The following is a 55,499-nucleotide window of genomic DNA, read 5'->3' as shown; positions in this document are numbered from 1 at the left end:
CGGGCGGAGGATCTGGACCGCGCGAAGGCCGCCTATGGCGCGTGTGGTGTGTCCGCGGAGCTGGCGTCGTTCTTTCCCGATGTGGCCGCGCGGTTGGCGGCGGCGCATTTGGTGATCTCGCGCGCCGGGGCTTCGAGCGTGGCGGAGCTCGCGGTGGTGGGGCGGCCGGCGATTCTCGTTCCGCTACCGGGCGCGATCGATGATCATCAGAGTGCGAATGCCCGCGCGTTGGTGGCGGCACGCGGGGCGTCGATGATGGCGCAAAGCGATGTCTCGCCGACGACTTTGGCCGAGCGGCTGACGCTGTTGCTGGACGAGCCCGACATGCTGGCACATGCGGCACGCGCGGCAGCGACGATCGGGCAGGCGGACGCGGCGGCGCGGTTGGCCGATCTGGTGGAGGCACGCATGCGTCAGGAGGTGCACGCATGAGACTCGCTTCCGGAACAATGGTGAAAGAACGAGTGTCCCGCGTCATGCCGGGCTCCCGGGCTCGGCCGAAGGCCGACCCGAGGACAGGCTCCCGCCCGGCATCGACGCCTTCACGTGTTGCGCGAAAGCAAGGCGTGGGTGCCGGGGCCAAGCCCCGGCATGACGGCGAGGGCTGGGGGGGCTGGCTATGAGAGCACTGCCCCTTTCCATCGGCACGATTCATTTCGTTGGTATCGGCGGCATCGGCATGTCGGGCATCGCCGAGGTGTTGCACAATCTCGGCTATCGCGTACAGGGCAGCGACATTTCGGACTCGGCGAATGTGAAGCGGCTGCGCGATGCTGGCATCAAGGTGATGATCGGCCATGACGCGGCCAATCTGGGTGATGCGCAGGTAGTGGTGGTCTCTACCGCGGTGAAGCGCGACAATCCCGAAGTGGCGGCGGCGCGCGCGCATCTGATCCCGGTGGTGCGGCGGGCCGAGATGCTGGCCGAGCTGATGCGGCTGAAATGGTCGATCGCGATCGGCGGCACGCATGGCAAGACGACGACCACCAGCCTGATCGCAACGGTGCTCGAAGCCGCGAAGCTCGATCCTACCGTGATCAATGGTGGCATCATCAATGCCTACGGCACCAACACGCGATTGGGCTCCGGTGACTGGATGGTGGTGGAGGCGGACGAGAGCGACGGCAGCTTTCTGCGCCTGCCGGCGGTGATTGCCGTGGTGACCAATATGGACCCGGAACATCTGGACCATTGGGGCACCAAGGAAGCCATGCTCGCCGGTTACGATCAGTTCGTCTCCAACATCCCGTTCTATGGCTTTGCCGTGCTGTGCATGGATCACCCGGCGGTGCAGCAGATGATCCCGCGGCTGTCGGATCATCGCGTTGTGACCTACGGATTCTCGCCGCAGGCCGATGTGCGGGCCGAGCGGGTGACCACCGATCGGAACGGCGCGACGTTCGACGTGGTGGTGGCCGATCGCGCGCGCAAGCGGGAACGCAAGCTGGGACCGTTCCGGCTGCCGATGCTGGGCCAGCACAATGTGCAGAACGCGCTGGCGGCGGTGGCGGTGGGTGTCGAGATGGATATCGACGACGCCACGCTGCGCGGCGCGTTCCTGGGGTTCCGTGGGGTGAAGCGGCGCTTCACCAAGACCGGCGAGGCGGGCGGCATCACGGTGATTGACGATTACGGGCATCATCCGGTGGAGATCGCCGCGGTATTGAAAGCGGCGCGGCAGGCGGGCGCACGAGATGTGATCGCGGTGGTGCAGCCACATCGGTATACACGCCTGCACTCGCTGTTCGACGAGTTCTGCACCTGCATGAACGATGCCGGCACGGTGATCGTCGCGGATGTGTATGCCGCCGGCGAGGCGCCGATCGAGGGTGTGGACCGCGACGCGCTGGTCGAAGGTTTGCGCGCGCGGGGCCATCGTTCCGTCGTGCCGCTGAATGATCCGGCGCATCTCGCGGAAATGGTGCATGCCATCGCGCGCCAGGGCGATTACGTGATCTGCCTGGGCGCCGGCAACATCACCCATTGGGCGGCGGCACTCCCGGGCGGGCTGCAGGCGCTGCAAACGCAGGCGCGGCGATGATGACGCTGCCTGACATTCGCGGCCGGATTGCCAAAGGTGCGACCCTGGCGCCGATGACCTGGTTTCGCGTCGGCGGGCCGGCGGAGTTTTTGGTGCGCCCGGCGGATGTCGACGATCTCGGCGCGCTGCTGCGGCAGTTGCCGCTGGAAATGCCCGTCACGGTGATCGGTGCAGCGTCGAACCTGATCGTGCGGGACGGCGGCATCCACGGCGTGGTGATCAAGCTGGTGCGCGGTTTCAGCGACATCGTGGTCGAGCCCGACGGCATCATCGCCGGGGGGGCAGCTTTGGATGTGACCGTCGCCGAGCATGCGGCCACGGCGGCGCTGTCCGGCCTGGAATTTCTCTCCGGCATTCCGGGCACGATCGGCGGCGCGGTGGCGATGAATGCCGGGGCTTACGGCGGCGAGATCGCCAATGTTCTGGACTGGGCCGAGATCGTCACCCGTGCCGGGGACCTGGTGCGCGTGACCCCGATCGAGCTCGCGCTCTCATACCGCCACGCCAGCCTGCCGCCGGATGCGGTGGTGGTGCGGGCGCGGCTGCGCGCGCGGCCGGGCGATGCCGGGGTGATCGCCGCGCGCATGCAGGAGATCAAGGTCAGCCGCGAGGCGACGCAGCCGGTGCGCGCGCGCACCGGGGGCTCGACCTTCGCCAACCCGCCGAACATGAAGGCGTGGGAGCTGATCGCCGCCGCCGGCTGCCGTGGCCTACGCCGCGGCGACGCGCAGGTTTCGGAACTTCATTGCAATTTCCTGCTGAACAACGGTGAAGCGACGGCTGCGGATCTGGAGGGCCTGGGCGAAGACGTACGCGTGCGCGTCGCGCAAAGTTCGGGTGTGTCGCTGCGTTGGGAAATCAAGAGAATTGGAGTGCCAGGATGACCCGCGTTGCGGTTCTGCATGGCGGCATGTCCGCCGAACGGGAAGTGAGTTTGACCTCGGGCGCGCAGGTGATTGCGGCGCTGCAGGGCCTTGGATTCGACGTGTTGCCGGTAGAGGTCAGCGATGATCTCGGCGCGCTGATCGCGGCGCTGACGCCGGCGCCTGACGTGGTGTTCAACGCGCTGCACGGACGCTTCGGCGAGGATGGCACGATCCAGGGCGTGCTGGATTATCTCGGCATCCCCTACACCCATTCCGGCGTGCGCGCCTCGGCGCTGGCCATGGACAAGGCCGCGGCGAAGGCGGTGTTCGCGGCGGCGGGGCTGCCCGTGGCGCCACACCGGATCATCGATGTGGCCGAACTCGCCGATCACGATCCGCTGCCGCCGCCTTATGTGGTGAAGCCGGTGAACGAGGGCTCCTCGGTCGGCGTGTACATCGTCAAGCTGGGCGACAACAGCCGCGCGAAAATCGTCGAGGAATGGCATTACGGCCCGGCAATGGCCGAGCTTTACGTGCCGGGGCGCGAGCTGACCGTGGGGGTGCTGGAAGACCACGCTCTGGCGGTGACGGAAATCCTGCCGACGGAAAAATTCTACGACTACCACGCCAAATATGCGGCCGGAGGGTCGCGCCACGTGGTGCCGGCGGAACTGCCCGAGGCGATCACGCAGCGCGCCCGCGAGATCGCGCTCGCGGCGCACCAGGCGCTGGGCTGTCGCGGCGCGTCGCGGGCGGATTTGCGCTATGACGATGCCAGCGGCCGGCTGGTGCTGCTGGAGGTGAACACGCAGCCGGGCATGACGCCGACGTCGCTGCTGCCCGAGCAGGCAGCCTATACCGGCATGAGTTTTCCGGCGCTCTGCGCCTGGATGGTGGAGAGGGCAGCATGCCGCGCGTGAGCGCCGACAGCGATGACGGGATCAGGCAGCCGCCCAGCCGGCCGCCGCGCCCGCGTGCGAAAAAAGCCGCACCGGCGCAGGATCGTCTGTCATCGCGGGCGCTGTTCATCCGGCGCATACGGCGCAGCCTGCGGCCCGGCCTCGGGCTGGTCGGCGGGCTGGTGGTGGTGATCCTCATCGCCGAACTGGTGCGCTCGGTGCCGGAACGGTCGGCAACCGCCGCAGCGCCGGTCCGTCACAGCTCGGGCTTCGCTTCGATCGGTAAGATGCTGGGGCTGCGTATTTCCAATGTGCAGATCGTCGGCGCCAAGGAGACCGACATGACGCTGCTGCGCCGGGCCATCGGCGTGAGCGACGGAGAGCCCACATTCGGCTTCTCGCTCACCGCGGTGCGCCAGCGCGTCGAGCAGCTGGGTCCGGTGCAGACGGCGACGGTGGAGCGCGAGCTGCCCGGTACGTTGATCGTCAGCATCACCGAGCGCAACGCCTTCGCCATCTGGCAGACCGGCGGCAGCAACGGCCAGCCGCCCAAATTCGAACTGATCGACAAACAGGGCAATGTCATCGCCGACCAGAATGCGATCGCGGCGAAACGGCGCGAGCCCTGGCTGCTGCTGCTGGTCGGCGCCGACGCGCCGCAAAACGCGCAGGCGTTGATGACCGAACTGCAAGGCGCCCCCACCGTGCTTTCGCATGTGGTGGCGGCGGAGCGGGTGGACGGCCTGCGCTGGAACCTGGTGCTGAAGGACCGGACCGTGGTGATGCTGCCCGATGCCGGCGAGGCGGCCGCGATCACCCAGCTCGCGGCGCTGCAGACGAGCCTGCAGCTGCTCGACCGTCCGGTGGAAGTCATCGATCTTCGCATGCCTGGACGACTCGTTGTGAGGCCGTATCCTGTGCCTCAACCCGAGTCGGGAAAGTCCCGGCACACATGAAGGAAGCGCTTGCCAATGAATGACATGTCGCGCCGCACCCAATCTTCCGACCGTGCGGTCAGGCCGCTGCCGGATGAAACGATGTGGGTTCGCGGCGTGCGCTCGGGCCCGTTCGGCGTGCTCGACATTGGCTCGACCAAAATCGCCTGCCTGATCGGCCGCGCCGAATCGGATGGTAGGCTGCGCGCGCTGGGCTTCGGCTGGCAGAAGAGCCGCGGCATCAAGTCCGGCGGTATCATCGATCTCGACGTGGCCGAGAAGGCGATCCGCGCGGCGGTGGGAACCGCCGAGGAACAGGCCGATATCCGGCTGAAATCGGTCTATGTTAATCTGTCCTGCGGTCAGCCGGAGAGCCGCCTGTTCAACGTGCAGTGGCCGGTGGATGGGCGCGCGGTGACGGCGGACGACATCAAGCGCGTGGTGCGCGAGGCGCGGGTCCGCGCGATGTCCGAGGGGCGCGCCACGATCCATGTGCTGCCGCTGAGTTTTTCCACCGACGAGACGATCGGCGTCAGCGATCCGCGCGGGCTGTTCTGCGACACGCTGACCGCGCAGCTGCACGTGGTCGACTCCGGCAACACCGCTTTGCGCACGCTGTCTGCCTGCCTGTCGCGCTGTGAGCTGGACATCGCGGCGCTGGTCTCCGCGCCGATGGCGGCGGGGCTGGCCTCGCTGGTCGATGACGAGCGCGAACTCGGCGCCACGGTGGTGGACATGGGGGGCGGCACGACGACGTTGGCGGTGTTCGCCGAAGGGCGGCTGCTGCACACCGCGCAGCTGCCGATCGGCGGCATCCATGTGACCAATGACATCGCGCGCGGATTTTCCACCTCGGTCGCGCATGCCGAGCGCCTGAAGGCGTTGTATGGCAATTGTCAGGGCAGCCCGGATGATGAGCGCGAATTGCTGCCGGTGCCGCAGGTCGGCGAGGACGAACACCAGATCATGAAAGTTCCCCGCTCGATGCTGATCAGCATCATTCGGCCGCGGCTGGAGGAGATTTTCGAGCTGGTGAAAGATCGCATGGAAACCGCCGGCCTGGGCAGCACCGGCGGCACGCGCGTGGTGCTCACGGGCGGGGCCTCGCAGCTGGGCGGCGTGCGCGAGATGGCGGCGCAGATTCTCGAACGAAATGTCAGGCTGGGGCGCCCCGGCGGCATGATCGGCCTACCCGATTCAGCGACTTCGGCGAACTTCGCCACGCTGGTCGGCCTGCTGGCCTTCGCCACCGGCGACGGCCAGACGATGCAGGACATCAACTTCGAATCAGAACGCCACGGCGGCTGGCTTCGTGGTGTCGTCGACTTTTTGAAAAATCGCATTTGACATGAAAACGGCGCGTTCTTTACCGACATTGTCCGAGGAGATTCTGTAATGACCCTGAACCTGACGATCCAAAAGACGTCGCATACCGACTTCACGCCACGCATCACGGTCTTCGGTGTGGGGGGCGGCGGCTGCAATGCCGTCAACAACATGATCTCACTGAATCTGCCGGGCGTGGATTTCGTCGCGGCCAATACCGACGCGCAGCAGCTGCAGCGCTCGCTGTCGGAAAAGCGCATTCAGCTCGGGCCGCATCTCACACAGGGCAACGGCGCCGGCGGCCGCCCGGAAGTCGGCCGCGCCTCCGCCGACGAAGCCGCCGACGATCTGGCGCGGCATCTTGAGAACACGCATATGGTCTTCATCACCGCCGGCATGGGCGGCGGCACCGGCACCGGTGCGGCGCCGGTCATCGCCCGCATGGCGCGCGAACGGAACATCCTCACCGTTGGCGTCGTCACCAAGCCGTTCGCCTTCGAGGGCAAGCGCCGCATGCGCGCCGCCGAAGAGGGCATCAACGAGCTGCAGTCCTATGTCGACACGCTGATCGTGATTCCCAACCAGAATCTCTTCAAGGTCGCGAACGAGCGGACCGGTTGGAAAGAGGCCTTCGAGATGGCCGACAACGTCCTGTACATGGGCGTGCGCGGCGTCACCGACCTGATGGTGATGCCCGGCATCGTCAACCTGGACTATGCCGATATCCGCTCGGTGATGTCGGAAATGGGCAAGGCGATGATGGGCACCGGCGAGGCCGAGGGCGAGGACCGCGCGATTCGCGCCGCGGAAGCCGCGATCAGCAATCCGCTGCTCGAGGACACCAACATGAAGGGCGCGCGCGGCCTGCTGATCAACATCACCGGCGGTTCCGACGTGACGCTGTTCGAGGTCGACCAGGCGGCGCACCGCATCGGCGAGGAAGTCGACAAGGACGCGAACATCATGTTCGGCATGTCGCTGGATGAGAGCCTGGCCGGGCGCATCCGCGTCTCCGTGGTCGCGACCGGCATCGACAATGCCTCGCCGCAGGTGGGCCAGATGCCGAAGCTGCAGGTCGTAAATGGTGGCCCCACCGATCCGGTGGCGTTCCCGCCGCAGGTTCAGCAACCGGCGCCGCAGCCGATGCCGGCGCAACCGGTGCCGGTGCTGGGCCAACCGTTGCAGGCGCCCGCCGCGCGCGGTTCGGGTTATGTGCCGGAACCGCCGACAGCCCCCCTGGTGTCCCGCGCCTACGCGCCGCGCGCCCCTGAGGAGCTGGGATTCAGCGAGCCGGTCGCAGCACAGATGCCGCCGCAGCCGCGCATGGCACCGCCGGTGCGCACCGCCGCCCCCGTGGCCGAGCCGCAGCGCAGCCACGAGCCGAGCCGTGCGACCAGCATCTTCAAATCCGTGTTCGGATTTGGCAGCGCGCCCAAGCAGGCGCCGCAGCCCCAGCCGGTCCGCCACGAGCCGGCGATCCATGTCGACCAGCACGACCCGCAGCCCGTGGATCAATACCGCGAACCGGCACGCGCCACCGTGCGCCCGGCGCAGATCGACGAAATCGGCCTGGAAATTCCCGCCTTTTTGCGCCGGAATAATTCCTGAAGGGAAGGCTACTTTTTGTGAACAAAAAGTAGCAAAAAAACTTTTTTAACGCTGGGCCATGGGCTGTGTCGCCGACAACGCCCGTGGTCCAGCATAGCCAAAAGTTTTTGCGCCGCTTTTTTCAAAAAGCGGCCACTTGAAGCTTGCTCAATAAGCCCGCCATGTCCATGGCGGGCTTATTGATTTCAATGTCGGTTGAAATCAATAAGATGTGTCACTTTAAAAGCTGCATTATCAGAAGCTTAGGGCGACATAATCAGAAATAATGATTGACTGGCCCGACGCGGGACGCGGCGCTAGATTGCAACGCATCATTAACGATGGGACCATTATGTCGTCTTTGCGTGACCGCCATAGCCAGACCGGCTTCGAGCTTGCAGCCATGCCGCGGCGGACGCTGAAGAGCGCGATTTCCTGTGTCGGGCACGGCTTGCATGGCGGCCAGGATGTGGCGCTGAAACTTCTGCCGGCTCCCTGCGGCAGCGGCGTGGTGTTCCGTCGCACGGATCTCGGTGTGTCCATTCAGGCCAAATTCGACCAGGTGAACGATACGCGGCTCTGCACCGTGCTCGGCGAAGGCGCGGCGCGGGTCGGCACCATCGAGCACCTGATGGCCGCGATCGCGGCTTGCGGAATTGACGACCTGGTGGTCGAGGTGGACGCCGCGGAGTTGCCGATTCTCGACGGCTCCGCTGCGCCCTTTCTGTTCCTGATCGAGAGCGCCGGCACCATCGAGCAGGGCAGCCGCCGCGACATGCTGGAAATCCTGCGCGTGGTGCGGGTCGAGCATAACGGCGCGTTTGCGGAATTGCGTCCACACAATCCGGGCGGCGTCGGCTTCGACCTGTCGCTGGCGATCGAGTTTTCCGCCGCCGCGATCGGCGCCCAGGCTTACAGCCTGCATCTCACGGCGGAGAGTTTCGCGCGGGAAATCGCCGCGGCCCGCACCTTCACGCTGGCCGGCGAAGTCGAGGCGCTGCGCAAGGTCGGGCTCGCCAAAGGCGGCAGCCTCGCCAACGCGATCGTCGTCGATGGCGACAAAATTCTGAATCCCGAAGGCCTGCGCTGGGCGGATGAATTCGTGCGGCACAAGCTGCTGGACGTGGTGGGCGATCTGGCGCTCGCCGGCGCGCCGATCTCCGGCCGCTTTGTCGGCAGCCGCACCGGCCACGCGCTCAACAACCAGCTGCTGCGCGCGGTGTTCGCCGACGCGGCGAATTACCGTTTCTCCTCCGCCAGCCTGGCCGGGGTACTGCAGCTCACCGCCGCCTGAGTGAGAAGAAAGTAGCCGCTTTTTAAAAAAGCGGCGCAAAAATTTTTGATTATGCTGGGTCATGGGCTGTGTCAGCGACAACGCCCATAGTCCAGCATAATCAAAGTTTTTTTGCTTCTTTTTGTTCACAAAAAGAAGTCTTCCTTTTGCTTATTAGAGATAACCAAAACTCCGCATAACCTCGCCATGCGCGGCGATGATGCTTTGCGCCTGGGCGGTGGTCAGCACGTCGCGCCATTGCCCGCTTTTGCCGGCGCGGAAGAAGGGCGTTTGCGCCGCCGTGCCGTGCGCGCGATAGCCGGAATCCCTCTCCTGCGTGGCGAGGATCGAAAAATCGCTGAAGGCGATGGCGCGGCGCAGCCTTTCCGCATCTACGTTGGGGCTGAGGAAACGCGCGACACGGCCAAACGCGGCCTCCTGATTCGCCAGCAGGTCTTCATAGCGGACCAAAAGACGGTTTTTGGCGCCGACCCAGGAGCGCGCATGCTCCGACCATGAGCTGAGAAATTCGAACACCTGCAGATCCGTGCCGCGCAGGGCGGCGCGTGGATCGGCCATGAGGGCGATGATCTCGTCGAGGCTCATGCCGGTATAGGCGCTGTAGGACACCGCTACGTCGCGCGGATCGCGCACGACATAGATCGTTCCAGCCGTTACCGCCGGCGTGCACAGCGGCACGTCATGCATGGCGAGATTGGCGTTATGGGTTTTGACGAAGACCGGTCCGTGATGCAGCTCCGTCAGCCGTTGATGCACAGCCGGCCGCGCTTTTTGCACATCCGCCGGGGTAAACGCCGTGCCCGGCGCGCCGAATAACGCTGCGGCGCATTCCACCACTGAAACATCCGTTAGCGCGTTGATGCTCTGCGGCGCCTCCGGCTGGAGCAGGAAATTATGCAGGAACGCCCGCAGCCAAGTGTTGCCGGATTTCGGGTAGGAAGCGAGCCAGACGAGTTTACCCACGCTGCATCCTATTCAGAAAAAAAGCGGCGCAAAAATTTTTGTGACTCTGGGCCATGGGCGTTGTCCCCGACAACGCCCATGGCCCAGAGTCACAAAGTTTTCTTGCTTCTTTTTGTTCACAAAAAGAAGTCTTTCTCTACGCTGCTTCACGCTCCGCATCCGGCGAGCCGAACAGGAAGTTGATGTCGTCGGCGTTGAGGGCGAGGCTGCCGGTGTCGGCGAAGGCGATGCTGGCGAGTTCCGCCTTGCGCTGTTGCAGTTCGAGGATGCGTTCTTCCACCGTATCCACGGCGATCAGCTTGTACACGAACACCGAGCGCTTCTGCCCGATACGGTGCGCGCGGTCGGAGGCCTGCGCCTCCACCGCCGGGTTCCACCACGGATCGTAATGGATGACGGTGTCGGCCGAGGTGAGGTTGAGGCCGCGCCCGCCCGCTTTCAGGGAGATCAGGAACAGCGGCACTTCGCCGGCCTCGAAGGAACGTACCGGTTCGGCGCGGTCGCGGGTGTCGCCGCGCAGCTCGACGAAGGGAATGCCGGCCTCCTGCAGCCGTGGCTTCATCAGGTCGAGCATCGAGGTGAACTGCGAGAACACCAGGATGCGCCGCCCCTCGGGGATCAGTTCGGAGACCATCTCCATCAAATCGTCGAGCTTGGCCGAGGATTCGGTGGCGCGGTTCTGCCCCACTTTCACCAAACGCGGGTCGCAGCAGGCCTGGCGCAGTTTCAGCAGCGCGTCGAGCACGATCACGCGGCTCTGCGCCAGCGTGCGTTCGGCCATCTGCTCGCGCACGGTCTCGTACAGCGTGCCGCGAATCGTCTCGTACAGCTCGCGTTGGTCCGGGGCGAGGGTGATGCGGCGCAGGATGGTGTGCTTGGGCGGCAGTTCGGTCGCCACTTCGGATTTGGTACGGCGCAGGATGAAGGGGGAAATCCGCTGCACCAGCTGCGCGCGGCAGACCGGATCGCCATTCTTTTCGATCGGCGTGCGGAAGCGCTTGGCGAAGCCGCGCCGGTCACCGAGCAGGCCCGGCATCAGGAAGGCGAATTGCGACCATAATTCATCGAGATTGTTCTCGATCGGCGTGCCCGAGAGGCAGAGCTTGTGCGTGGTGTGCAGCTGGCAGACCGCGCGCGTCGCCCGCGCCTCGGGGCTCTTGATCGCCTGGGCCTCGTCGAGTGCCACGATGTGCCAGGAGATGCGCTTCATCTCCTCGATGTCGCGGGTCAGCACCGTATAGGTGGTGACCACCACGTTCACGTCGTCGAGCCGTTCGCGGCGTTCGTGGCGGTCCATGCCGTGCAGCACCGCGACCTTCAGATGCGGCGCGAATTTTATCAGCTCCGCCGACCAGTTGGCGACCAGGCTGGTCGGCACCACGATCAGCGCCGGGGCGGTGAGGCGGCCTTCGGCATGTTCGACGCAGATATGCGCGATGGTTTGCGCGGTCTTGCCCAGGCCCATATCGTCGGCGAGGAAGCCGCCCAGCCCGTGGCTGGCCAGATGTTGTAGCCAGTCCACGCCATATTGCTGATAGGCGCGCAGCTCGGCCTTGAATTCCTCCGGCACCAGCACCGGAATGATTTCCGGCTCGCCGCGGAATTTTTCGACATAGGCCTCGATCGTCGCGGCGTTCTGCCAGGAGGTGGTGAGCACATCCTCCAGCTCCAGCACCGTGGCGGCGGCGCCGACCGGGAGCACCAGCGCCTTCTCGGCGGTGCGGCCGGCGGATTCGATCAGGTCGCCCATCACCGCCAGCAAGCGCTTGATGCGCTCAGCCGGCAGCTTGATCACCCGGCCGTCCTCCATGCTGGTGATGATCTCGCCCTCGACGATCTGCGCCGCGTCGATGCCACCGCGCGCCAGCAGATGTTCGAGGATCGGCAGCAGCGGCTGGCGCACGCCGTCGACCTCGATGCCGAATTCGAGGCTGAAGCTGCCGGTCTCGGCATCCTCCACCTGCACGTCGATATTGCCGACATTGTCGGCCAGCTGCGGGCCGAAATTGGCGTCGATGCTGCTCTGCCAGCCCAGCGCCGTGAGCTCGGGCACGCGCACCGCGACGAAATGGTGCCATTTCGCCGCCGCTTCCTGGCCGCGGAACACCAGCACGCGCTGGCCGCGCGCGGATTTGCCGTCGGCCACGCGCATCTGCACGAAGGCGTCGGGGCGCAGCGCGTCGAGCGCCGCCACCTCGGCGACGGTGTCCCGGCGGATGAAGGCGATCTGCCCGGCGGATTTGACGCGGATGAACTGTGCCTCATCGGCGCCGTCGACGCGCACGCCGCCATAGTCGAAATCCAGCGTGAGCACGTCGATCATGCGCTGCCGGCCGAATTCGTCCGGCGCGTGCAGGCGGCGCAGGCGCAGCACCGGGGTGGCGGGGCGTTCCAGCACGGTGGCGCCGGGTTCCGGCGACTCGGGCATGATCGGCGCGATCACCGCCGCGCGCGGGCGCCGGCCGGTGGGGCGCAGCCGGGTCGGTGGTGGCGGCGTGGTGCGCTCATGCGCCGGAATGATGGTGTCGATCAGCGATTTCGGCGCGGCCTTGCGCAGGTCGGGGAACTTCGCCAGCGCCGCCAGCGCGGTGGCGGCCAGATGCCGGCAGCCGCGCTCGCCACAGCTGCATTCGCGTTCGGCGAAGGAGATCCGGCTGCCCTTTTTCTCCGGGGTGATGCTGGTGGAGCGCCTGGTCCCGTCCATGTCTTCGACAGCGCCGGTGATGGTGTCGCCTTCCAGCTCGACTTCCTTCACGAAGCCGAGGGCGATCACGCTCTGCGCGCGGCGGAGGATGGTCGCATCGAAAATCCGGTCAAAATCTTCAGCGGAATACGGCACCGGCATCGGCTAACCCTTCACTCAAATTGCAACTCCGGGTTTGGCCCGATCCTTTTGGCCTCATCGCTACGCGGGCCAAAGGGTCTAATAGCTTATTCTGCGGAAAAGGGCAGGGGGGAAGTGACGATTTTTGCCGCGCTGTGGCAGGGCTGCTTTGCGTTGAAGGAAAGCGGTCGCTTTTTGGGGCTTGTTGAGATTTAGGGATTCCCCTGGTCACGGCGTTTGTGATTCACGCTTTTCATGGACCGCTTTGCACTGACGGACGCTCAATGGGCGAAAATGGAGCCGCACTGTTTGGGGAAGCCGAGCGACCCTGGGCGGAGTGGCAAGGATAACCGCTTATTTTTGGAGGCTGTTCTGTGGATTGCCCGGACAGGCAGCCCGTGGCGTGACCTGCCGCCGTTTTTTGGCAAGTGGAACACGGTGTTCAAGCGCTACAGCGATTGGGTGAAAGCCGGTGTTTTTCGGAGGCTTTTCGAAGCCGTGTCGGATGATCCCGACATGGAGTACGCCATGGTCGATGCCACCGTCGTGAAGGTCCATCGGCACGGCCAGGGCGCAAAAGGGGGACCCAAAGCCAGGCCATAGGCCGAACCGTCAGTGGTTGGGCGACCAAAATCCTGGCGCTCACCGACGCGTTGGGTAATCTCGTGCACTTCCTCCTGATGCCAGGTCAGCATTACGATACCGTCGGTGTCCCACCGCTCATTCAGGACATCGAATTCGCTGGTCTCATCGCTGACAAGGCCTTCGATATCCATTCAATTGCCGATGAAATGCAAAAACGCGGGGCAAGCATTGTCATCCCGCAGCGCAAAAACCGCGTCGAAAAGCGTCCGATCGACCGCGATATCTACAACTGGCGCCATCTCATCGAAAATTTCTTCGCCAAACTCAAGGAGTTCAAGCGCATCGCCATGCGAAGCGACAAAACAGACCAAAGCTTCAAAGCAATGGTCTATCTCGCCTCAGCCGTCATCAATTCACGATGAATCTCAACAAGCCCTGGAAAAAGCGACGCAAAAACTTCTTTTTATGCTGGGCTATGGGCGTTGTCAGCAACAACGCCCATAGCCCAGCATAGCAAAGTTTTTTTGCTACTTTTTGTTCACAAAAAGTAGTCTTTGCTTCCTCTCGCTCAGCCCCGGTCCCGCTGTGCGGTGCGCAGCAGAAACTCGCGCCCGACCTTCACCAGCGGCTGGCCGTCATAGGCGACGATGTCGGCGGTGGCATAGGTTTCGCTCCAGCGTTCGGGGATGAAGCTGCCGGTGCCGACGATGTCGATCGGCGCGTGCGAATCGGCCATCACGCTGCATTTCTCCACGCCGAAGCCGGAGGAGACGATGAGCCGCACCCGCTCGAACCCCTCCTGGTCCAGCACTTCGCGCATGCGCCAGACGGCGGCGGAGGAGACGCCGGTGCCGATCAGGTAGTTCAGCTCGGCCTGGCTGCGGTAGCGGCGCAGCGCGCCGGGGGCGTGGCGCTCCAGCACTGCGTAGCTCTGCTGCGGATCCAGCCCTTCCATGAAGCGCCCGCCATGCGTGTCCAGCCGCACCGCGATCCGCCCTTCCCGGGCGAGGTCGGCGAAATGCCGGCAGACAGCGAGGCCATCCGTCACCTCGCGGCCGAAATAATCGACCAGCACGGTGAGGTTTTCGCCGGGGAAGGTTTCCACGAACATTTCCGCCGCGCGCAGTGTGGAGCCGGCATAGCCGATCAGCGCGTGCGGCATCGTGCCATAGCCGTGCGTCGCGCCGAAATAATGCGCCGTCCAGTCATTGGCGTTGCCGACAAAGCCTTTGGCGCCCTCGGCCTGGGCCGCGCGGGAGCCGACCGCGGCGGCATAGGCCATGATCTCCTGCATTTCAGCACCGGCGCAGTGCCGCGCCTCCATGGCCAGGAAGGAGGCGTTCGGCAGCGCCATGCACATCTGGAAGGCGTTATGCGCGGCGACGCAGGCGGCACCGATTTTTTGCAGGAAGATCGTCTCGAGATTCGCCAGCGCGGCGAAGCTGCCGGTGATATAAACCACCGGCTCGCCCGCGCCGACCCAGCTGCCTTCGGGATGCACCAGGTCGATCTCGAACGTCTCACCGCGTGCCTTGGCGACCGCTTCCAGCCATTCCACCATCAGCGCCGGCGCGGAAACCACCGGCCGGCGCAGAAACACCGCATAGGTGACGCGCCGGTCGCCGAAGCGGCTGACGATGGCGCGCGTGCGGTTGAAATAGGCGTCCGTGCGCGCGGCGATGTCGGCGTCGTGCAGCGGCGTCGGGGTCATGCGGCGTGCCGCTTCGCCCGCCGCATTTTCAGCTCCTCGGCCAGGAAGAACGCCAGTTCCAGCGCCTGCTCGGCATTCAGCCGCGGATCGCAGAACGTCTCGTAACGGCTGCCGAGATCCTCTTCGGAGAGGCCGCGTGCGCCGCCGACGCATTCGGTCACGTCCCGCCCAGTCATCTCCACATGCGCGCCGCCGGCAACCGTGCCCTCGGCGTCATGGATGGCGAAGAAGTCGCGCAGTTCGGAGACGATGGCATCGAAGCGCCGCGTCTTGATCTTCTGCGCCGTGCTGATGGTGTTGCCGTGCATCGGGTCGCACAGCCAGACCGGGCTGCGCCCAGCCTGCTTCACCGCGCGCAGCAAAGCGGGCAGCCGCGCGCCGACCTTGTCGGCACCCATGCGGGCGATCAGCGTCAGCCGGCCCGGCTCGTCATGCGGGTCCAGCCGGTCCATCAGCCGCAGCAGGTCGTCCACTTCCATGCTGGGGCCGACCTTCATGCCGATCGGGTTCTTGATCCCGCGCATGAATTCCACATGCGCGCCGTCGAGCTGGCGCGTGCGGTCGCCGATCCAGACGAAATGCGCCGAGCAGGCATAGTGATCGCCGGTCGTCGAATCGACGCGGGTAAGCGCCTGTTCGTAGGGCAGCAGCAGGGATTCATGAGAGGTGTAGAAATCGGTCTCGCGGATCTGCGGCGCCGAAATGCTGGTCAGGCCGCAGGCGCCCATGAAGTTCAGCGTCTCGTCGATGCGCCCGGCCAGGTCGCGGTAGCGCTGCACCAGCGGCGAGCGCTGCACGAATTCGAGGTTCCAGCGGTGCACTTCATGCAGGTCCGCGTAGCCGCCTGAGGCGAAGGCGCGCAGCAGGTTGAGCGTGCCGGCGGACTGGAAATAGCCGAATTCCATGCGTGCCGGGTCGGGCAGCCGCGCCTGGGCCGAAAATTCCGGGCCGTTGACGATGTCGCCGCGATAGGAGGGCAGGCTGACGCCGTCGAGCGTCTCGGTGTCGGAGGAGCGGGGCTTGGCGAACTGCCCGGCCATGCGGCCGAGCTTCACCACCGGCACCGCGCCGCCGAAGGTGAGCACGACAGCCATCTGCAGCAGCACGCGGAAGGTGTCGCGGATGACGTTGGCGGTGAAGTCGCCGAAGCTCTCGGCGCAGTCGCCGCCTTGCAGCACGAACGCCTGGCCGGAGGCGGCCAGGCCGAGCTGCGCCTTGAGGCGCCGAGCCTCGCCGGCAAACACCAGCGGCGGGAAGCGCGTCAGCCGCGCCTCCATGGCCGCCAGCTTCGCTTCATCCGGATAGCTCGGCACCTGCCGGATGGGGCAGTTGCGCCAGCTGTCGGGGGTCCAGTCTTCGTTTCCTGTCCGGACCGGGGTCGTGGTATCCATCGTGTCTCCAGAACCTCAAGTTTCAGGCTTTATCGCGCGAAACCGCGCGGAACGCTACTCGGCGGAGGAAACTTCGCCGACAACCCTGGTCTGAGTGCGTAACGTGACGAATTCCTCGGCCGCGGTCGGGTGAATGCCGATGGTGCGGTCGAAATCCGCCTTGGTCGCGCCCGCTTTCATCGCCACGGCCAGGCCTTGCAGGATTTCCGGCGCGTCCTCGCCCAGCATATGCGCCCCGAGGATCTTGTCGGTTTCCTGGTCGACGATCAGCTTCATCAGGGTCTTGCGCGCCCGGCCGGAGATGTTGTGGCGCATCGGCGTGAACCGGGTGAGGAAAATCTTCGCCGGGCCCCGTTGCGCCGCCTCGGCCTCAGTCAGGCCCACGGTGCCGATCGGCGGGATCGAGAACACCGCGGTCGCGACATTCTCCAGGCTCACCGCGCGCGGGTTGTTGCCGAACAGCGTGTCGGCCACGGCATGGCCCTCGGCGGTGGCGACCGGGGTGAGGTTCAGCCGGTCGGTGACATCGCCGATGGCGTAAATATGCGGGACCGAGGTGGCGAGGCTCTGATCCACCAGGATTTCGCCCAGCCGGCCGGTTTCGACGCCGATCTTCTCCAGCCCCAACCCTCTGACGTTGGGCGCGCGGCCGGTGGCGAAGAATACCAGGTCGACCTCGAGCACCGAAAGGTCGGAGAGAGCGAGGTGATACGCCCCGTTCTCTTTCACCACGCTGGTCGGCACCGTATCGGGATGGAGCAGAATGCCATTCGCGCTCATCGCCTCGGCGAGGCCGCCCCGCAGATCCTCGTCGAAGCCGCGCAACGGCAGCGGCTGGCGGTAGACGAGATGCGTCTCGGCGCCGAGCCCGGCGAAGATGCCGGCGAATTCCACGCCGATATAGCCGCTGCCGATGGTGGCGATGCGCTTTGGCATCTCTTTCAGATAGAACGCGTCGTCGGAGATGATGCCGAGCTCCGCGCCCGGGATGTCCAGCCGGGTGGGGTGACCGCCGGTGGCGATGACGATCTTCTCCGCCGTGACGCGCTTACCGCCGACATCGAGCGTGTGCTCGTCGATGAAGGTCGCCCGCGCGTCGAAAATCTTCGCGCCAGCCTGGTCGAGCAGACGCCGGTAGATGCCGTTGAGGCGCAGGATCTCCTTATCCTTGGCGGCGATCAGCGTGGCCCAGTCATGGCCGCGTTTGGCGATGTCCCAGCCGAAGCCGCGCGCGTCATCCGCGCCGGCGCCGTATTCGGCGGCCATGACCATGAATTTTTTCGGCACGCAGCCGATGTTCACGCAGGTCCCGCCCCAGAAACGCTCTTCCGCCACGCCGACGCGGGCGCCATGGCCGGCGGCGATCCGGGCGCAGCGCACGCCCGCCGAGCCGCCGCCAATCACAAACAGATCAAAATCCACGAGATACCTCACAACAGCTTCTGCTCTCATGAAGGCGTGGGCCGGTTACGCGTCAAGGGTGCGGGGCGCAGGTCAAGAAAGCAGCCGCTTTTAAAAAAAGCGGCGCAAAAATTTTTGTTATGCTGGGCCATGGGCTGTGTCACCGACAACGCCCATAGCCCAGAGTAACAAAGTTTTTTTGCTACTTTTTGTTCACAAAAAGTAGTCTTCCCTTTTACTTGTCTATTCGACAACGGCGAGAGAAGGCCTGTGCAGCGCCAAAATGTCCGCGCCGCGCCGCGCCGCGGTTGCCGAGAAAAATTGTGCCAGCGAGACGTTTTTGCCGAGTGCGGGAATTCGGCCCGTGATGACGCCGTCGATCGTCTCCAGCACTGCGGCGGCCGGGCTGGGAAAGGGGAACACCACGCCGTAGCGCGCCGCGCGCACCCGTTCGGCCGGCGCGCCGAGATCGGGGACCATCGGCAGAAAGCCGGCCCGCACGGCCTCTGACAGCGTGTAGGAATAGGTCTCCGGCCAGGCGGAGAGAAACAGAGCGAGCCATCCTTTCGTCGCGGCGAGCAGGGACTTGAGATCCTCCTGCGCGTAGCGGCCGGTGACGGTGACATTGCCGATCGCGGACAGCGCCGTGTCGATATTGGTGTGGCCGATCACGCGGAAATGCAAATGCGGATGCGTCAGCCGGGCGAGCCGGGCGATCTCCTGCAACTGGTGCGAGCCTTTATGCGGGCCGATGGCGCCGAGCAGGACGATTTCGGAAACATTTTTCGCGCGCGGTCGGGTGATCGGGCGCGTGCGGCTTTCGGGGTGGGGCAGGACCTCGATCTTTTGTGCCGGAAATGCACGGGCGAGATGGCGTCTTGCGTCCTCGGAGGGCGTGACGACATGGCGGAACGCGGTGAACAGCGCGCCGAACAGCGTGCGGTGTTCGGCGGGCGTGAGGGTGTTCAGCACGGAATTTTCATGCGCGCCGTCCATGGCCACGCAACGCGCGCAGGTGTCGCTCGAAGTCAGGCCGCAAAAGCGCCCGACCGCGTCGATCATCGTCACGCGCGGGCAGGCGGCGTAGAAATCATGCGCGTAGAACACGCCGTGCCGCGTTCGTGTCCAGGCGCCGAGGCGGGCGATGAGGCCGGCATCGAAGCCCAGCAACTGGTGCACCAGCACATGGCTGGGATCGGCGGCCTCCAGCAGGCGGAACAACGCCTCGGTTTCGTCCGCCATGAAGCGGGCGCGCAGCAACGGCGCGTCGCAGGAGAGTTCCATCATCCCCTCGCCGATCCCGCTTAAGTGCAGCTTGGTGGCGCCGCCATAACCGATCCGCTGCTCGATATCGTCCATGGCTTTCGCCGTGCCGCCGTCGAGATGATTGCCCACCAGCAGGACGAAATGTTGCCGCCGGGCGGCACGTTCGAGACGCAGCCGGTCCAGCCCCCAGCGCAGCCGGCGCAGCCCGTCCTGCCGTTCGAATTCCATGATGACCGGCGTATATTCCGGATAGAGCGCGTTAAGCCGGGGCAGATTTTGCGCCAGCAAAGCGGATTTTTCGGTGGTGAAGGAGATGCTCTCCTTATGTTCCACCAGCACGCCGCCGGCGGCGACGTTGCGGTAGCCGAACCCGGCGGCGCGGGTGCAAAAATCGTTTTCCTCGCCGTAGCCGCGGCCGAAGGCCTCGTCGAACCGGCCGACGCGCGCCAGCAGCTCGGCCTTGATGAACAGGCAGAAGCCATGGCCGGTCGGCGTGTCGGCGTAGGTGCCGGCGCCGCTCACCAGCGCCGCCTGCGCCAGCTCGGCCCAGCCGATATCGGGCAGCTGCGCGCGGCGCAGTTCCACATGCGGGTAGGAAAAGACGGTGGCGTTGTTGGACATGGCTGTGACCGTGCCGATCTCCGCTTCGGCATAGGCGACCCGGTGCAGCTCCTGCAGGGCGCCGGGATAGAGGATCGTGTCGGAATTCAGGAGCAGGATATCGGCGCCGGCGGCGAAGCCGAAGCCCCGATTCACGGTGCGCACGAAGCCGAGATTCGTGGCGTTGGTGAGCACGACGATGTCGGGTCGCGCGGCGTAGCCGGCCAGCATCTCCGCCATTCCGGGCTCGGGCGAGGCGTCGTTGATCAGCAGCAGAAGCGCGTCGCCGCTTTGCGCCAGAACGGACTCGATGCAGTCTCGCGTGATCTCGACGCCGCGATAGACGGGAATGAGAATCACCAGGCGCGGCGGCGGCGGCGCGTTGGCGATCCGCGACACGATGAACCGGTCCTGCTGCCGGGTTTTAAGCAGAAAATCCTGCAGCGCTTGTTGCAGCACCGCGCGCTCGGCATCCGGCAGGGGGGTCGTGGCGCCGTGGCTGGCGAGACGATGCGCAGCGGCGACGGCGGCGGCGCGGCTGGCGAAAAGATACGGTCCGTCGAATAGTTCGGATCCACCAGCCAAATGCAGGCTGATCGTGCAGCTTTGTCGTCCCGGGGGCAAAGGCTTCAGATTTGCGGAGAAGCCGGGCGTGGTACAGCCGGGGAAGCGCCCTCGCACATCCTCCCGCGCATGTTCGCAGCGCATCCACGCCAGCGTTTTTCCGTCGCGCCGGATGTCCAGGCCGAAGCGGCGCGCCGGCGCCTCCGGCGAGATCAGCCAGCCGGAGACGGTTTCGGGCGTGATCGTCTCCAGATGGCCGGCGAGCGTGAGGTGGCACGGCAAGGTGGCGAGCGTGCGGCCCGCCACTTGGACATGAAGCAGGCGCTCAGCCCCGAAACAGCCATCATCCAGTTCGATGACGAAGCGCGCCGGGGTGAAGAGCGGATCGGCCGGCGCCGCTTGCGCGCAGGCGGTGCCGCGTCCGACCGCGCGCCCGTGCTGGTCGATGACGCTGATCTCAGGCGGCGTGAAATCCGCCGCGCGCTCGGTGACCCAGCCGCTGATCGTCGCCGCCTCGAGGGTGCAATACAGGTCGAACCGGCCGGAGCCGGTGATGATGGGCGAGCCCGGCAATTCCTCGCCGTCGGCGTAAACATGCAAATGCTGAGGTGCTGCGCCGAACGCGACCGGGATCCGGAAGGCGAGGGTGGTGCGGCCGAGGCCGAGGCTGGCGAGATCGGGCCGGTGCCGGGAGGCGCGCCCGGTGGTGAGCTGCTCCCCGCCGGACGTCGCGATGGTGATCGTCGCATTGCCGTGGCCGCCCAGGGCCCAGCCGACGACATAGCGCCCCTCCATACCGTCCACATGTCCGCGTAGGCCCATGGCACGCGCTCCACCCGCTCCGATCGGGAAGCGGAGTTTACGAAGGTGAAATGAAATGTTGCTCTTATGGTGGTGTCAGCGTTGCCTCACTAACCCGGCCTCGCTTATGACAGTACTCAAACATGGTAACGATATCAAAACAATATATTCGTTTCGGTGCGGAGGTTACATGTGGCCCTACAGCTATTTGATGAGCGGAAGCGGTGTTGCCGGCGGCCATTATGTCGAACTGCCGGAGACCAAGTTTTTCGATCTTCTGCAAAGGATCCTGGTGTTCGTCGAGGTCGATGAGGCGTGGTATCGCGCCACGTATCACGATGTGGACGAGGCGGTGCGCGCCGGGCGTTTGGCCTCCGCGCGGGAGCATTATGTCACGGCAGGTTATTTCGAAAACCGCTTTCCGCATGCGATTCAGGTCAATGAGTCCTGGTATCTTGCGGAATACCCCGATGTCGCCGAGGCCATCCGTACCGGTCTGGTGAGCTCGGCGACACAGCATTTCGAAAACGACGGCTTCAAGGAGAGAAGGTTGCCGTGGCGGGGCTGGTCGCTGGTGAAAACCGACGACACCCAAGCTTCCCGGTTGAACGATGAAACCAGGACAGGCAAGCGCAGGGGAAGGGTTCGCTTCGTCGTCAAAAAGAAGCCGAAAAACTTTGCGCTTCTGGACCGTGCCAATGGCCGCGCCATAGACACCTGAGACGCAAAAGGTCTTGCAGCTGCTTTCCTTTACTCGGCCAGGCGCATCCAGGCGGGAATTTGCGGGGTCACCGCAGCGCCGCCGGCGTGCAAAGGCTTGTCTAGAGCGTCCAGCCGCAGGGTCGCCAGCGCTTGGGCGCCGGCACTGGAGCGTAGCGTGCCGATCTCCGTGTCGCCGGTCATCACCGGCGTGCCGACCGGCATGGGCGCGCTGAGCGTCACCGGCACCAGACGGCGCTTGATCAGGCCGCGATATTTCGTCCGCGCCGTCAGCTCCTGGCCCATATAGCAGCCTTTGTCCCAGGAGACGCCGCTGAGCTCGTCGAACCCGGCTTCCAGCAGCAGCGTCTTGTCGGGCTCAAGGTCCGGCGGCCCGTTCGGCAGGCCGAGCGCCAGGCGGTACGCGTCGTAGTCGCCGCCGGTGGCGTTGGTGGGCAGGTCATCCGTGCTCAGGCACCGGTAGCCCGCCTCGGGGAGGCGCGGGTCCGGGGCGGTGACCGGGACCGGCGGGGGCATGCCGTTCCAGGCGGCATAGACCCGGACGGAGTCGGATAAGTCGGTCAGGTCCGCATTGGCGCGTAACTTACAGCGTTTCAGCCGGGTCAGGACCGTCCCCAGCGTCTCGCGCGGCACGTCCAGGAGCAGGTGATCGTCCTCGGCCAGGATGAAGAAATCGCTGAGATACCGGCCTTGCGGCGTCAGCAGCGCCGCCCAGACGGCCGTACCCGGCACGACGCGCGCGGCGTCGTTGGAAACGAGCCCGTTGAGGAAGGTCACGCGGTCAGGTCCGGTGACGGAAATCACGCCCCGGTCGGGGAGATATGCAAAATCAACCATGCTGACGAAAGTGGGCGCTTGGCGTGGCGGCTGCAAGCCGTGCTAGACCGCCCGGCAAATGCGAATCCTGTTCATAACATCATCGCGAATTGGCGATGCGGTGATATCCTGCGGCGTCCTGGAGCAATTGCGGCAGAAAAACCCGCAGGCGCGGATCACGGTGGCGTGCGGCGTGGCGGCGGCGGGCGTGTTCGAGCGGCTGCCGGGGCTGGAGCGGCTGATCGTGTTCGACAAGGAACGGTTCGACGCACACTGGCTGCGACTCTGGACCAAGCTGGTCGGCCAGGTGTGGGATATCGCGGTGGATGTGCGCGGGTCCGGCGTGCTGCTGTTCGTGGCGGCGAAGCGGCGCTGGATGCTGCGCGGCGGGCGGCGGCCGGGGCGGCGCTTCGAGCAGCTCGGCGCCGGCATGGGGTTTACGCCGCCGCCGTTGCCGGTGGCCTGGACCGCGCCGGCGGATGAGGCGCGTGCGGCCGCGTTGCTTGGGGAGGGGAAGGTGATCGGCCTCGGCCCGACCGCCAACTGGGACGGAAAAATCTGGCCGCCGGAACGTTTCGTCGCCCTTTTCCAGGATCTGGCGGCGCAGATTCCCGGCGCGCGGGCGGCGGTGTTCGCCGGGCCGGGCGAGGCGGAACAAGCCCGCGCGGCCCCGGTGCTGGCGGCAATTCCCGGCGCCATCGACCTGGTCGGCGCGCTGACGCTGGCGGAGGTGGCTGCCTGCCTGCGACGCTGCACGATTTTCATCGGCAATGATTCCGGACTGATGCATATTTCCGCCGCCGCCGGCACGCCGACGCTCGGCCTGTTCGGTCGCTCCCGCGCCGGCGAATACGCCCCGGCGGGGCTGTGCACCGCCATCGCCGTCGCACCCGGCCCGGCCGGCGAGGCGCCGATGGAGGGGCTGGAGCTGGAAACGGTGATCGACGCCGCCAGGGGCCTGCTCGAGACGCAGAAGAAAGAAGCCGCTTTTTGAAAAAAGCGGCGCAAAAACTTCTTTTATGCTGGGGCAAGGGCGTTGTCCCCGACAACGCCCTTGCCCCAGGTTATCAAAGTTTTTTTGCTACTTTTTGTTCACAAAAAGTAGCCTTTACTAACCTTAAGGGGCAGAAATGAGCTTTGATCTTTTGCTGCGAAACGGCACCGTGGTTCTTCCCTGGGGGGAAGTTCAGGCCGATGTTGGCGTGACGGGCGGGCGCATTGCCGCGATCGGCACCGGGCTCGGCGGGGCGGCGGAGGTTTTTGACGCCGCCAACTTGCACGTGCTGCCGGGGATCATCGACCCGCATGTGCATTTCCGCGATGGCGGGCAGGGCGGGGTTGCCGGTGTCGAGGATATGCGCTCGGGCACGCTGGGCGCGGTGCTGGGCGGGGTGACCGCGGTGTTCGACATGCCCAACACCAACCCGGCCGCGACCGATGCGGCCACGCTGACCGCCAAGCATGACTATATTTCCGGCCATGCCTTCTGCGATGTCGGCATCTATGTCGGCGCGACCAAGGAGAACGCCGACGAACTGGGAGCGCTGGAGGCGTTGCCGGGGGTCTGCGCCGTAAAAGTGTTCGCGGGGTCGTCGACCGGCAATCTGCTGGTTGAGGACGATGCCAGCATCGAGCGTGTGATGCGCAGCGGGCGCCGCCGGATCGCCTTTCATTCCGAGGACGAGTTCCGCCTGCAGGAGCGAAAGCCTCTGTTCAAATCGGGCGATCCGTACAGCAGCCACGCGGTCTGGCGCGATGTGGAATGTGCGTTCCTCGGCACGCGGCGGATCACGGCGCTGGCGCGCAAGACCGGGCGGAAGGGGCATATTCTGCACGTGTCGAGCGCGGAGGAGCTGGATTACCTGAAGGGGCATAAGGACCTGATGAGCGTCGAGGTGCTGCTGAACCATCTCGTGCAATCGGCCCCGGATGTTTACGAGCGGCTCGGCGCCTATGGGGTGATGAACCCGCCGCTGCGCGACGCGCGGCATCTGCAGGCGGCCTGGGCGGCGGTGGCGGACGGCACGGTGGACACGATCGGCTCGGATCACGCGCCGCATTCCCGCGCCGCCAAGGAGAAACCCTGGCCCGATTGCGCCGCCGGGCTGACCGGCGTGCAGACGCTGCTGCCGATGATGTTGACCCAGGTAGCCGCCGGCAGGCTGTCCCTGGCGCGGATGGTGGACCTGATGTCGGCCGGGCCGGCGCGGATCTATGGCGCGGTAGGCAAAGGGCGGATCGCCACTGGCTATGACGCCGATTTCACGGTGGTCGACTTGAGGGCGACGCGGCGGATCGAAAATGCCTGGATCGCCAGCCAATGCGGCTGGACACCGTTCGACGGGGTGGACTGCACCGGCTGGCCGGTGGCGACCATCGTGCGCGGGCAGATCGCGATGCGCGACGGCGCGGTGGGGGGCACGCCCTCGGGACGGGCGGTGACGTTCAGCTAGAGGGAAGCAAGGTAAGCCTACTTTTTGTGAACAAAAAGTAGCAAAAAAACTTTATTACTCTGGGCCATGGGCGTTGTCAGCGACAACGCCCATGGCCCAGCAGAGCAAAAATTTTTGCGCCGCTTTTTTTAAAAAGCGGCCGCTTTCTTCGGCTGCTTCCAGAACCGCAGAATGACGGCCAGCATTACCACTTGCACGGCGCCGACGATGGCGACGCAGCCCGGCCAGCCATATTCGTGCCAGAAGCTGCCGGGCACGAAGCCGCCGAAACTGCCGCCGATATAATAGACCATCACGTAGAGGCCGACGGCGGTGGATTTCGCCGTCTGCGCCACCGTGCTGACGAAGCCGGTGGCCAGGGTTTGCTGCATGAAGATCGCGGAACTGATCAGCAGCAGCCCGAGCTCGATGAGTGCCAGCGGCCGCGCCAGCGTGAGCACGAGCCCGATCATGATCAGTGCTGCGGCGCAGCTCATTATTACGCGCCGGCCGAATTTGTTGCCCAGCCGCGCGGCGATCGGGCTGACCACCACGCCGCCGAGATAGACCACGAAAATGCCGCTCAACGCCGCCGGCCCCAGAGCATAAGGAGCGGCGGCGAGGCGGAAATTGATGTAGGTGAACACCGCCACCAGGCTGAACAGTACGCCGAATCCGACCATATAGGTGGTGAGCAGACGCGGGTTGGAGAGGTGCAGCGGGAAGGATGAAAGTGCCTGGCGAACCCCATAGAGCGGGCGAAAATTTCGCCCCCGGGGGAGCAGAAGGGCGATGGAAACGGTCATCACCAAAGTGAGAAGGGCGATGACGACAAAGGCCGGCCGCCAGCCATATTCGGAGGTCACCAGGCCGGTGATCATTCGGCCGGAGAAGCCGCCGAAAATTGTCCCTGACATATACGTCCCGGCGAGCCGCGCCGTCGCCGGCCCGGACGTCTCGTCGCCGATATAGGCGATGGTGATGGTGAAAATGAACGGCAGAGTCAGGCCTTGGATGAAGCGGCACAATACGAACAGGTCGAAGTTTTGCGCGGCGGCGGCCAGCAGCGTCGGTAGCACCAGCACCAGCCCGGCGCCGCAGATGAATTTTTTCCGTCCGAACCGGTCGGAGATCGCGCCGATGAGCGGCGCCATCGCCGCCGTGGCGATCAGTGGCGCGGTGACGGTGAGGCTGGTGCGCGCCTGAGCGATGTGGAAGGAGGCGGCCAGCACCGGCAGGATCGCCTGGGTGCACCACATGTTCACGAAGGTGGCGAAACCGGCGGCGAAAATGGCGAGGTTGAGAAAAACGATGCGGGTGGTCGGTTGAGGGCCTGTTTCAGAATCTGCGTTCAAAGACGGTGATGACATCGCCGGGTAGCGCCAATGCAAAAAGAGGAGCGCGATACGCGGCAGGGGTACTGCCCGTATCCCGCGTGACTCCCACATAGCTCTCAACGGCCCGGTCAGTGAAGCCTCCGGCGATGGAAACCGCCGTCAAAACAGTCATGTCGGGACGGAATGAATACTGGCCGGGATGGCTGACCTCGCCGAGAATATAGAAGGGCCGGTAGGTGGCGACTTCCACGGCGACGCTGGGCTTGAGGATCAGATGGCTGTCTTGCAGTGCCTGGGCGATGGACGCGGCGAGCTCGCCGGTGCTGCGTCCGGTGGCCCTGACCGGGCCGAGTAGCGGCAGATCGACGCTGCCGCCATCATTGATGGAAAAAACGCCCGAAAGCTGGGACTGGTCGTAAACGCGGATGATCAATGCGTCACCGGGTCCCAGACGATAGGGCCCGGCGGCCTGGCGCGGCAAAGCGGCCAGGTGCGCGCCCGGCGGCGCCAACATGGCGCAACCGCCGAGCCCAGCCAGGCCGACGACAATCCCACGCCGGCGCATTTTCGGTCCCCCTGCCATCGGCGCGAATAATATTGCTAAATCGAATCAAAATAAAACCCTTGATTTAGGCGAGCGAAGAGGAAGGCTACTTTTTGTGAACAAAAAGTAGCAAAAAAACTTTGTTAATCTGGGCCTGGGGCGTTGTCGGTGCCAACGCCCATGGCCCAGTCAAACGAGCGATTGCGGCGCGGCGGAGGCTGGCGTACGGACCAAAAGCATGGACGACCGCAAAACCCTCATTGCCGCCGCGCAAAAAATGGCAGCACTCGGCCTGGCGCAAGGCACATCGGGCAATCTCAGCCTGCGCACGGCGGAGGGCATTCTTATCACCCCTTCGGCCGTGCCCTATGACGTGCTGACGCCGGAGATGATCCCGCTGCTGCTGACCAGCGGCAATTACGGCGCGTATCGTGGCCGCTACCGCCCCTCCTCGGAATGGCGCTTTCATCTGGACGTTCTGGCCGCCCGACCGGAGCTGGGAGCGGTGGTGCACCACCACGCGCCCTATACCACCGCCCTCTCCATGGCGCGCAAGGAAATCCCGGCCTGCCATTACATGATCGCGCGGTTCGGCGTCGCGCCGGTGCGCTGCGCTCCTTATGCGCTGTTCGGCACGGCGGAACTCTCCGCCCATGTGCTCACGGCGCTGCAGGGCCGCACCGCCTGCCTGATGGCCAATCACGGCGGGCTGGCGGTGGGCAAGAACATCGAAACGGCGCTGGCGGCGGCGAACGAGCTGGAGGCGCTGGCGCAGCAATACGTGCTGTCCCTGGCGGCGGGCGGCCCGGTGCTGCTGAGCGAGGCGGAGGTACAGGAGGCGCTGACGCAATTTGGCGCCGTGTATGGACCGAACACGCCGAGAAGCGAGGATTAGGGAAAGTGAAGGGAAGGCTACTTTTTGTGAACAAAAAGTAGCAAAAAACTTTATGAATCTGGGCCATGGGCTTTGTCGGCGACAACGCCCATGGCCCAGCATAACAAAAATTTTTGCGCCGCTTTTTTTAAAAAGCGGCCGCTTTCTTAGCGCTCAAAAAATCAGCCCCTTGCGCAGCATGCCGTGCACGCCTTTCTCGCCGTTCACCGTCTGCGTGACGTGGAAATCGACGGCCAGTGAGCAGGTTTTATAGGCTTCTACTGCGGTCAGGTCGCTGCGGGTGCAGATGAAGGCGATCATTTCGCGCAGGGCGATGCGCATCGCCTCGTCGAGATCCTCGTGCATGCCCATGCTGATGTAATGCGTCGGCGTTTCCGCACGCGGGTAGAGGAAGGATTTCAGGCCCGGATCCGTGTGCTGGTGCAGAATGAAGGTGAAGGTGCCGTTCAGGCACATCTCCAGCGCGGTAACGCACACCTCGCCGTCGCCCTGCATGCCGTGGCCGTCGCCGGCGAAAAAATGCGCGCCGGGGACGAAGACGGGCAGGAACAGGGTGCTGCCCGCGACCAGTTCCTTGTTGTCGATGTTGCCGCCGAAGCTCCGCGGTTCCTTGCTGGAGAGCGCGCCGAGATGCGGGGCGGGCGCCACGCCCATCACGCCGAAGAACGGCGAGAGCGGCAGGACAGGACCCCAGGGGAGCGTGGCGGTGCGGGCTTCGCGGTCCACGCCGATATAGGAGACGTCGCGGTGCTGGTATTCCTCCGGCAGCGTGCCTTTCATAGGCAACACTGCGGTCCAGCCCCAGTCAGCTCCTGGCTCCACCGCGCCGATCCGCACTTCCAGCATGTCGCCCGGCATGGCGCCGGTGATGGCGATCGGTCCGGTGAGGAGATGCGGGCCAACGGAAGGCAGTTTTGCGTCCTGGATTGCGCGCAGGGCGGCAGGCACCTCAAAGGGCACCTGCGACAGATCCAGTGAGACGCCGCAGACGGTTTCCACCGTCACCGTGTCGCCGGACGTGATGGTGAGAACGGGCGGAATGGCGGCATCGAAACTGCCGAAGCTGACGGTTTGCGGCGATGCCGGCAGGTGATGCGTGGTCATTGTGGAACTCCCGGATGAGGCTCGGCCTAGAGCATGATTACTTTAAACCAATCATGCTCTAGGCCGGTTATCTCAGATAGAGGAAAGCGGCCGCTTTTTGAAAAAAGCGGCGCAAAAACTTTTTTTATGCTGGGCCATAGGCGTTGTCGGCGCCAACGCCCATAGCCCAGATTAACAAAGTTTTTTTGCTACTTTTTGTTCACAAAAAGTAGCCTTTCTCTTTCCTAAAAAGCGGCCTTGCCTAGGCCGAAACCGTAGTTTACCTCGACGGCAAACCACAGGAGCACGCCCATGTCAGCCATCGCCGATATTACCGCCCGCGAAATCCTGGACAGCCGCGGCAATCCCACCGTTGAAGTCGATGTCTTGCTGGAATCCGGCGCTTTCGGCCGGGCCGCGGTGCCCTCCGGCGCTTCGACCGGCGCGCATGAGGCTGTGGAGCTGCGCGATGGCGACAAATCCCGCTATGGCGGCAAGGGCGTGCGCAACGCCATCGCCGGGGTGGAGACTGAGATTCTCGATGCGATCGGCGGCATGGATGCCGAGCAGCAGATCGCCATCGACAACATCATGATCGACCTGGACGGCACGCCCAACAAGTCGCGCCTCGGCGCCAATGCCATTCTCGGCGTCTCCCTGGCGCTGGCCAAGGCGGCGGCGGAGGATAACGGCATGCCGCTGTACCGCTATATCGGCGGCGTCGGCGCCCGCACCCTGCCGGTGCCGATGATGAACATCGTCAATGGCGGCAAGCATGCCGACAACCCGATCGACATCCAGGAATTCATGGTGCAGCCGGTCGGCGCCGCTTCGTTTGCCGAGGCCGTGCGCATCGGCGCGGAAATTTTCCACACGCTGAAAAAGGCGCTCTCCGAGGCTGGCCATCAGACCAATGTGGGCGATGAGGGCGGCTTTGCCCCGGCGCTGAAATCGGCCGACGAGGCGCTGGGCTTCATCACCAAGGCCTGCGAGCGCGCCGGCTACAAGCCCGGCGAGGACGTGACCTTCGCCCTGGACTGCGCGGCCACGGAATTCTTCTCCAATGGCACCTACAACCTCGAAGGCGAGGGACGGAAATTCGACGCGGCCGGCATGGTGGACTACCTGGCTGACCTTGCCGCCCGTTACCCGATCGCCTCGATCGAGGATGGCTGCTCGGAAGACGACTGGGAGGGCTGGAAACTGCTCACCGACCGGCTGGGCGCAAAATTGCAGCTGGTGGGGGATGATCTGTTCGTCACCAACCCGGTGCGGTTGCGCCGCGGCATCGAGGCCGGCACCGGCAATTCCATCCTGGTGAAGGTGAACCAGATCGGCACGCTGACCGAGACGCTGGAGACCGTGGATATCGCGCATCGCGCCGGCTACACCGTCGTGATGTCGCACCGCTCGGGCGAGACCGAGGACGCCACCATCGCCGATCTCGCGGTCGCGACCAATTGCGGGCAGCTCAAGACCGGTTCGCTGGCGCGTTCCGACCGTACCGCTAAATACAATCAGCTGATGCGCATCGAGGCCGAGCTGGGGCCGGTGGCGCGCTACGCCGGGCGGACGATTCTGCGCCGCTGAGCAGAGAAGAAAGAAAGGCTACTTTTTGTGAACAAAAAGTAGCAAAAAAACTTTATTATGCTGGGGCATGGGCGTTGTCGTGGACAATGCCCATGCCCCAGCATAGCAAAAGTTTTTGCGCCGCTTTTTTCAAAAAGCGGCCACTTCCTTGCTTGCCATTCGCGACGCGGATTTTCCTGAAGGGAAATCCGCATTGCGGTGCACCGCAAAAACCCGGTAGACTAGGAGTCGTGGTGGGGCTGCGATTCGGACACCAGAACTAGAGTCGTCTCCCCGCTTTCGTCGCTATTCTGGACAAGGAGACTCCCATGTCGAGCCTCGCCCTCTCCTATGACACGCCCACTGCCGCCAATCCGCTCGACCTGGTCGAGCAGGTGATTTCCGCCAATGACTGGGTTTTCGATCGCCGCTCGGACTCCGACATGGCGGCCGAGGCGCCCGGCAAATGGTGCGATTACGGCCTCTATTTCTGCTGGTCGAGCGAGATTTCGGTGATGCATTTCTCCTGCGCCTTCGACCTCAAGGCCCCGGAGAAACGGCGTTCGGCCTTGTATGAGCTGCTGGCCAAGGCGAATGAAAAGCTCTGGATCGGGCATTTCGGCATGGATGAGGACACCGGCATGCCGATCTATCGGCATTCGGTGCTGCTGCGCGGCACGCCCAGCGCCTCGGCTGAGTCGATCGAGGATCTGGTCGACATCGCGCTGACCGAATGCGAGCGCTTCTTCCCGGCTTTCCAGTTCGTGCTCTGGGGCGGCAAGTCGCCGGCCGAGGCGCTGGAGGCGGCGATGCTGGAGTGTGTCGGCGAAGCGTGACATATCGTATGTCATGACGACACGCCTTCCTTCTCTTCTTCTCGTCGGCGGTGGCCGGATGGGCAGCGCCATGCTCGCCGGCTGGCGCGAACAAGGTTTGACGGCCGCGGTAGTGGTCGATCCATCCCCCGGCGCTGCGGCGCTCGCGGGTGACGGCGTCACCGTCGTCGCGTCGGCGGCGGACATTCCCGCCGGCTTCGTGCCCGAGGCGGTGGTCCTCGCGGTCAAGCCGCAAATGGCGGCGGAGGCGTTGCCGGCTTATGCCCGCTTCGCCGGCCATGCGGTATTCATTTCCATCATGGCGGGCAAGACGATCCATGCGGTTGGCGCCATGCTGGGCGTCAAGGCGGCGGTGGTGCGCGCCATGCCGAACACCCCGGCTTCGGTGCGTCAGGGCATCACCGTGGCGGTGCGCAGCGCCCATGTCTCGGCGCGCCAGACGGAGCTGGCGCAGGACCTGCTGGCGGCCACCGGCGCGTTTGCCTGGGTTGAGGACGAAAATCTGCTCGACCCGGTGACGGCGATCTCCGGCGGTGGCCCTGCCTATGTGTTTTTGCTCACGGAATTGCTGGAGCAGGCCGGGCTTGACCAGGGCTTGCCGCCCGCTCTGGCGCGTCAGATGGCGCGCCAGACGGTGATCGGCTCTGCCGCCTTGCTGGCGGCGTCGGACGAGGAGGCCGCCAATCTGCGCATTGCCGTGACCTCGCCCAAGGGCACCACCGAGCGCGCGCTGGCAGTGTTGCGCGCCGATGACGCCTGGCCGAAAACTTTCCGTGAGGCCATCCAGGCGGCCACGGAACGCTCTCGTGAACTCTCAGGTTAATGGACAGATGACAAGCCGGTTGCTAAACCGCGCCGACTCAAAATTCTCCTGACTAACCGAAAGCCCACTTCATGAAGATTGTAGCCTGCAACAGCAACCGCCCGCTGGCTGAGGCTGTGGCCGCCGGTTTGAACCTCCCCCTGGCCCGTGCCTCGGTGCGGCGCTTCGCCGACATGGAGGTTTTCGTTGAAATCCATGAAAATGTGCGCGGCGAGGACGTGTTCGTCATCCAGTCCACCTCGTACCCGACCAACGACAATCTCATGGAGCTGCTGATCACCCTGGACGCGCTGCGCCGTGGCTCAGCCCGCCGCATCACGCCGGTGATCCCGTATTTCGGTTACGCCAGGCAGGACCGCAAATCCGGCCCGCGCACGCCGATTTCCGCCAAGCTGGTCGCCAACCTGATCACCGAGGCCGGCGCCAACCGCGTGCTGACCATGGATCTGCATGCCGGCCAGATCCAGGGCTTCTTCGACATCCCCGTCGATAACCTGCCGGCCGCGCCGCTCTTCTCGCGCGACATCGAAGAACGTTTCGCCGGCCGCAACATCATGATCGTCAGCCCGGATGTGGGCGGCGTGCTGCGCGCGCGCATCATCGCCCGCCGGCTCAACGCCGACCTCGCCATCATCGACAAGCGCCGCGAGCGCGCCGGTGTCTCCGAGGTGATGAACATCATCGGCGAGGTCGAGGGGCGGGACTGCATCATCGTCGACGACATCGTCGATTCCGGCGGGACGCTGTGCAACGCGGCGGAAGCGCTGCTGGCCGATGGCGCGCGCTCGGTGAGCGTCTATGTCAGCCATGGCGTGCTCTCCGGCGGCGCCGTGGCGCGCATCGCCGCGTCGCCGATCGAGATGCTGACCATCACCGATTCCATCGCCGCGACCGAAGCGGTGCGGCTGGCCCATAACGTACGCCAACTCTCCATCGCGCCCCTCCTGGCCGAGGCGATGCGCCGCATTTCCACGGAAAGTTCCGTCAGCTCGCTGTTCGATTGAAGAAAGCAGCCGCTTTTTGAAAAAAGCGGCGCAAAAACTTCTTTTATGCTGGGCCATGGGCGTTGTCGCGGACATCGCCCATGGCCCAGATTATAGAAGTTTTTTTGCTTCCTTTTGTTCACAAAAAGAAGTCTTCCCCTTGGCTTGCCTGAGCGATACTGCTTGAAATCGCCCTAAGAATTTTTCGTCACAGGGGACTGAAATGAAACTCTTCTATTCGCCGAACGCCTGCTCGATGGGTATTCATCTGCTGCTGGAGGAGATCGGCGAACCGTATCAGTCGGAAAAAGTCAATTTCGCGACCGGCGCGCAATACCAGGCGCCGTTTGTCGAGATCAACCCGAAATCCAAGGTCCCGGTGCTGCAGCGTGACGATGGCAGCTACCTGACCGAGTTCCCCGCGATCGCTTTCTATCTCGCGCGCGCCAAGCCGGCGGCCGGCCTGCTGCCGCAGGGCCTGGAGGCCGAGGTGCGTGCGCTGGAACTGCTCGACTACCTGATCGCCACCGTCCATATGCGCGGCTTTACGCGCATCTTCCGTCCCGCTTCGTTTGCGCCCGGCGCCCCGGATGAGGAGTGGGTGAAGCAGGTCGGACGCGACACGATTGCCAAAGGCTTCGAACTTCTCGCACCGGTGTTGGGGGACCAGGAGTACATCCTGGGAACATTCTCCATTGTCGAGGGGGCGTTGTTCTTCCTGGAATACTGGGCGCGCAACCGTGCGAAAATTTCCCTGCCGCAAAATTTCGAGGCGCATCTCGACCGTCTGCTGGCCCGCCCGGCGACGATACGGATGCTCAAGGCCGAGGGGCTGGTCTAGAGCATGCCGTTGCCCAGCACGCCCTTCTGGTACCTCCGGCACGGCGAGACGGATTACAATGCCAAGGGGTGGAGCCAAGGCGCGATCGAAATGCCGCTGAACGCCAACGGCCAGGCCCAGGCGGAGGCGGCAGCACCCATGCTGGTGGGGCAGGGGATTAGCGCCATCGTCTCCTCGCCGATGCTGCGCACGCGCCAGACCACGGAAATCGTCAACCAGGTGCTGAACCTGCCGGTGAGCTATGAGGCGGATCTGCGCGAGGTGGTGTTCGGCGGCATGGAAGGCAAGCCGCTGCAGCCCTGGTTCACCGAATGGATGGAAGGCCGCGCCACGCCCGAGGGCGCGGAAAGCTTTGCCGCGCTGACGGCGCGCGCCGAGGCCGCGATGAGCCGGGTGCTGGCCCTGAAGGGGCCGCTCCTGATCGTCGCGCATGGCGGAATTTTCCGCGCCATCCGCGACCTGATGGGCCTGACCAAAGAAGGGCTGACGCCAAACGGCGTACCGCTGTTCTGCCAGCCAACCCTGACGGGGTGGAAAATTTCTACGCCCTGAAGGTTAGAAGAAAGTAGCCGCTTTTTAAAAAAAGCGGCGCAAAAATTTTTGGCTATGCTGGGCCATGGGCGTTGTCGCTGACAACGCCCATGGCCCAGCATAGCCAAAAATTTTTGCTACTTTTTGTTCACAAAAAGTAGCCTTCTCTTTTCCTCTAATCTAGCGTTAGCGTGATGCCGACCGGCACGTGATCTGACGGCTGCTCCCAATCCCGGGCTTCTTTGAGGATTTTGTAGCCTTTTAGGCCGCTGACCAGATCTTTCGTTACCCAGACATGATCGAGCCGGCGGCCGCGATTGGACGCCGCCCAGTCGCGATTGCGATAGGACCACCAGGTGTAGAGTTTCTGATCGGCCGGCACGAAATGCCGCACGGCGTCGACAAAGCCCTGCGCCATCCAGGCGTTCAGCCCTTCCGTCTCGGGCGGCGTATGGCTGACGATGCCGAGCAGTTGTTTGTGGCTCCACACGTCATGTTCCAGCGGCGCGATGTTGAGATCGCCGACCAGCACCGCGCGCGACGGCGGATAGGCGGCGAAATGCGCGCGCGCCTCTTCGATGAAGTCGAGCTTATGGACGAATTTCGGGTTCTGTTCGCGATCCGGAATGTCGCCGCCGGCAGGGACATAGAAATTATGCACGGTGAGCGGGGCGCCATTCGCCGTGACTTGTGCCGCGAGATGCCGGCAATCATTCTTCTCACACCAGTCGGGCGTGTCGTCCACCACGGTGAGAGGAAAACACGACAGTATGGCGACGCCGTTATAGCCCTTCATGCCGCGCTTCAGCACGTGCGGAAACCCGATGGCGCCGGCAATGGATTCCGGAAACAGCTCGTCCGGAACCTTGGTTTCCTGTAGACAGATGATGTCGGGCTTGAGCCCGTCCATCAGATGATGCAGCAGGCCCTGCCGCAGGCGTAGCGAATTGATGTTCCAGGTGGCGATGGTGATTTGCATGGCGCCATTCCTAGAGCATGATCGCAAGGATAAGCGAAGGGGAAGGCTACTTTTTGTGAACAAAAAGTAGCAAAAAACTTTGTTATGCTGGGTTATGGGCGGTGTCAGCGACAACGCCCATGACCTAGCATAACAAAGTTTTTGCGCCGCTTTTTTTAAAAAGCGGCTACTTTCTTCTACCCGCCCGAACTGATCGGCGTGCTGCCGTTACCGTATTCGAACAGCGAGTCCGGATAGGGGCCGCCGGGCTTCACGTTATACAGGCTGACGCGGGTTTGCCTTCCTTGGGCATCGTTCACCACCCATTGCCGCAGTTCCAGCGGGTTGGTGCTGAACACCAGCGTCAGGCTGCCGGCGGCGGCTTTGCCTTTGCGGATCACGGTTATGTCATCCTCGCCGGGCTGCTGCTGGATATTGGTGATGACCACGTTGCCTGAGGTGAGGTCGACATGCCGGGCGAGCAGGATGCCGAGCGGCGTGCTCTCGAGCGGAATATTGGTGGTCTGATCGAGCTGTGGATCGTGATAGACGAGCAATCCGAATCCCGCCACGAGCAGTTGCTTGTCGGGCGGGTCGTATTCGAAGCGCATTTTTTCCGGACGCTGCAGCCAGGCTTTGCCGGTGCGCGTGGAACCATCAGAGGCGACCTGCAGAAAATTTGCGGTCAGGCCTTTCTGGTCGTTGAGATAGGTCTCGACCTGCGCGACCAGCGCCTGATCGGCGGCGGTCAGGGTCAAGGGCTGTGGCGTGGTTTGCGCCACTGCTGGCACCCCCCACGATAATGCGCACACCACAGCCGCCGCGCCCAGGGCGCGGCGAAGCGTGTTAGAAATGTTAGCTCGCGGCGCGGCGGCTGGCCGCTTCGGTTTTGTTGGCGCTGAGAGCATCATTCATAATATGGCGGGTTTCGCGCAGGAAAGCAGCCCCCTTTACAGTGCGCTGAACCAGCACGCTGCGGCGATCCGCCGGGTCGACCTTGCGACGCACGAAATCGAGTTCGGTAAGACGGTCCAGAGCGCGGGTGATGGCCGGCTTGGAGACGTTCAGATCCTGCGCGAGGCCGCGCACCGTGTGGCCGCCTTCGTTCAGATAGCAAGTGAGAAACACACCGAGCTGGCGGGCGGATAGATCAACCCCGTCGCGGCGCACCAGAGAGACGACCGTGTCGCGAAGAACGCCGACAAGCTGATCCGATGAAAGTTGCGCTGCCATAGTCTATAATCCTTAAGTCGTAGAAAACGGAACATTGTCTCAAGCAAACTCAATTCGCCCTCGACACGGATAACAATTGATTCGTGTCCGATTCGATAAGCCCGACGCCCCGATCATACATAAAAACGAATGAATGATTTGCGGAAGTAATGGTGCGTAGAAACTGATCGCAACGTTGAAGAGGATGAACCGCCTTTACCTAAGAAACAACAAGGTCCTGGTAGTTATTCGCCTCGGCCGCGCCGCACAAGCCGTTGAAACATGAAAACATTGCAACTCGGAGTAACATTACGGATGCAATTCGCTTCAAGCTATGCTTGGCGCGCAGCCGCGCTTTGCGTTTCGATCGCAGCGAGGAGCGCGCGCAGGGCTTGCGCTTCGCCACCTTCGGGTCGTCCGGGGCGGTTGGAATCGTTCCAGGCATAGACATCGATATGCGCCCAGGAGATGTTTTTGCCGACGAAACGTTTGAGAAACAAGGCGGCGACGATGGCGCCGGCCATTGGTTTGCTGGCGACGGTGTTGAGATCGGCGACCGGGCTGTCAATCCAGCTGTCGTAACCAGTGAACAAGGGCAGGCGCCAGAGCGGGTCGTGGACCGTTTCACCTGCGGTTAGAATCATTGCGGATAATTCATCATTAGTACAGAAAAAAGCCGGAAGGTCAGGGCCGAGCGCGACCCGCGCGGCGCCGGTTAATGTCGCAGCATCTATTAGCCAATCTGGATTTTCTATGGAAGCTTCAGCGAGAAGATCGCACAAGACCAGCCGTCCTTCGGCGTCGGTATTGCCGACTTCCACGGTGAGTCCGGCCTGGGTGGTCAGCACGTCGGAGGGACGCATGGCGCGGCCCGAGATGCTGTTCTCGACGCAGCCGAGGCGCAGCGCGAGGCGCACCGGCAGGTCGAGCGCCATCACCGCCTGAGCGAGGCCAAGCATGATCGCGGCGCCACCCATGTCCTTTTTCATGCGCAACATTCCGGCGCTGGGTTTGAGGTCATAGCCGCCGGTATCGAAACAGACGCCTTTGCCGCAGAGCGAGATCAGCGGCGCATCCGCGCCGGCCCCGGAACCTTGCCATTCCACCAGCACGGCTTCAGGCGGGCGATCGGAGCCGGCGCCGACCGCTGCCATGGCGGGGAAACGTTTTTGCAGGGCGGCGCCTTGGATCCGTGTCGTCTTCGCGCCGAAGCACGCGGCCACCGCGGCCGCCGCATCGGCGAGCTCGCGCGGGCCGAGCAGGTTGGGCGGGGTGTTGATGAGATCGCGGGCCAGGCAGATCGCCTCGGCGATCGCCACGGTGCGCGGCGTGGCCGCCGCCAGCTGCGCGACGGGCTTTTTTTCAGCCCTAAGCCGGTCGAACCGGTAGGCGCCGAGCAGGAAGCCGAGTGCTGCTTCGTCTTCGCTATAATCGCCCGGCTGCGGCATCCACCGATAGGCGGCGGGGAGGGACGTGGCGGCGCTGCCGAAACCGTGAAGTGCTGGCCCGTCGCCAAGGCCGAGCACCGCCCCGGCCGGGGTCGCGTCCGCCGCGGGCAGCAGCACGATGCTGCCCGCGGCGCCCGAAAAATTGTTCAGTCGGAGCAGCGCCGCATGCGCGGCGGGCAGGTGGCCCAGCAAGATTTCGACGCCGCCGGGGCGCACCGCGTGCAAAGGCAGGGCGTCAGCCTTGTTGCTGTCGTCCTGCGTCGCCAAACCTGCCAAATACCGCGCCATGCCCGCCTCCTGATTTGCCGGGCGGATATATCAGATGGCGCGGCGCAAAAGTCTAATGCAGGCGCTCGATACCGATCGCCGCGACGCGGCCTTCGCGTTGCTGGAGCGCAAAACGCACGCGCTCACCCTCATTCAGCTTGCGCAGACCAGCGTGCTGCACGGCGCTGATATGCACGAAAATATCGTCACCGCCGGCGTCGGGGGCGATGAATCCATAACCCTTGCCGGGATTGAACCATTTCACGATGCCGGTGAGCGGTTTTTCTTGCCTTACGTTGTCGTCTTGAGTCGTTTCCATGTCGACACCTTTCATACCGGGTTGGTCCCGGGCGCGGGTCATTCTTCACGCCGGTCGTTTCCGCCGACGGCGGTAATTAAACGCAACAGGCGGCAAACATCAATTGTAAACATGTGTTGCATTGCAGCAGATGTTTGGCGCTTCGCGGCGGCTGATGTTCCCGCCACAACGCGTTTTTCGAAAACGAAAAAACCGCTTTGCGCCGGGCTATGGCGCGAAAGCGGTTTTGGTAGGAAAGAGGCCGCTTTTTAAAAAAAGCGGCGCAAAAATTTTTTGCTATGCTGGGCCGGTGGCAGCGAAACCAGCACGGCCAAAAGGAGCAGAAAACTACTTTTTGTTCACAAAAAGTAGCCTTCCTTGCTTCCTTTAAGCGGCGTCTTCCCGTCTGTCGCGCACGCGGACATAGGCGATCCCCGCATGCTCTTCGCAATAGGGTTTGCCGGTTGCCGCGGCGGCATTGCAGAAGTGGAAGCTCGACTTGCCCGGCTCGCCGATCGGCCAGCAGCACGGTGTGGCGCGCTGGCTGGATTTCGGCGCCGGCATGATCGCCCGCAAGCTCGGCGCGGGGCTGCCGATCGAGGCCGAGAGCGGCGGCAAGGTCGGGCCCTGGGCGCGCTTGGGCGCACTCGGCCGCGTTGCGGTCTGGCCTTCCGTACGGCGGATCGGCGAGGGACGCGGTGGCAGATTCAGGCGATGTGCTTTGCCGACCACGGCGTTTTTGGAAATGTTCAGGCGGCGCCCGATTTCCGCGGTCGACAAGCCTTCGGCCCAAAGCGTCCGTAATTTGGCAATAGCCTCTTCCGTCCACTCCATGTTGTGGCCCTCCTCAAATCATCTACAAGATAAAGTATAAGGAGGCAGGTCCGCCCGCAATATCTAGAGGGCAGGGAACGAGTCGTTTTCTGTGGAAAACTAGAATTAACTGGAGGTTGTGAGGCCGGCGGGGCTTATTTGACCGTCTCGCCGGGAAAAGCCCCCCAAAAATCCGCGCGCGCCAGATAGCCCGAGTCGTGCGCGGTGGAAACGCGGCAGAAATCGCTGTCCGAGTCGCAGGTCAGCAGCGCGCCGCCGACCCCCTGGTCGAGATAGGCGACGATGCCCGCATCGGCATTGGGGCCGCTGCGCAAGGCCGCCTGGGGGGCGGTGACGATGAAAGTGCGGCGCGCCCGGATGGTCGCTTCATGCACCCAGCCGGTGCCGCCATCCGGCGCCAGCACCTGGCGCCACACATCGAATTCGCTGATCACTTCCACCGGCAGGTCCGCGCGCTCGTAAACCCAGGCGACCGGATACTGGAAGCCGGGGCCGGCGCGGAAATTCACCTCGTCGGAGCGCAGCGAGACGAAGCGCGGCACCGGCAGTTTCGTCGAGACGCCGATCGCCGGACCGGGGCCGTTGCCTTGCGGCGCGGCGGTCCAGCCGCAGAGCAGCAACAGGCCGAGCGCGCCGGTTCTTAGCCGCAGACGGAGCATGCAGGGTCCTTTCGCAGGCGGATTTTGCGGAATTCCATGCGCAGCGCGTCCCAGACCAGCAGCCAGCCGGACATCGACGTGCCGATGCCGCAGATCTCCTTCAGCACTTCGGTCGCTTGCAGTGTGCCCATCACGCCGGTCACGGAGCCGAGCACCCCGGCCTCCGAGCAGCTTGGCACCAGCCCTTCCGGTGGCGGTTCGGGATAGAGGCAGCGATAGCAGGGACCTTCCGGGTCGGCATGCGGCTTGAAGGTGGAAAGCTGCCCCTCGAAGCGCAGCACCGCGGCGCTGATCAGCGTGCGCCGGGCCGCGACGCAGGCATCGGCGACCAGGAAGCGCGTGGTGAAATTGTCGGTCCCGTCGCAGATGATGTCATAAGCGCCCACCAGCGCCGCGACATTGCCGGCATCGAGCCGCTGATTGTGGGTTTCGATGCTGACCAGCGGGTTGATGCGCCGCATCGCCTCCGCCATCGAGGCGACTTTGGGGGTGCCGACGCGGTCGGTGCTGTGGGCGATCTGCCGTTGCAGGTTGGACAGCTCCAGCACGTCGTCATCGAGCAGGCCGATGGTGCCGACACCGGCCGCCGCCAGATACAGGCCGAGCGGCGAGCCCAGCCCGCCGGCGCCGACGATCAGCACTTTGGCCGCCCGCAGCTTCGCCTGGCCGGTGCCGCCGACATCGGCGAGCAGAATATGCCGCGCATAGCGCTGGATTTCTTCTTCCGAAAAGTTCAAACTCATCGCGCCCTTATAGGATGCGATGTGGGCCTGGCCAATTGCCGGGGCGCGCGGGGCAGGGCGGAAAATCGCTTTCCGCGGCGTCACACGCGGTTTTGCTTCTCATCCCACTTCACGCGCTGTATCAATCTGGTAATAGAACGCAGCTAGAGGGGCGCGCATCGTTTTCCGGGTGGAACCCGGTGGAGCTAAGGTTTTCATAATATGAAGCTTATCAACGCCATCCGGATGGGCGGCACAGAAATTTTGCCGCTGGTCGAAGGAGGCAAGGGTGTCGCGGTTTCCAGCGGGATCACCTGCGGCCATTGGGCGGCCTGCGGTGGCGCGGGCACGTTTTCGGCCGTGAACGCCGACAGCTACGACGTGCAGGGACAGCTGATCACGCAACTCTATCATGGCCGCACCCGCCGCGACCGCCATGAGGAACTGATCGCCTATGCGATCGAGGGCGGCGTGGCCCAGGCCCAGCACGCTTACGACATCTCCGGCGGCAAGGGCCGCATCCACGCCAACATCCTCTGGGAGATGGGCGGGGCGGAGCGGGTGATCACCGGCATTCTGGAGCGCACCAAGGGGCTGGTGAACGGCATCACCTGCGGCGCCGGCATGCCCTATCGCCTGGCTGAGATCGCCGCCAAGTTCAACGTGCATTATTACCCTATTGTCTCTTCCGGCCGCGCCTTCTCGGCGCTGTGGAAGCGCGCCTATTTCAAGGTGGCGCATCTGCTGGGCGGCGTGGTGTATGAAGACCCCTGGCTGGCCGGCGGGCATAACGGCCTCTCCAACAGCGAAGACCCGACGCGGCCGGAAGATCCGTTTCCGCGCGTGCTGGCGTTGCGCAAGATCATGCGCGAATTCGGTTTGGGCGAAACCCCGATCATCATGGCCGGCGGCGTCTGGGCGCTGGAGGAGTGGGAGGACTGGATCGACAACCCCGATCTCGGCCCCGTGGCCTTCCAGTTCGGCACGCGTCCGCTGCTGACCCGGGAAAGCCCGATTCCGGCGAGCTGGAAGGAACGGCTGCGCACGCTGAAGCCGGGCGATGTGTTCCTCAACCGCTTCTCGCCGACCGGCTTCTATTCCTCGGCGGTGAACAACGATTTCATCCAGGAACTGCGCGCCCGCAACGAACGTCAGGTGGCCTACACGCCGGAACCGGTGGGCGAGCATCTGGTGGAATACGGCGTCGGCGCCCGCAAGCGCTCGGTCTATCTCACCGCGCCGGATTATGCCCGGGTCAAGGACTGGGAGGATGCCGGCTTCACCGAGGCGCTGCGCACCCCGGATTCCACGCTGATTTTCGTGGCGCCGGGCAAAGCCGAGGAAATCCATACCGACCAGGTGAACTGCATGGGCTGCCTCAGCCAGTGCCGCTTCTCCAACTGGAGCCAGGAAGGCCCGGACTACGATAACGGCAAGAAGGCCGATCCGCGCAGCTTCTGCATTCAAAAGACCTTGCAGGACATCGCGCATGCCAATCCTGAGGATGAGGCGGCGCTCGATCATAACCTGATGTTCGCCGGGCATAACGCCTATCGCTTTGCCACGGATACCTTCTATTCGAATGGCTTCATTCCGACGGTACGGGAATTGTTCGAGCGGCTTCTGACCGGGAAGTAAGGGAAGGCTACTTTTTGTGAACAAAAAGTAGCAAAAAAACTTTGTTAATGCTGGGCCATTGGCGTTGTCGCTGACAACGCCAATGGCCCAGCATAGCCAAAAATTTTTGCGCCGCTTTTTTTAAAAAGCGGCTGCTGTTTCTGGTGCGACTCGCGGTCTCGCGGCAGTGTGATGGCAGAAGCGTCATCTATCCGAGTCGGAGCGCCGCATGGCCAGTGTTACCCTAGCAGATCGCCCGCATGTCATCGTTCTCGGCAACGAGAAGGGCGGTTCGGGCAAATCCACGACCTCCATCCATATCATCGTGGCTTTGCTGCGCGAGGGGTACCGCGTCGGCGCCATGGATCTTGATGCCAGGCAGGGCACGCTGGCCGGGACGCTGGCGGCGCGGCGGCATTTCGTCGAGAGCAAGAAGGTGGCGCTGCCGCTGCCGGAATTTTGCGCCGTGCATCGCTCGGCGCTGGACCACCGGCTGGACGCCGAAGCCGAAGAGCGCGCGCGCTTTGACGAGGCGTTTGGCGGGCTGGCGGCGGCGGATGTGGTCGTTATCGATTGTCCGGGGGCAGACACTTATCTGTCGCGCTACGGCCATTCCCAGGCGGATACCCTGATTACGCCGATCAATGACAGCTTCGTAGATTTCTCCATGCTGGCGAAAGTGGACCCGGAGAATCACGACATCGTTCATCCGAGCATCTATTCGGAGATGGTCTGGGAAGCCCGCAAGCAGCGCTTTTCCCGGGATCGCGGCCGGATGGACTGGATCGTGATGCGCAACCGCCTCGCCGCCGTGGAGGCGCGCAATAAGCGCGATGTGGGCGAGACGCTGGAAAGCCTGGCGAAGCGGATCGGCTTTCGCACCCTGAAAGGGTTCGGCGAGCGCGTGATTTTCCGGGAACTTTATCTGCAGGGTCTGACGCTGATGGACGTGCGCGAGGCGAATGTCGGCATTTCCTTGGGGCTGTCGCATATCGCCGCGCGGAACGAAGTGCGGGCGCTGGTCGGCGCCATCAAGTTGCCGGCGCCGAAAATGCCTCTGGTGGCGTAACGCCGAGGGCGGTCCCGGCGGCGCGTGCGTTAGAGCGCGCTTGCTTTCGATCGACCATGCGCTGGGCTTGCTATCTCAGATAGAGGAAAGCCGCTGCTTTTTGAAACAAGCGGCGCAACATCTTTTTGCTCACAAAAAGATGTTTTTCTGCTCCGCCCCACAGAGCCTAATGTCCGGGCTTGTCGCGCGCCGGTGCACTAACGAAGACGCGAATCAGCCTTTGGATCAACCTGAACGCGTTCTGGGGCCTTATGCGTTGCCGGAATTGGCAGATTCCAGGCGGGCGCCATGAGGGAATGTGCAACTATAGCGAGAATCGTTTCGATGTCAAATTTCAAAAAACATGAATTGTTTCTCTATAAGTTAACAGATTTCGAAGAGTAGATGAATAGTTTTGATTCAGAACTATTTTATATTGAAAATATAGGAAGCTTGACTAGTATGGTTTCACTTTCGTGATGTAGTGAAGAAGTGTACAAAGCGGCTCTGGTTTCTAAAAAAAATTGGTGGTTGTCCTAAAATAAAATAATTTCCTGAATTCCGGTCTTTGCGAGCACCAGGCTTGTCGTGATGGCAACGGGCGCTCGTTTGGGGAGGTATTCTTGTGTGGCTTGGGCAGCTTGGTACAAAAACGGACCTGGAAAGAACGGCTAACGAATGTCCGCTGGAGCCTGATCGTTTGAGGTTGCCGCGGCGCTTGAGCGGTAATTGAAGGCGTGAATCAGTCTCTTATAAAGGGCTAAAGCGTGTTCAGCTTGGTGCAGGGGGCGCCAAGCTGAACGCGCTTTGGAAAATATCATGGGATGGCGCCGGTGTGGTCGGGAAAACGATGCAAGGCCGGTGAGTTAAGCTGGACTGATCATGCTTTTGTTGGAACTTTGGAGATTATATGAAAGTCGCATTTGTGCATGAGTGGCTGGTGACTTACGCCGGGTCCGAGAAGGTCCTGTCGGAAATGCTCAAGGAGTTCCCTGAAGCCGATATTTTCTGTCTGATCGATTTCACCAAAGGCCGCTTCCGCGACAAGTTCATGGGCAAGCCGTTCAGGACCAGCTTCCTCCAAAAATTCATCATCACCCCCAGTATTTACCGGTATTTTTTCCCGCTGATGCAGATCGCGGTCGAACAATTCGACCTGTCGGGGTACGATCTCGTTATTTCCAACAGCCATGCGGTCGCGAAAGGTGTCATCACCGGGCCCGACCAATTGCATGTCAGCTATTGCTACACGCCGATGCGCTATGCCTGGGACCTGCAGCATCAATATCTGCGGCACCAGAAGCTGGATAAGAACATCCGTAGCTTGTTCGCCCGCTATTTTCTGCATCTCGCGCGAATCTGGGATACCAGGACGTCGAACGGCGTCGATCATTTCATCGCCTGCTCGAAATATATCGGCCGGCGGATGTGGAAAGCGTATCGGCGCCCATCGGACGTCATCTATCCGGGGGTCGATACGGATTATTTCCAGATCGGTGACACCAAGGAGGATTATTATTTCACCTCGTCACGCCTGGTGCCCTATAAGCGCGTGGCGCTGATCGTCGAGGCTTTCGCGCAGATGCCGGACAAGCGCCTGGTGGTGATCGGCGATGGCCCGCAGTTCAAGGAGGTCAAGCGCGCGGCGGGGGCGAATGTCAGCGTGCTCGGGTATCAGCCGGATGACGTGCTGCTGCAGCACATGCAGCGGGCCAAAGCCTTCATTTTCGCCGCCGAGGAAGATTTCGGCATCACCCCGCTCGAGGCGCAGGCCTGCGGGACACCGGTGCTTGCTTATGGCCGCGGCGGTGCCTCCGAGACGGTTATCGACGGTGTGACCGGCATCCATTTCTGGAACCAGAGTGCCGAGGCGATCTGCCATGCCGTGAACCGGTTCGAGAAATCCGGCATGGTGTTCGATCCGCTGACGATCCGCGAACATGCCGAGAAATTTTCGATTGCCCGTTTCCGGAGCGAGTTCCGCGACAAGATCCATGAGCTCTGGAATGCGCATGCCAAAAGCTACGAAATCCTGGAAGAAATGGTGGAGTCATGAAGAAGGCTTTCGTTACCGGCGTGACCGGGCAAGATGGCGCCTATCTGTCCGCGCTGCTGCTGCAAAAAGGCTATCGCGTCTTTGGCGGTCATCGCCGCTCGAGCGTACAGAATTTCTGGCGCCTGGCGGAACTGGATGTGTTGGAGCACGAAAATTTTTCGTTTGTCGAACATGATCTGACCGATTTTGGTTCGAATCTCCGCGCCATCATAGATATCGAACCCGAGGAAATCTATAATCTCGGCGCGCAGAGTTTTGTCGGTGTGTCCTTCAAGGAGCCGACCGCGACGGCGCAGATTTCCGGCGTCGGCCCGCTGCAATTGCTGGAAGCGGTGCGCACGGTGAATCCGAAAATTAAAATGTACCAGGCTTCGTCGGCGGAAATGTACGGCAAGGTGCAGGCGGTGCCGCAATCCGAGACCACGCCGTTCTATCCGCGCAGCCCGTATGCGACGGCGAAACTGTTCGGGCATTGGTCGGCGGTGAATTACCGCGAGGCCTACGGCATGTTCGTCTGCTCCGGCATTCTGTTCAATCATGAATCGCCATTGCGCGGCACGGAGTTCGTGACGCGTAAAATTTCCAAGGCGGCGGCGCGGATCAGCCTGGGGCGGGAAGCCGGGTTGCGGCTGGGCAATCTCGATGCCATGCGCGACTGGGGGTTTGCCGGCGAATTTGTCGAGGGCATGTGGCGGATGCTGCAGGCCGAGCAGCCGGATACCTATGTGCTCGCCACCGGCAAGGCCTCGAAGGTGCGGGATTTCGCCGTGCAATCCTTCGCCGCGGCCGGCATCGATATTGAATGGGAAGGCAAAGGCGACGCCGAGATCGGCCGCTGCGCCGCCAGCGGGCGGACCCTCATCAGCATCGACCCGCAATTCTATCGTCCAACCGAAGTGGAGTCGCTGCTCGGTGATGCCGGCAAGGCGGAACGTGTGCTCGGTTGGAAGGCGACGATGAGCGTCGCAGAACTGGCGGGGATCATGGTTGCGGCGGATCTGGCGCGTGAGGATCGCCCGCCCGCTGCCGTGCGCAAGCCGCATACGTCGGAGAGGGTCGGAAGCGGCATGATGAGCGGCGCGATGGCCCTGCGCTGAGCCGCGTTCAGCAGAGCCTGCTATTGTTTTAGGAAGGGAAGAAAAAGGCTTCTTTTTGTGAACAAAAAGAAGCAAAAAAACTTTGCTATGCTGGGTTATGGGCACTGTCGGTGACAACGCCTCAGGCCCAGCATAACAAAAGTTTTTGCGCCGCTTTTTTCAAAAAGCGGCCGCTTTCCTTTCTCTGAACTTGCCAAGCGAAAAAAAACGCATTCTACAGACGCCATGCCTCGTAGCGAGATCACATGGCGCGCGTATTTCTGATCGGTGCCGGCCCGGGCGACCCGGAATTGCTGACGCTGAAGGCGGCGCGCCTGCTGGGCGCGGCCGAGGTGGTGCTGCATGACAGCCTGGTCGATCCACGGATCCTGGAAGCAGCGCCGCGCGCCCGGCTGATCGACGTCGGCAAGCGCTGTGGCCGCCATTCGGCGTCGCAACAGGAGATATGCCGCCTGCTGGTGGAAGAGGCGTTGGCCGGGCATGTCGTGGTGCGATTGAAGGGTGGCGATCCGATGGTGTTCGGCCGCGCCACCGAGGAGATGGAGGCGCTGCGGGCGCACGGCATCGGCTTCGAAGTGGTCCCCGGCGTCACGGCGGCCACGGCGGCCGCCGCCACGCTGCAGGTCTCGCTGACCCGCCGCGGCGTCTCCCGGTCCCTGCATTTCCTGGCCGGGCACGGTGCCGAGGATGGGCTGCCGGCGCATGACTGGGTGGCGCTTACGCGCGCGGGCGGTACGCTGGTCGTGTATATGGGGGGCAAAACGCTGCCCGGCCTCGCCGCGCATTTCATCGAGGCGGGCATGGCGGCGGATATGCCGGCGGTCGCGGTCGAGGATGCCAGCCTGGAGACCCAGGCGGTAATGCGCGGCACCATCGCCAGCCTGCCGAGCCTGGTGGAAGCGGCGGCACCGCGCGGGCCACTGCTGGTGCTGATTGGCCCGGCAATGCGCGATGAGACGGTGCTGGATGCCTACTTGGCAGCCGGCGTTTAAAGCGAAAGGAAAGGCTACTTTTTGTGAACAAAAAGTAGCAAAAAAACTTTGTTAGTTTGGGCCATGGCGGTGTTGGTGACATCGCCCATGGCCCAGCATAGGGGTTACTTGATCTTGGCGATCTGCTTGGCCGAGAGGGCCTGCACAGGGGTTGGCAGAGGCTGGAAGTGCGCCTTCGACAGGAAGCTCGGCGCGCCGCCTGTGGTAATCGCATAGGTCAGGAAGTCGTGCTCGGCTTTCGCCAAGGCCTGGGTCGGCTGCGTGCTGTTCACGATCGCATATTCATAGTTCACGATCGGATAGGCGTTCGCGCCCGGCGCATAGATCATGCTGATGCGCTCATCGGCCGGTGTGGTCGAGGCAACGCTTTCAGCGGCGGCGCTGATGGTGGCGCTGGTCGGCCGCACGTAGTGGCCGGCCTTGTTCAGCAGCGCGGCCTGGCCGAGGCCGTCGGCGGCGGCCTGGTTGGCATAGGCGATGCCGATAAATGCCAGCGAGTACGGGTTCCCGGCGGCTGCGGCCAGCACACCGGAATTGCCAATGGCCCCGAGTGCACCCCGGATCGCCGGCCAGGACATGGTGGTGCCGTAGCCCATCTTGCGCGCCCAGCCCGTGTCCGTGGCCGAGAGATACTGGGTGAACATGAAGGTGTCGCCCGAACTGTCCGCGTAGTGGATGGGCACGATGATATGCGCCGGCAGGGTCACGCCCAGATTCGCCGCGGCAATCGCCTTGTCGTTCCAGCGGGTGATCTTGCCTTCATAAATCCTGGTCAGGATCGGGCCGGAGAGGTTCAGGGTCTTCACGCCCGGCAGGTTGAAATTCACCAGCCTGGCTGGAGATGGCGAGCGGAATGCTCATCATCGTCGGGTGTTTTGCCTCCAGCGCGTTGGACATATAAGCGTCGGAAGCGCCGATTTCGATCAACCCCTGCATCGCCTGTGAGATGCCGGCGCCTGAGCCGCTGGAGGTGGTGGTGATGGCCGCTCCCGGATGGGCGGCGGTGTAGGCGGCGACCCACAGGTTGAGCACGGGGTAGAGCAGGCTGGAGCCGCTTTCGACCAGCGGTACATCCGCCGTTTGCGCCTTTGCGCTCCCAGTGAAGCCGGCGAAACCGGCGATCGCCAGCGCGGCAATGCCGGTCAGGAGCTTGTTATTAAAAGTCACGTCCGTATTCCTTATGGTGTGTCCCTGAGCGGCAGCCCTAACCAACAGCTTGGCGCTCCCAGGGGGCTCCGGAATAGTGAAAGCATGGCGTTTGAACAAGATGCGTCGTGTGTGCTGACGGTGAAGGAAAGCAGCCGCTTTTTAAAAAAAGCGGCGCAAAAATTTTTGCTCCGCTGGGCCATGGGCGTGGTCGCCAACAACGCCAATGGCCCCAGATTAATAAAGTTTTTTTGCTGCTTTTTGTTCACAAAAAGTAGTCTTTCTCAGGCCTTCGACCGCCAGCTCAAGCTATGGTAAAATTCCCTTATTGAAATGACTCGGGAGCCAAGCGATACCGCCGGAGCGTCAATGTCAGCCGTTCAAAAATATCGAGGCTTTAGAAAATGCAGCGCCGAATCGAATATTTTTTATCGATGGCTTCGCCATGGGCTTATCTGGGCCATGATGCCTTTATAAGCCTCACCCGGCGATGCGGCGTTGAGGTCGTTGTGAGGCCCATGCCGCTCCGAAGCTTGTTTCCAGAAACCGGAGGTCTGCCTCTGCCGAAGCGCCATGCGGTTCGGCAGAGGTACAGATTGGTTGAGCTACAGCGTTGGCGGGATTTACGAAACGTCCCTCTCAAACTCTTCCCTGCCCATTCGCCTTTCGACGCCACCTTACTTGATTGTTTTGTCGTCGCAGCCGTAATCGCCGGCTATGATCCCGATGCGTTCATGCGAAAAGCATTTGCAGCGATTTGGTATGAAGAGCGCAACTTGGCCGATCCTGAAATCATGATTGAATTGGCTGTTGCAGCTGGATTACCGTCCAGTCTCCTGGAGCCAGACCACCAAGCGACGGCCCAATTCGCTTATGAGGAAAACCTGCAGGACGCCATTGATGCGGGGGTCTTCGGCGCGCCATCCTATGTTCTCGAAGGTGAGATTTTTTGGGGGCAGGACAGGCTTGAACTATTAGAAATAGCCCTATCGACAAGACGCGCCGCATTCATTCCTGAAGTGCCCATTATCCAATAACGAGCCGTCATTTTCACGACAATTCGGAGCAACCGAGATCGAAGAGAAGGAGCAAGGCGTTCATGCCACTGAGGGGAAGTTGTCTGTGCAAGGCGGTTTGCTACGAGGTTGACCGGCTCGACGTGCCGCAAGGCACATGCGAGCGCCTCCACCACAACGGCTGGTGTCATGCGGGTCCACTTCCGTTGGATCGCTGGGGAAGACAAGCTTCGCGCCTATGAATCGTCGCCTGGCAAGCTGCGTCGCTTCTGCTCTGAATGCGGCACGCACCTCGTCGCCGACTGTCCAGCGCAGCCACATGTCGTCCTGCGCGTGGCAACGCTGGACGATGATCCAGGAGACAGGCCAACCATGCACATTTGGACTTCGCACGCGCCACCGTGGCTCACGGACGAGGGTGAGGTGCCGCGCTATGCAGAATGGTGGCCCGGTCGCTGATAGGGTGCAATGGACCAAGGCGGGGCTCGTGAAGAAATCTTGAATTTTGTGCCGCTGTGAGCGATGCTCTGCCGGCTCGTGACGTGGGCATTTTCCGGCTTTCATGCGCTGGCCCCAAGAATGGCTGACGATTCCACACTGACAGACAACATGTCTGTCCGCAGTGAGAGGAACTATGCAATGGGTATCCTGCTGGCTTTCGCGCCGTTCATTGCCTTCGTTCTCGTCGACAGACTTGTCGGGCCTACGCCGGGGCTATTTACGGGCGTCATCGTCTCGGTGATCTTGCTCGTGCGCGATTGGGTCACCCCCGGCCGGGCGCCCAAACTCCTCGAGATCGGCACGGCGTTGCTATTTGGTGGGCTGGCGCTCTACGCGGCGGTGGAAGAGCCCACCTGGTCTGTGATTGGCGTCAGGCTATGTGTCGACACTGGCCTGCTCTTGATTGTCCTGGTCTCGATGGCAGTCGGACGCCCTTTCACCTTGCAATACGCCCGCGAGCAGGTTGCGCCCGAGTCCTGGAGCAGCCCCGAATTCGTCCGTACCAACTACGTCATCACGGCGATGTGGGCCTGTGCATTCTTTGTGATGGTGGCCGCTGAGTTGGCCCTGCTCTACATCCCCGGCCTGCCGCGGCGCGTTGGCATCATCGCCATCATCCTGGCGCTTGTCGGCGCGGTGAAATTCACTGGATGGTATCCTGAACACGTTACGGGTTCGCGTCATTCCTGATTTTTCATCAGCTCAATTCCAGGTCCAAAATCAGGTAACTTGAGCATGCCAGGCCCGTTTTCGGTCTCCTCGAAGCGGGGTTTTTGACCTTCCTGAAGGTGCCGGCCCTGCTCGGATGCAACGCCTAACAGCTTGTGCAACGCGCTGTCCAAGGGGCTGGCAGCGTTAGCCAAGGGCGTCGAGTGCCGTCGCGGCGCCCCGGCTTTCGGCTCGCCATGTTAAAGGACCTCCACGCCCGTATAGCAGCCTCCCCGGCGGCCCCGTAGGCAAGCCCCTGGCGGGTGTGTAACAACAGAGGAGAATCTGTCAGCTGTATTGACGCATCTCAGGAAGGTGCTTGTCGAGCGGCCGATTGTGCTGTTTGTCGAGACCAACGCCAAAACTGTCGTATCAGGAGTCTGCATCGTGTCTTCAGCCGCTGGGTTCCGTCCGCAACTGCTCGCAAGTGCCGCCTTGATCCTCGGAATGGGCACGCTCTCCGGCTGCATGGTGGGGCCGAATTTTGCGCCGCCCCGGCCGGCCGTGCCGCACCAGTATCTATCCGACGCCCCCGCCAGCCATGGCGCGGCCTTTGTCTCCGGCGATGCGATCGACCCGGAATGGTGGAACACCTTCCATGACCCCGAGCTGACCACGCTGGAACAGCAGGCGGTGACGCAAAATCTCGACCTGCAGATCGCCACGCAGCGGCTGCTGGAGGCCGAGGCGCAGGCGCAGATCGAGGGTGCGGTGCTGTATCCGAGCCTGAGCGGCGCCGCTTCCTACACGCGCGAGGGGCCGAGCAAGGAGGGCATATTTGACGCCTTCGGCTCGGGCGAGGGGGCAAGCACGTCCGCGGCCAGTGTCGCCAATGGCAGTTCCTCCGCACCGGGTGGCGGCGCCTTCTCCGGCGCCACCATCGCGCCGCTGGACCTGTACCAATACGGGCTGCAGTCGATGTACGACCTCGATCTCTGGGGTAAGAACCGCCGCGCGGTCGAGGCCGCGGTGGCCGCCGCCGCTTCCTCGGAGGAGGCACGCCGCGCAGCACTGCTGAATGTCGAGGCGCAGGTCGCCAATTATTATCTGCAGCTGCGCGGGACCGAGAGGGTGCTGCAGATCACCCGGGACAACCTCGCTTTTGCCGACCAACTGGTCTCCCTCACGCTGGAGCGGCAGCAGGCGGGCCTCACCACCGCGCTCGACGTCGCCAATGCGCGCGCCACCCAGGCGCAGATCCAGTCGCAGATCCCCGGGCTGATCGCCGAGCGCGACGGGTTCATCGACCAGATCGGCCTGTTGCTGGGGGAGACGCCGGATGGCCTGCCGGCGGCACTGCTGACCCCGGCGCCCATACCGGTCACGCCGCCGACCGTGCCCGTGGGCCTGCCCTCCGACCTGTTGCTGCGCCGGCCGGACGTGCGCGAAGCGGTGGCCAATCTGCACGAGATGACCGCCGAGGTGGGCGTCGCGGTGGCGTCGTTCTACCCCGACATCGCGCTCTCCGGCTCGGTCTCGTTTCAGGCGCTGCAGTTCAAGAACCTCAACGAGTTCCGCGCCATCACCTACGCGGTTGGCCCGGACGTCACGATCCCGCTCTTTCAGGGCGGCCAGCTGCGCGGACAGCTGAAACTGCACAAGGCGCAACAGAAGGAAGCGGCGGTGAGCTACGCCAAAACCGTGCTGACCGCCTTCTACCAGGTGAACACGGCGCTGGTGGTCTATACCCAGGACCACGCGACGCTTGAGGCGCTGAAAACCGACGTGCAGCAGAGCCAGATCGCGGTGAATTTGGCGGAGGAGCAATACCGCCAGGGCCTCGTCGATTATTTAACCGTTCTTAATGCGCAAGAAAGCCTGCTATCCTCGCAACAGCAGGAGGCGCAGGCCGAGCAGCGGCTTGGTACCGATCTCGTAACGTTGTATCAGGCGCTGGGCGGGGGATGGCAGGGGATTTACCCGGCAACGAAGTAAGGTTGCGTTTCCGTAATGGATTTATTATAAAAAAGGCCGAGCCGCACACCAACGTCGGCCTGTGCGGCTCGTGCTTGGGCAGACTTTAAAAAACTTGGATTGCAACAAGTTTGTTGAGATTTGAGTTTGACTTCCGCAGGAAAAGCATGTCAGCAGGCATGCTAAATAATAAAAAAATTGCCATCGACATGTCGTTCGATCGAAAAAATTTGGGGTTTTGCATCTAAAAATCAGCCTTTTCATAGCGATATCAAATCGTATTATTTCGTTAGAAAATAGGGTTGGTTGCCCGTTAATGTGAGGATGGGTGGCTCATGGGTGTTTTGCTTGACAGTAATCGGGAAAGCGCCACGGTAGGTACATCTGCTTCGCCTCCTGCGTCTTACGCCAAGGCATGCCGTCGCTACTTCGGAGCAGACACGGCTCGGTTCTGGCTGTGATCAGATCGCCGAAATGCGCGAGGCTTCGTCGGAAAGTGGAGTCTGAGAACGTTGGTTCAATTCATTGCAAAATTTGAGCCTGGACATATTCGCGGGCAACCACTTGCAGCGAAAGGCCGCTCCGGAGGCGTATTTTTTAACGATCAACTTTTGGAGCGCGTTTTGGGTGCCAGGGAGGTACAAGACTATCCTCCTCCGACCTCTCCGAATATGGGGCGTTTAGCGGTAGGTGTGTATTGCGGCTATTTTGTTCCTCTATTTGGACATTTTATTGCTGAGTTTTTGCCGCGTTACGAGCAGGTAAGGATGCAGGGAGAGATAAAAGAACCGATCTTGGTTCATCCCGCTCCGTTTCTTGTTGACCCTCACAAGCAACTCTCGAACTCAAATCTGATAACCCAGTTTCTGACTGAACTTGAGTTGCCTTTCAGCCGGCTGCATTTTTGTACAAACGATATAATTGTGGAGCAATTATATTATACATCCAATGTCATTAACCTTTTTGAGTCTGTCGATGAGGACGTCGTCGAAATTTCAAAAAGCTTGAACCGGCGCTATCTTGTTTCCTCCCGGGACAGAAAGATTTTTTTTAGCCGCTCTCGGTTAAAGGAGGAGGCGCGGAAATCAGTCAATGCCGAAGAGGTAGATAGGCTCTTTTTGGCGCAGGGGTTTGAGGTCCTACACCCGCAGGAAATGTCCATAAAAGATCAGATATTCTCCGTCTGTTCTGCGAGATGTCTGGCCGGCGAAGAAGGCTCGGCGCTCCACCTGTCACTCTTTAATCCGTTTCTGGAAACCTGCGTCATACTGGACAGCGGAAGATTTACGAGGGCCGGCGCCATACCCGATACACAGAAGCTTCTGAACGACAGATTGAACTGTAAAACCGTTTACTGCCTGCCCACCTGGAGTTCGGGCGGGGCCATGCAGGTCGGCGGGCGGTTTGTGGTTGATATTCCGACTCTAGAGGAAATTTTGGCGATGGTGCAATAGTCAGTTGGCCATCAGCGACAGACCGCTCCATGCGGAACCGTATGCGACATGGCCAAAAGCTGATTGCCCGTAATATAATCCGGTGACCGCCCAATTCGCTAGATTCTGGTCCATTCCATATTTGGCACCTTGAAAAATCAATTGCTTGAGTCTTGGTAGGACATCCAGATCAAAGGCCGTCACGTTGTTTTGGGTCGCCGGGCTGACACCGTAAGAAGACCAGACGCGATCGCCGTAACCGAACTGGTCGGGGGCTCCGGCCTGGGTGTTCGTTCCGGTAAAAAACCAGGCCGGCTGTAGCTGCGCAAGGGTCATTTTTCGCTGATCCGCCTGGTAGATCGAAAAACTTATTTGATAAAAAAAGGTCTGACGCGTCTCTAAATCTGTTGCGACGATGCCGGTTCCGATCACGGCTCGCGTAACCGGGCAAGCCGTATCGGCAACGCGGATTGTGGTGGGCCGTACGGTCGCGGTCTCAAATATGTGCGACAGGCTTGATAGTGGTTCTCTTTTGCCGTTTAAGGTCTTCGGGTAGGCCGTTTCATACAGAGGAATTGATCCTACAAATAGATCGAATTCGTTAACCGCCCTTTTGCCGCTGGGAAAAACGACGGTGCAAGGCAAAGTTGTTGCATTCTGCTGCAAGGTAAAATGTCCAATGCCATTGTAGCGTACCGACGCGTAACTGTTCTGCGTGACGTTGTTAAAAAAAGGGGGGAGATCATGCGGGATATCCCACTGACCGATCACCCAGTTCGCGGATGGCGACGTTGCACCGTATAGTTTGCTTTTTGTGTTCTTATCCTGTTGTTGACTTGAAAAAACCCAGATCCCGGAAACGGGCGCGAACAATTCGTGACCAGATGAGGTGTCTGCTTGAGCGCAAGCTTTCATCGGCAATATGCCGTAGCATAATAGACCGGTCAGAAAGAGAAGACGAAAAATTGGGTTACTAACCCGGCCGCCAAATAGGTATCACGCTCTTCGTCATGCGGCATATCGGACATCAGCCGCCTGAAAGAAGGAACGCACCTTTTCCGGCCGGCGTTGCAGTCCGCGCATGTGAGAATGCAGCCCAGCCTTCATTG

General features: G+C 62.7%; 52 protein-coding genes. 31 read left to right on the top strand and 21 right to left on the bottom strand.

From position 1 onward, the window contains the following. From VGG47_RS12995 to lpxC, 8 genes are all read left to right on the top strand, one after another. Positions 1 to 432 (top strand): UDP-N-acetylglucosamine--N-acetylmuramyl-(pentapeptide) pyrophosphoryl-undecaprenol N-acetylglucosamine transferase (locus VGG47_RS12995; protein ID WP_331539228.1); only part of this gene is annotated, 432 nt, incomplete at its 5' end. A 187-nt stretch (positions 433 to 619) separates the two neighbouring features. After that, positions 620 to 2,041: a UDP-N-acetylmuramate--L-alanine ligase gene (murC, locus tag VGG47_RS12990; RefSeq protein WP_331539226.1), complete on the top strand. Its 1,422-nt coding sequence runs from the start codon at positions 620 to 622 to the stop codon at positions 2,039 to 2,041. Further along, positions 2,038 to 2,925 carry a UDP-N-acetylmuramate dehydrogenase gene (gene murB / locus VGG47_RS12985; RefSeq protein WP_331539224.1) on the top strand — a complete coding sequence of 296 codons (888 nt, stop codon included), beginning with the start codon at positions 2,038 to 2,040 and terminating at the stop codon, positions 2,923 to 2,925. The genes murC and murB overlap by 4 nt, the downstream gene beginning before the upstream one ends. Continuing rightward, complete coding sequence (locus VGG47_RS12980) at positions 2,922 to 3,827, top strand: D-alanine--D-alanine ligase (RefSeq protein WP_331539222.1); 906 nt, start codon at positions 2,922 to 2,924, stop codon at positions 3,825 to 3,827. Before murB ends, VGG47_RS12980 begins: the two co-directional genes overlap by 4 nt. Then, on the top strand, positions 3,815 to 4,762 hold the full coding sequence (locus VGG47_RS12975) for a cell division protein FtsQ/DivIB (RefSeq protein WP_331539220.1): 948 nt from the start codon (positions 3,815 to 3,817) through the stop codon (positions 4,760 to 4,762). Before VGG47_RS12980 ends, VGG47_RS12975 begins: the two co-directional genes overlap by 13 nt. Before the next feature lie 15 nt (positions 4,763 to 4,777). Next, the gene (ftsA, locus tag VGG47_RS12970) at positions 4,778 to 6,088 is read left to right on the top strand and encodes a cell division protein FtsA (RefSeq protein ID WP_408842059.1); all 1,311 of its coding nucleotides are present in this window, start codon (positions 4,778 to 4,780) and stop codon (positions 6,086 to 6,088) included. Between the two features lie 48 nt (positions 6,089 to 6,136). Continuing rightward, the gene (gene ftsZ / locus VGG47_RS12965; RefSeq protein WP_331539218.1) at positions 6,137 to 7,675 is read left to right on the top strand and encodes a cell division protein FtsZ; all 1,539 of its coding nucleotides are present in this window, start codon (positions 6,137 to 6,139) and stop codon (positions 7,673 to 7,675) included. 331 nt (positions 7,676 to 8,006) lie between these two features. Next, on the top strand, positions 8,007 to 8,948 hold the full coding sequence (gene lpxC, locus VGG47_RS12960; RefSeq protein ID WP_331539216.1) for a UDP-3-O-acyl-N-acetylglucosamine deacetylase: 942 nt from the start codon (positions 8,007 to 8,009) through the stop codon (positions 8,946 to 8,948). Between the two features lie 153 nt (positions 8,949 to 9,101). Here lpxC and VGG47_RS12955 read toward each other — a convergent pair whose 3' ends face one another. Then, the gene (locus VGG47_RS12955; protein ID WP_331539214.1) at positions 9,102 to 9,911 is read right to left on the bottom strand and encodes a sulfotransferase domain-containing protein; all 810 of its coding nucleotides are present in this window, start codon (positions 9,909 to 9,911) and stop codon (positions 9,102 to 9,104) included. 136 nt (positions 9,912 to 10,047) lie between these two features. Continuing rightward, a complete protein-coding gene (locus tag VGG47_RS12950; protein ID WP_331539212.1) occupies positions 10,048 to 12,756 on the bottom strand; it encodes a DEAD/DEAH box helicase in 2,709 nt (902 codons plus the stop codon). A 234-nt stretch (positions 12,757 to 12,990) separates the two neighbouring features. Between VGG47_RS12950 and VGG47_RS12945 the strand changes: the two genes are divergently transcribed. Continuing rightward, a protein-coding gene (locus VGG47_RS12945) for an IS5 family transposase (protein WP_331539210.1) occupies positions 12,991 to 13,742 on the top strand; the annotation gives its coding sequence in 2 pieces (ribosomal slippage) (positions 12,991 to 13,321 and positions 13,321 to 13,742; 753 coding nt in all). A 146-nt stretch (positions 13,743 to 13,888) separates the two neighbouring features. Here VGG47_RS12945 and VGG47_RS12940 read toward each other — a convergent pair. From VGG47_RS12940 to VGG47_RS12925, 4 genes are all read right to left on the bottom strand, one after another. Next, complete coding sequence (locus VGG47_RS12940) at positions 13,889 to 15,031, bottom strand: nicotinate phosphoribosyltransferase (RefSeq protein ID WP_331539208.1); 1,143 nt, start codon at positions 15,029 to 15,031, stop codon at positions 13,889 to 13,891. Further along, entirely contained in the window at positions 15,028 to 16,422 is a 1,395-nt protein-coding gene (locus VGG47_RS12935; RefSeq protein WP_331539206.1) for a class II 3-deoxy-7-phosphoheptulonate synthase, read from the bottom strand. The genes VGG47_RS12940 and VGG47_RS12935 overlap by 4 nt, the downstream gene beginning before the upstream one ends. A 54-nt stretch (positions 16,423 to 16,476) precedes the next feature. Continuing rightward, positions 16,477 to 17,856, bottom strand: coding sequence for a glutathione-disulfide reductase (gene gorA / locus VGG47_RS12930; protein ID WP_331539204.1), 1,380 nt, complete (start codon positions 17,854 to 17,856; stop codon positions 16,477 to 16,479). Positions 17,857 to 18,066: 210 nt separating this feature from the next. Continuing rightward, on the bottom strand, positions 18,067 to 21,075 hold the full coding sequence (locus VGG47_RS12925; protein WP_331539202.1) for a glycosyltransferase: 3,009 nt from the start codon (positions 21,073 to 21,075) through the stop codon (positions 18,067 to 18,069). Positions 21,076 to 21,244: 169 nt separating this feature from the next. On the opposite strand from VGG47_RS12925, the gene VGG47_RS12920 reads away from it, so the two are divergent. After that, entirely contained in the window at positions 21,245 to 21,775 is a 531-nt protein-coding gene (locus VGG47_RS12920; protein ID WP_331539200.1) for a hypothetical protein, read from the top strand. A gap of 29 nt (positions 21,776 to 21,804) precedes the next feature. Here VGG47_RS12920 and VGG47_RS12915 read toward each other — a convergent pair whose 3' ends face one another. Continuing rightward, a complete protein-coding gene (locus VGG47_RS12915) occupies positions 21,805 to 22,611 on the bottom strand; it encodes a YgfZ/GcvT domain-containing protein (protein ID WP_331539198.1) in 807 nt (268 codons plus the stop codon). Positions 22,612 to 22,669: 58 nt separating this feature from the next. Between VGG47_RS12915 and VGG47_RS12910 the strand changes: the two genes are divergently transcribed. Then, a complete protein-coding gene (locus tag VGG47_RS12910) occupies positions 22,670 to 23,584 on the top strand; it encodes a glycosyltransferase family 9 protein (protein ID WP_331539196.1) in 915 nt (304 codons plus the stop codon). A gap of 136 nt (positions 23,585 to 23,720) precedes the next feature. Continuing rightward, entirely contained in the window at positions 23,721 to 25,043 is a 1,323-nt protein-coding gene (locus VGG47_RS12905; RefSeq protein ID WP_331539194.1) for a dihydroorotase, read from the top strand. A gap of 128 nt (positions 25,044 to 25,171) precedes the next feature. On the opposite strand, the gene VGG47_RS12900 is transcribed toward VGG47_RS12905, so the two are convergent. Both VGG47_RS12900 and VGG47_RS12895 read right to left on the bottom strand, forming a co-directional pair. Beyond that, complete coding sequence (locus VGG47_RS12900) at positions 25,172 to 26,377, bottom strand: MFS transporter (RefSeq protein WP_331539192.1); 1,206 nt, start codon at positions 26,375 to 26,377, stop codon at positions 25,172 to 25,174. Continuing rightward, positions 26,361 to 26,924, bottom strand: a complete 564-nt coding sequence (locus tag VGG47_RS12895; protein ID WP_331539190.1) for a polysaccharide biosynthesis/export family protein — start codon at positions 26,922 to 26,924, stop codon at positions 26,361 to 26,363. The genes VGG47_RS12900 and VGG47_RS12895 overlap by 17 nt, the downstream gene beginning before the upstream one ends. A 217-nt stretch (positions 26,925 to 27,141) precedes the next feature. Between VGG47_RS12895 and VGG47_RS12890 the strand changes: the two genes are divergently transcribed. Next, positions 27,142 to 27,798, top strand: a complete 657-nt coding sequence (locus tag VGG47_RS12890; RefSeq protein ID WP_331539188.1) for a class II aldolase/adducin family protein — start codon at positions 27,142 to 27,144, stop codon at positions 27,796 to 27,798. A gap of 153 nt (positions 27,799 to 27,951) precedes the next feature. Here the strand turns inward: VGG47_RS12890 and VGG47_RS12885 are convergent, their stop codons facing one another. Next, positions 27,952 to 28,902 (bottom strand): acetamidase/formamidase family protein, encoded by a 951-nt coding sequence (locus VGG47_RS12885; protein WP_331539186.1) that lies wholly within the window; start codon positions 28,900 to 28,902, stop codon positions 27,952 to 27,954. A gap of 291 nt (positions 28,903 to 29,193) precedes the next feature. On the opposite strand from VGG47_RS12885, the gene eno reads away from it, so the two are divergent. From eno to VGG47_RS12855, 6 genes are all read left to right on the top strand, one after another. Beyond that, entirely contained in the window at positions 29,194 to 30,471 is a 1,278-nt protein-coding gene (gene eno, locus VGG47_RS12880; protein WP_331539184.1) for a phosphopyruvate hydratase, read from the top strand. Between the two features lie 308 nt (positions 30,472 to 30,779). Next, entirely contained in the window at positions 30,780 to 31,286 is a 507-nt protein-coding gene (locus VGG47_RS12875; protein ID WP_331539182.1) for a YbjN domain-containing protein, read from the top strand. A 13-nt stretch (positions 31,287 to 31,299) separates the two neighbouring features. Continuing rightward, positions 31,300 to 32,109, top strand: coding sequence for a pyrroline-5-carboxylate reductase (proC, locus tag VGG47_RS12870; protein WP_331539180.1), 810 nt, complete (start codon positions 31,300 to 31,302; stop codon positions 32,107 to 32,109). A gap of 71 nt (positions 32,110 to 32,180) precedes the next feature. Further along, positions 32,181 to 33,113, top strand: coding sequence for a ribose-phosphate pyrophosphokinase (locus VGG47_RS12865; RefSeq protein WP_325400607.1), 933 nt, complete (start codon positions 32,181 to 32,183; stop codon positions 33,111 to 33,113). A gap of 202 nt (positions 33,114 to 33,315) precedes the next feature. Continuing rightward, positions 33,316 to 33,933, top strand: a complete 618-nt coding sequence (locus VGG47_RS12860) for a glutathione S-transferase family protein (protein ID WP_331539176.1) — start codon at positions 33,316 to 33,318, stop codon at positions 33,931 to 33,933. 3 nt (positions 33,934 to 33,936) lie between these two features. Then, complete coding sequence (locus VGG47_RS12855; protein WP_331539174.1) at positions 33,937 to 34,485, top strand: histidine phosphatase family protein; 549 nt, start codon at positions 33,937 to 33,939, stop codon at positions 34,483 to 34,485. Between the two features lie 154 nt (positions 34,486 to 34,639). Here VGG47_RS12855 and VGG47_RS12850 read toward each other — a convergent pair whose 3' ends face one another. The 5 genes from VGG47_RS12850 to VGG47_RS12830 all read right to left on the bottom strand — a co-directional run bounded on the left by VGG47_RS12850 (position 34,640) and on the right by VGG47_RS12830 (position 38,668). Next, positions 34,640 to 35,443, bottom strand: coding sequence for an exodeoxyribonuclease III (locus VGG47_RS12850; protein WP_331539172.1), 804 nt, complete (start codon positions 35,441 to 35,443; stop codon positions 34,640 to 34,642). 176 nt (positions 35,444 to 35,619) lie between these two features. Continuing rightward, positions 35,620 to 36,204, bottom strand: a complete 585-nt coding sequence (locus VGG47_RS12845; RefSeq protein ID WP_331539170.1) for a LolA family protein — start codon at positions 36,202 to 36,204, stop codon at positions 35,620 to 35,622. Positions 36,205 to 36,277: 73 nt separating this feature from the next. Then, positions 36,278 to 36,655, bottom strand: coding sequence for a MarR family transcriptional regulator (locus VGG47_RS12840; protein WP_331539168.1), 378 nt, complete (start codon positions 36,653 to 36,655; stop codon positions 36,278 to 36,280). A 311-nt stretch (positions 36,656 to 36,966) separates the two neighbouring features. Beyond that, entirely contained in the window at positions 36,967 to 38,370 is a 1,404-nt protein-coding gene (locus VGG47_RS12835) for a leucyl aminopeptidase family protein (RefSeq protein ID WP_331539166.1), read from the bottom strand. A gap of 52 nt (positions 38,371 to 38,422) precedes the next feature. Continuing rightward, positions 38,423 to 38,668, bottom strand: coding sequence for a cold shock domain-containing protein (locus VGG47_RS12830; RefSeq protein WP_331539164.1), 246 nt, complete (start codon positions 38,666 to 38,668; stop codon positions 38,423 to 38,425). Between the two features lie 121 nt (positions 38,669 to 38,789). Here VGG47_RS12830 and VGG47_RS12825 point away from each other — a divergent pair, with 121 nt between their 5' ends. Beyond that, entirely contained in the window at positions 38,790 to 39,038 is a 249-nt protein-coding gene (locus tag VGG47_RS12825; RefSeq protein WP_331539162.1) for a hypothetical protein, read from the top strand. Here VGG47_RS12825 and VGG47_RS12820 read toward each other — a convergent pair. The 3 genes from VGG47_RS12820 to VGG47_RS12810 form a co-directional block, all read right to left on the bottom strand. Next, on the bottom strand, positions 39,035 to 39,481 hold the full coding sequence (locus VGG47_RS12820) for a GcrA family cell cycle regulator (RefSeq protein WP_331539161.1): 447 nt from the start codon (positions 39,479 to 39,481) through the stop codon (positions 39,035 to 39,037). The genes VGG47_RS12825 and VGG47_RS12820 overlap by 4 nt on opposite strands. A gap of 134 nt (positions 39,482 to 39,615) precedes the next feature. Further along, positions 39,616 to 40,140 (bottom strand): SH3 domain-containing protein, encoded by a 525-nt coding sequence (locus VGG47_RS12815; protein WP_331539159.1) that lies wholly within the window; start codon positions 40,138 to 40,140, stop codon positions 39,616 to 39,618. Continuing rightward, positions 40,122 to 40,883, bottom strand: a complete 762-nt coding sequence (locus VGG47_RS12810; RefSeq protein WP_331539157.1) for a HesA/MoeB/ThiF family protein — start codon at positions 40,881 to 40,883, stop codon at positions 40,122 to 40,124. Before VGG47_RS12810 ends, VGG47_RS12815 begins: the two co-directional genes overlap by 19 nt. Before the next feature lie 201 nt (positions 40,884 to 41,084). On the opposite strand from VGG47_RS12810, the gene VGG47_RS12805 reads away from it, so the two are divergent. The 5 genes from VGG47_RS12805 to cobA all read left to right on the top strand — a co-directional run bounded on the left by VGG47_RS12805 (position 41,085) and on the right by cobA (position 47,672). Then, positions 41,085 to 42,500 (top strand): NAD(P)H-dependent flavin oxidoreductase, encoded by a 1,416-nt coding sequence (locus tag VGG47_RS12805; RefSeq protein WP_331539155.1) that lies wholly within the window; start codon positions 41,085 to 41,087, stop codon positions 42,498 to 42,500. A gap of 208 nt (positions 42,501 to 42,708) precedes the next feature. After that, positions 42,709 to 43,548, top strand: coding sequence for a division plane positioning ATPase MipZ (locus VGG47_RS12800; protein WP_331539153.1), 840 nt, complete (start codon positions 42,709 to 42,711; stop codon positions 43,546 to 43,548). A gap of 889 nt (positions 43,549 to 44,437) precedes the next feature. Further along, entirely contained in the window at positions 44,438 to 45,583 is a 1,146-nt protein-coding gene (locus VGG47_RS12795; protein ID WP_331539151.1) for a glycosyltransferase family 4 protein, read from the top strand. Continuing rightward, positions 45,580 to 46,680, top strand: a complete 1,101-nt coding sequence (gene gmd, locus VGG47_RS12790) for a GDP-mannose 4,6-dehydratase (RefSeq protein WP_331539149.1) — start codon at positions 45,580 to 45,582, stop codon at positions 46,678 to 46,680. The genes VGG47_RS12795 and gmd overlap by 4 nt, the downstream gene beginning before the upstream one ends. A 245-nt stretch (positions 46,681 to 46,925) precedes the next feature. Next, entirely contained in the window at positions 46,926 to 47,672 is a 747-nt protein-coding gene (gene cobA / locus VGG47_RS12785; RefSeq protein ID WP_331539147.1) for a uroporphyrinogen-III C-methyltransferase, read from the top strand. Positions 47,673 to 47,776: 104 nt separating this feature from the next. Here cobA and pstS read toward each other — a convergent pair whose 3' ends face one another. Both pstS and VGG47_RS12775 read right to left on the bottom strand, forming a co-directional pair. Next, entirely contained in the window at positions 47,777 to 48,499 is a 723-nt protein-coding gene (gene pstS / locus VGG47_RS12780) for a phosphate ABC transporter substrate-binding protein PstS (RefSeq protein ID WP_331539145.1), read from the bottom strand. Further along, positions 48,432 to 48,839 carry a substrate-binding domain-containing protein gene (locus tag VGG47_RS12775; protein WP_331539143.1) on the bottom strand — a complete coding sequence of 136 codons (408 nt, stop codon included), beginning with the start codon at positions 48,837 to 48,839 and terminating at the stop codon, positions 48,432 to 48,434. Before VGG47_RS12775 ends, pstS begins: the two co-directional genes overlap by 68 nt. A gap of 84 nt (positions 48,840 to 48,923) precedes the next feature. Between VGG47_RS12775 and VGG47_RS12770 the strand changes: the two genes are divergently transcribed. The 6 genes from VGG47_RS12770 (at position 48,924) to VGG47_RS12750 (ending at position 54,411) form a co-directional block, all read left to right on the top strand. Beyond that, positions 48,924 to 49,136, top strand: coding sequence for a hypothetical protein (locus tag VGG47_RS12770; protein ID WP_331539141.1), 213 nt, complete (start codon positions 48,924 to 48,926; stop codon positions 49,134 to 49,136). 86 nt (positions 49,137 to 49,222) lie between these two features. After that, a complete protein-coding gene (locus tag VGG47_RS12765; RefSeq protein WP_331539139.1) occupies positions 49,223 to 49,855 on the top strand; it encodes a 2-hydroxychromene-2-carboxylate isomerase in 633 nt (210 codons plus the stop codon). Positions 49,856 to 49,963: 108 nt separating this feature from the next. Then, positions 49,964 to 50,293 (top strand): GFA family protein, encoded by a 330-nt coding sequence (locus VGG47_RS15675; protein WP_408842038.1) that lies wholly within the window; start codon positions 49,964 to 49,966, stop codon positions 50,291 to 50,293. A 180-nt stretch (positions 50,294 to 50,473) separates the two neighbouring features. Further along, positions 50,474 to 51,025, top strand: a complete 552-nt coding sequence (locus VGG47_RS12760) for a hypothetical protein (protein ID WP_331539137.1) — start codon at positions 50,474 to 50,476, stop codon at positions 51,023 to 51,025. A 405-nt stretch (positions 51,026 to 51,430) separates the two neighbouring features. Beyond that, positions 51,431 to 52,978 carry an efflux transporter outer membrane subunit gene (locus tag VGG47_RS12755; protein ID WP_331539135.1) on the top strand — a complete coding sequence of 516 codons (1,548 nt, stop codon included), beginning with the start codon at positions 51,431 to 51,433 and terminating at the stop codon, positions 52,976 to 52,978. A 491-nt stretch (positions 52,979 to 53,469) separates the two neighbouring features. Further along, positions 53,470 to 54,411, top strand: coding sequence for a glycosyltransferase 61 family protein (locus VGG47_RS12750; protein WP_331539133.1), 942 nt, complete (start codon positions 53,470 to 53,472; stop codon positions 54,409 to 54,411). Here the strand turns inward: VGG47_RS12750 and VGG47_RS12745 are convergent, their stop codons facing one another. Then, positions 54,412 to 55,305, bottom strand: coding sequence for a hypothetical protein (locus VGG47_RS12745; protein WP_331539131.1), 894 nt, complete (start codon positions 55,303 to 55,305; stop codon positions 54,412 to 54,414). Positions 55,306 to 55,499 lie beyond the last annotated feature (194 nt).

The sequence above is a fragment of the Acidocella sp. genome (assembly GCF_036489515.1).
GTDB lineage: Bacteria > Pseudomonadota > Alphaproteobacteria > Acetobacterales > Acetobacteraceae > Acidocella.
Note: the sequence above shows the minus strand (reverse complement) of the source record. Positions and strands in the feature narration are given on the sequence as shown.

Bases quoted from the DNA above. Each gene is read 5' to 3' on its own strand.
- murB (WP_331539224.1), top strand. From the start codon at position 2,038: ATGATGACGCTGCCTGACATTCGCGGCCGGATTGCCAAAGGTGCGACC.
- proC (WP_331539180.1), top strand. From the start codon at position 31,300: ATGACGACACGCCTTCCTTCTCTTCTTCTCGTCGGCGGTGGCCGGATG.
- VGG47_RS12855 (WP_331539174.1), top strand. From the start codon at position 33,937: ATGCCGTTGCCCAGCACGCCCTTCTGGTACCTCCGGCACGGCGAGACG.
- ftsA (WP_408842059.1), top strand. From the start codon at position 4,778: ATGAATGACATGTCGCGCCGCACCCAATCTTCCGACCGTGCGGTCAGG.
- lpxC (WP_331539216.1), top strand. From the start codon at position 8,007: ATGTCGTCTTTGCGTGACCGCCATAGCCAGACCGGCTTCGAGCTTGCA.
- VGG47_RS12850 (WP_331539172.1), bottom strand. From the start codon at position 35,443: ATGCAAATCACCATCGCCACCTGGAACATCAATTCGCTACGCCTGCGG.
- VGG47_RS12940 (WP_331539208.1), bottom strand. From the start codon at position 15,031: ATGACCCCGACGCCGCTGCACGACGCCGACATCGCCGCGCGCACGGAC.
- VGG47_RS12915 (WP_331539198.1), bottom strand. From the start codon at position 22,611: ATGGTTGATTTTGCATATCTCCCCGACCGGGGCGTGATTTCCGTCACC.
- VGG47_RS12835 (WP_331539166.1), bottom strand. From the start codon at position 38,370: ATGGCGCGGTATTTGGCAGGTTTGGCGACGCAGGACGACAGCAACAAG.
- VGG47_RS12805 (WP_331539155.1), top strand. From the start codon at position 41,085: ATGAAGCTTATCAACGCCATCCGGATGGGCGGCACAGAAATTTTGCCG.
- VGG47_RS12875 (WP_331539182.1), top strand. From the start codon at position 30,780: ATGTCGAGCCTCGCCCTCTCCTATGACACGCCCACTGCCGCCAATCCG.
- VGG47_RS12975 (WP_331539220.1), top strand. From the start codon at position 3,815: ATGCCGCGCGTGAGCGCCGACAGCGATGACGGGATCAGGCAGCCGCCC.
- eno (WP_331539184.1), top strand. From the start codon at position 29,194: ATGTCAGCCATCGCCGATATTACCGCCCGCGAAATCCTGGACAGCCGC.
- VGG47_RS12890 (WP_331539188.1), top strand. From the start codon at position 27,142: ATGGACGACCGCAAAACCCTCATTGCCGCCGCGCAAAAAATGGCAGCA.
- VGG47_RS12905 (WP_331539194.1), top strand. From the start codon at position 23,721: ATGAGCTTTGATCTTTTGCTGCGAAACGGCACCGTGGTTCTTCCCTGG.
- VGG47_RS12840 (WP_331539168.1), bottom strand. From the start codon at position 36,655: ATGGCAGCGCAACTTTCATCGGATCAGCTTGTCGGCGTTCTTCGCGAC.
- VGG47_RS12795 (WP_331539151.1), top strand. From the start codon at position 44,438: ATGAAAGTCGCATTTGTGCATGAGTGGCTGGTGACTTACGCCGGGTCC.
- VGG47_RS12865 (WP_325400607.1), top strand. From the start codon at position 32,181: ATGAAGATTGTAGCCTGCAACAGCAACCGCCCGCTGGCTGAGGCTGTG.
- ftsZ (WP_331539218.1), top strand. From the start codon at position 6,137: ATGACCCTGAACCTGACGATCCAAAAGACGTCGCATACCGACTTCACG.
- VGG47_RS12935 (WP_331539206.1), bottom strand. From the start codon at position 16,422: ATGGATACCACGACCCCGGTCCGGACAGGAAACGAAGACTGGACCCCC.
- VGG47_RS12815 (WP_331539159.1), bottom strand. From the start codon at position 40,140: ATGCTCCGTCTGCGGCTAAGAACCGGCGCGCTCGGCCTGTTGCTGCTC.
- VGG47_RS12830 (WP_331539164.1), bottom strand. From the start codon at position 38,668: ATGGAAACGACTCAAGACGACAACGTAAGGCAAGAAAAACCGCTCACC.
- VGG47_RS12770 (WP_331539141.1), top strand. From the start codon at position 48,924: ATGGCGTTTGAACAAGATGCGTCGTGTGTGCTGACGGTGAAGGAAAGC.
- VGG47_RS12800 (WP_331539153.1), top strand. From the start codon at position 42,709: ATGGCCAGTGTTACCCTAGCAGATCGCCCGCATGTCATCGTTCTCGGC.
- VGG47_RS12910 (WP_331539196.1), top strand. From the start codon at position 22,670: ATGCGAATCCTGTTCATAACATCATCGCGAATTGGCGATGCGGTGATA.
- VGG47_RS12920 (WP_331539200.1), top strand. From the start codon at position 21,245: ATGTGGCCCTACAGCTATTTGATGAGCGGAAGCGGTGTTGCCGGCGGC.
- VGG47_RS12745 (WP_331539131.1), bottom strand. From the start codon at position 55,305: ATGAAAGCTTGCGCTCAAGCAGACACCTCATCTGGTCACGAATTGTTC.
- VGG47_RS12925 (WP_331539202.1), bottom strand. From the start codon at position 21,075: ATGGGCCTACGCGGACATGTGGACGGTATGGAGGGGCGCTATGTCGTC.
- VGG47_RS12980 (WP_331539222.1), top strand. From the start codon at position 2,922: ATGACCCGCGTTGCGGTTCTGCATGGCGGCATGTCCGCCGAACGGGAA.
- VGG47_RS12860 (WP_331539176.1), top strand. From the start codon at position 33,316: ATGAAACTCTTCTATTCGCCGAACGCCTGCTCGATGGGTATTCATCTG.
- VGG47_RS12810 (WP_331539157.1), bottom strand. From the start codon at position 40,883: ATGAGTTTGAACTTTTCGGAAGAAGAAATCCAGCGCTATGCGCGGCAT.
- VGG47_RS12885 (WP_331539186.1), bottom strand. From the start codon at position 28,902: ATGACCACGCATCACCTGCCGGCATCGCCGCAAACCGTCAGCTTCGGC.
- cobA (WP_331539147.1), top strand. From the start codon at position 46,926: ATGGCGCGCGTATTTCTGATCGGTGCCGGCCCGGGCGACCCGGAATTG.
- murC (WP_331539226.1), top strand. From the start codon at position 620: ATGAGAGCACTGCCCCTTTCCATCGGCACGATTCATTTCGTTGGTATC.
- VGG47_RS12765 (WP_331539139.1), top strand. From the start codon at position 49,223: ATGCAGCGCCGAATCGAATATTTTTTATCGATGGCTTCGCCATGGGCT.
- VGG47_RS12950 (WP_331539212.1), bottom strand. From the start codon at position 12,756: ATGCCGGTGCCGTATTCCGCTGAAGATTTTGACCGGATTTTCGATGCG.
- gmd (WP_331539149.1), top strand. From the start codon at position 45,580: ATGAAGAAGGCTTTCGTTACCGGCGTGACCGGGCAAGATGGCGCCTAT.
- VGG47_RS12895 (WP_331539190.1), bottom strand. From the start codon at position 26,924: ATGCGCCGGCGTGGGATTGTCGTCGGCCTGGCTGGGCTCGGCGGTTGC.
- VGG47_RS12760 (WP_331539137.1), top strand. From the start codon at position 50,474: ATGGGTATCCTGCTGGCTTTCGCGCCGTTCATTGCCTTCGTTCTCGTC.
- VGG47_RS12820 (WP_331539161.1), bottom strand. From the start codon at position 39,481: ATGGAGTGGACGGAAGAGGCTATTGCCAAATTACGGACGCTTTGGGCC.